Source organism: Collinsella aerofaciens, assembly GCF_040910185.1.
Taxonomy (GTDB): Bacteria; Actinomycetota; Coriobacteriia; order Coriobacteriales; family Coriobacteriaceae; genus Collinsella; species Collinsella aerofaciens_BF.
On sequence record NZ_JBDGBA010000006.1, the window covers coordinates 57,672 to 115,342 of the forward strand.

46 protein-coding genes, 1 tRNA gene and 1 other RNA gene (2 of these 48 cut by a window edge) are annotated in these 57,671 nt (G+C 60.1%); 12 read left to right on the forward strand and 36 right to left on the reverse strand.

Going from position 1 to position 57,671, the window contains the following annotated elements:
- From AB5Z54_RS03830 to AB5Z54_RS03845, 4 genes are all read right to left on the reverse strand, one after another.
- Positions 1-313, reverse strand: partial view of a sensor histidine kinase gene (locus AB5Z54_RS03830; protein ID WP_368160316.1) — the 5' end (the start) only. It extends 1,313 nt beyond the left edge of the window; the window shows 313 of its 1,626 coding nt (coding positions 1-313); the start codon lies at positions 311-313; its stop codon lies beyond the left edge, outside the window.
- A gap of 112 nt (positions 314-425) precedes the next feature.
- On the reverse strand, positions 426-620 hold the full coding sequence (locus AB5Z54_RS03835; RefSeq protein WP_368160317.1) for a hypothetical protein: 195 nt from the start codon (positions 618-620) through the stop codon (positions 426-428).
- 61 nt (positions 621-681) lie between these two features.
- Positions 682-2,709, reverse strand: coding sequence for a KUP/HAK/KT family potassium transporter (locus tag AB5Z54_RS03840; protein WP_368160319.1), 2,028 nt, complete (start codon positions 2,707-2,709; stop codon positions 682-684).
- A gap of 158 nt (positions 2,710-2,867) precedes the next feature.
- Complete coding sequence (locus AB5Z54_RS03845) at positions 2,868-3,743, reverse strand: nitroreductase family protein (protein ID WP_368160321.1); 876 nt, start codon at positions 3,741-3,743, stop codon at positions 2,868-2,870.
- Between the two features lie 213 nt (positions 3,744-3,956).
- Between AB5Z54_RS03845 and AB5Z54_RS03850 the strand changes: the two genes are divergently transcribed.
- On the forward strand, positions 3,957-6,257 hold the full coding sequence (locus tag AB5Z54_RS03850) for an LTA synthase family protein (RefSeq protein WP_368160324.1): 2,301 nt from the start codon (positions 3,957-3,959) through the stop codon (positions 6,255-6,257).
- Positions 6,258-6,885: 628 nt separating this feature from the next.
- On the opposite strand, the gene bilS is transcribed toward AB5Z54_RS03850, so the two are convergent.
- The 3 genes from bilS to AB5Z54_RS03865 all read right to left on the reverse strand — a co-directional run bounded on the left by bilS (position 6,886) and on the right by AB5Z54_RS03865 (position 11,274).
- Positions 6,886-7,437: a flavodoxin family protein BilS gene (bilS, locus tag AB5Z54_RS03855; RefSeq protein ID WP_215674484.1), complete on the reverse strand. Its 552-nt coding sequence runs from the start codon at positions 7,435-7,437 to the stop codon at positions 6,886-6,888.
- A gap of 111 nt (positions 7,438-7,548) precedes the next feature.
- Positions 7,549-9,408, reverse strand: coding sequence for an ABC transporter ATP-binding protein (locus AB5Z54_RS03860; RefSeq protein WP_368160326.1), 1,860 nt, complete (start codon positions 9,406-9,408; stop codon positions 7,549-7,551).
- Complete coding sequence (locus tag AB5Z54_RS03865; protein WP_349074773.1) at positions 9,409-11,274, reverse strand: ABC transporter ATP-binding protein; 1,866 nt, start codon at positions 11,272-11,274, stop codon at positions 9,409-9,411.
- A gap of 211 nt (positions 11,275-11,485) precedes the next feature.
- Here AB5Z54_RS03865 and AB5Z54_RS03870 point away from each other — a divergent pair, with 211 nt between their 5' ends.
- The gene (locus AB5Z54_RS03870; protein ID WP_368160329.1) at positions 11,486-12,508 is read left to right on the forward strand and encodes an LPXTG cell wall anchor domain-containing protein; all 1,023 of its coding nucleotides are present in this window, start codon (positions 11,486-11,488) and stop codon (positions 12,506-12,508) included.
- A gap of 352 nt (positions 12,509-12,860) precedes the next feature.
- Here the strand turns inward: AB5Z54_RS03870 and ffs are convergent.
- An RNA gene (ffs, locus tag AB5Z54_RS03875) (signal recognition particle sRNA small type) lies at positions 12,861-12,956 on the reverse strand.
- Positions 12,957-13,410: 454 nt separating this feature from the next.
- On the reverse strand, positions 13,411-15,192 hold the full coding sequence (tadA, locus tag AB5Z54_RS03880; protein ID WP_368160332.1) for a tRNA adenosine(34) deaminase TadA: 1,782 nt from the start codon (positions 15,190-15,192) through the stop codon (positions 13,411-13,413).
- Between the two features lie 51 nt (positions 15,193-15,243).
- On the opposite strand from tadA, the gene AB5Z54_RS03885 reads away from it, so the two are divergent.
- Positions 15,244-15,333: transfer RNA gene (locus tag AB5Z54_RS03885), tRNA-Ser, on the forward strand.
- 2 nt (positions 15,334-15,335) lie between these two features.
- On the opposite strand, the gene AB5Z54_RS03890 is transcribed toward AB5Z54_RS03885, so the two are convergent.
- A complete protein-coding gene (locus AB5Z54_RS03890; protein ID WP_227790880.1) occupies positions 15,336-15,920 on the reverse strand; it encodes a TetR/AcrR family transcriptional regulator in 585 nt (194 codons plus the stop codon).
- 211 nt (positions 15,921-16,131) lie between these two features.
- On the opposite strand from AB5Z54_RS03890, the gene AB5Z54_RS03895 reads away from it, so the two are divergent.
- On the forward strand, positions 16,132-16,683 hold the full coding sequence (locus AB5Z54_RS03895; protein WP_082421874.1) for a LemA family protein: 552 nt from the start codon (positions 16,132-16,134) through the stop codon (positions 16,681-16,683).
- Positions 16,684-16,982: 299 nt separating this feature from the next.
- Here AB5Z54_RS03895 and AB5Z54_RS03900 read toward each other — a convergent pair whose 3' ends face one another.
- A complete protein-coding gene (locus tag AB5Z54_RS03900) occupies positions 16,983-18,035 on the reverse strand; it encodes a branched-chain amino acid aminotransferase (RefSeq protein ID WP_035138743.1) in 1,053 nt (350 codons plus the stop codon).
- A 297-nt stretch (positions 18,036-18,332) separates the two neighbouring features.
- A complete protein-coding gene (locus AB5Z54_RS03905; protein ID WP_368135283.1) occupies positions 18,333-18,971 on the reverse strand; it encodes a DedA family protein in 639 nt (212 codons plus the stop codon).
- A 223-nt stretch (positions 18,972-19,194) separates the two neighbouring features.
- On the opposite strand from AB5Z54_RS03905, the gene cysE reads away from it, so the two are divergent.
- On the forward strand, positions 19,195-19,899 hold the full coding sequence (gene cysE, locus AB5Z54_RS03910) for a serine O-acetyltransferase (RefSeq protein WP_035138740.1): 705 nt from the start codon (positions 19,195-19,197) through the stop codon (positions 19,897-19,899).
- A 110-nt stretch (positions 19,900-20,009) separates the two neighbouring features.
- Here cysE and AB5Z54_RS03915 read toward each other — a convergent pair whose 3' ends face one another.
- The 4 genes from AB5Z54_RS03915 to AB5Z54_RS03930 all read right to left on the reverse strand — a co-directional run bounded on the left by AB5Z54_RS03915 (position 20,010) and on the right by AB5Z54_RS03930 (position 24,708).
- The gene (locus AB5Z54_RS03915; RefSeq protein ID WP_204986360.1) at positions 20,010-22,010 is read right to left on the reverse strand and encodes an ABC transporter ATP-binding protein; all 2,001 of its coding nucleotides are present in this window, start codon (positions 22,008-22,010) and stop codon (positions 20,010-20,012) included.
- A gap of 1 nt (position 22,011) precedes the next feature.
- Complete coding sequence (locus AB5Z54_RS03920) at positions 22,012-23,736, reverse strand: ABC transporter ATP-binding protein (protein WP_368154401.1); 1,725 nt, start codon at positions 23,734-23,736, stop codon at positions 22,012-22,014.
- Complete coding sequence (locus tag AB5Z54_RS03925; protein WP_022094370.1) at positions 23,736-24,236, reverse strand: MarR family winged helix-turn-helix transcriptional regulator; 501 nt, start codon at positions 24,234-24,236, stop codon at positions 23,736-23,738. The genes AB5Z54_RS03920 and AB5Z54_RS03925 overlap by 1 nt, the downstream gene beginning before the upstream one ends.
- A 181-nt stretch (positions 24,237-24,417) precedes the next feature.
- On the reverse strand, positions 24,418-24,708 hold the full coding sequence (locus AB5Z54_RS03930; RefSeq protein WP_006235631.1) for a hypothetical protein: 291 nt from the start codon (positions 24,706-24,708) through the stop codon (positions 24,418-24,420).
- Positions 24,709-25,002: 294 nt separating this feature from the next.
- Between AB5Z54_RS03930 and AB5Z54_RS03935 the strand changes: the two genes are divergently transcribed.
- Positions 25,003-25,524 (forward strand): nitroreductase family protein, encoded by a 522-nt coding sequence (locus AB5Z54_RS03935; protein ID WP_138375058.1) that lies wholly within the window; start codon positions 25,003-25,005, stop codon positions 25,522-25,524.
- A gap of 228 nt (positions 25,525-25,752) precedes the next feature.
- On the opposite strand, the gene AB5Z54_RS03940 is transcribed toward AB5Z54_RS03935, so the two are convergent.
- From AB5Z54_RS03940 to AB5Z54_RS03950, 3 genes are all read right to left on the reverse strand, one after another.
- On the reverse strand, positions 25,753-26,328 hold the full coding sequence (locus tag AB5Z54_RS03940) for a hypothetical protein (RefSeq protein ID WP_022094368.1): 576 nt from the start codon (positions 26,326-26,328) through the stop codon (positions 25,753-25,755).
- An 84-nt stretch (positions 26,329-26,412) separates the two neighbouring features.
- On the reverse strand, positions 26,413-27,630 hold the full coding sequence (locus tag AB5Z54_RS03945) for a helix-turn-helix domain-containing protein (RefSeq protein ID WP_368135281.1): 1,218 nt from the start codon (positions 27,628-27,630) through the stop codon (positions 26,413-26,415).
- Positions 27,631-27,895: 265 nt separating this feature from the next.
- The gene (locus AB5Z54_RS03950) at positions 27,896-28,930 is read right to left on the reverse strand and encodes a YeiH family protein (protein WP_152067563.1); all 1,035 of its coding nucleotides are present in this window, start codon (positions 28,928-28,930) and stop codon (positions 27,896-27,898) included.
- A gap of 193 nt (positions 28,931-29,123) precedes the next feature.
- Here AB5Z54_RS03950 and AB5Z54_RS03955 point away from each other — a divergent pair, with 193 nt between their 5' ends.
- Positions 29,124-29,825 carry a GntR family transcriptional regulator gene (locus AB5Z54_RS03955; RefSeq protein ID WP_050766156.1) on the forward strand — a complete coding sequence of 234 codons (702 nt, stop codon included), beginning with the start codon at positions 29,124-29,126 and terminating at the stop codon, positions 29,823-29,825.
- A gap of 111 nt (positions 29,826-29,936) precedes the next feature.
- On the opposite strand, the gene glmS is transcribed toward AB5Z54_RS03955, so the two are convergent.
- The gene (gene glmS, locus AB5Z54_RS03960) at positions 29,937-31,784 is read right to left on the reverse strand and encodes a glutamine--fructose-6-phosphate transaminase (isomerizing) (RefSeq protein WP_195361469.1); all 1,848 of its coding nucleotides are present in this window, start codon (positions 31,782-31,784) and stop codon (positions 29,937-29,939) included.
- A gap of 312 nt (positions 31,785-32,096) precedes the next feature.
- Between glmS and AB5Z54_RS03965 the strand changes: the two genes are divergently transcribed.
- On the forward strand, positions 32,097-33,209 hold the full coding sequence (locus AB5Z54_RS03965; protein ID WP_229058847.1) for a LacI family DNA-binding transcriptional regulator: 1,113 nt from the start codon (positions 32,097-32,099) through the stop codon (positions 33,207-33,209).
- A gap of 71 nt (positions 33,210-33,280) precedes the next feature.
- Here the strand turns inward: AB5Z54_RS03965 and AB5Z54_RS03970 are convergent, their stop codons facing one another.
- Positions 33,281-33,931 (reverse strand): HAD family hydrolase, encoded by a 651-nt coding sequence (locus tag AB5Z54_RS03970; protein WP_195444763.1) that lies wholly within the window; start codon positions 33,929-33,931, stop codon positions 33,281-33,283.
- Positions 33,932-34,104: 173 nt separating this feature from the next.
- On the opposite strand from AB5Z54_RS03970, the gene larE reads away from it, so the two are divergent.
- Complete coding sequence (larE, locus tag AB5Z54_RS03975) at positions 34,105-34,983, forward strand: ATP-dependent sacrificial sulfur transferase LarE (RefSeq protein WP_368135279.1); 879 nt, start codon at positions 34,105-34,107, stop codon at positions 34,981-34,983.
- Between the two features lie 782 nt (positions 34,984-35,765).
- Here larE and AB5Z54_RS03980 read toward each other — a convergent pair.
- From AB5Z54_RS03980 to AB5Z54_RS04005, 6 genes are all read right to left on the reverse strand, one after another.
- Positions 35,766-36,218 carry a PTS sugar transporter subunit IIA gene (locus AB5Z54_RS03980; protein WP_368135278.1) on the reverse strand — a complete coding sequence of 151 codons (453 nt, stop codon included), beginning with the start codon at positions 36,216-36,218 and terminating at the stop codon, positions 35,766-35,768.
- A gap of 11 nt (positions 36,219-36,229) precedes the next feature.
- Positions 36,230-37,168 (reverse strand): transketolase family protein, encoded by a 939-nt coding sequence (locus AB5Z54_RS03985; RefSeq protein ID WP_196033265.1) that lies wholly within the window; start codon positions 37,166-37,168, stop codon positions 36,230-36,232.
- The gene (locus AB5Z54_RS03990) at positions 37,168-37,998 is read right to left on the reverse strand and encodes a transketolase (protein ID WP_368135277.1); all 831 of its coding nucleotides are present in this window, start codon (positions 37,996-37,998) and stop codon (positions 37,168-37,170) included. The genes AB5Z54_RS03985 and AB5Z54_RS03990 overlap by 1 nt, the downstream gene beginning before the upstream one ends.
- Before the next feature lie 63 nt (positions 37,999-38,061).
- Positions 38,062-38,745 (reverse strand): fructose-6-phosphate aldolase, encoded by a 684-nt coding sequence (gene fsa, locus AB5Z54_RS03995; RefSeq protein WP_006235616.1) that lies wholly within the window; start codon positions 38,743-38,745, stop codon positions 38,062-38,064.
- A 125-nt stretch (positions 38,746-38,870) separates the two neighbouring features.
- Entirely contained in the window at positions 38,871-40,145 is a 1,275-nt protein-coding gene (locus AB5Z54_RS04000) for a class II D-tagatose-bisphosphate aldolase non-catalytic subunit (RefSeq protein ID WP_006235615.1), read from the reverse strand.
- Positions 40,146-40,289: 144 nt separating this feature from the next.
- The gene (locus AB5Z54_RS04005; protein ID WP_196033257.1) at positions 40,290-41,762 is read right to left on the reverse strand and encodes a PTS fructose transporter subunit IIC; all 1,473 of its coding nucleotides are present in this window, start codon (positions 41,760-41,762) and stop codon (positions 40,290-40,292) included.
- Between the two features lie 415 nt (positions 41,763-42,177).
- Here AB5Z54_RS04005 and AB5Z54_RS04010 point away from each other — a divergent pair, with 415 nt between their 5' ends.
- Together AB5Z54_RS04010 and AB5Z54_RS04015 are read left to right on the forward strand one after the other, a co-directional pair.
- Positions 42,178-43,188 carry a LacI family DNA-binding transcriptional regulator gene (locus tag AB5Z54_RS04010; RefSeq protein WP_040359542.1) on the forward strand — a complete coding sequence of 337 codons (1,011 nt, stop codon included), beginning with the start codon at positions 42,178-42,180 and terminating at the stop codon, positions 43,186-43,188.
- Positions 43,189-43,307: 119 nt separating this feature from the next.
- On the forward strand, positions 43,308-44,291 hold the full coding sequence (locus tag AB5Z54_RS04015) for a DNA/RNA non-specific endonuclease (protein WP_368135275.1): 984 nt from the start codon (positions 43,308-43,310) through the stop codon (positions 44,289-44,291).
- A 127-nt stretch (positions 44,292-44,418) separates the two neighbouring features.
- Here AB5Z54_RS04015 and AB5Z54_RS04020 read toward each other — a convergent pair whose 3' ends face one another.
- The 4 genes from AB5Z54_RS04020 to AB5Z54_RS04035 all read right to left on the reverse strand — a co-directional run bounded on the left by AB5Z54_RS04020 (position 44,419) and on the right by AB5Z54_RS04035 (position 49,213).
- Entirely contained in the window at positions 44,419-46,494 is a 2,076-nt protein-coding gene (locus AB5Z54_RS04020; protein ID WP_368135274.1) for an elongation factor G, read from the reverse strand.
- A gap of 297 nt (positions 46,495-46,791) precedes the next feature.
- Positions 46,792-47,556, reverse strand: a complete 765-nt coding sequence (locus AB5Z54_RS04025; RefSeq protein ID WP_368135273.1) for an amino acid ABC transporter ATP-binding protein — start codon at positions 47,554-47,556, stop codon at positions 46,792-46,794.
- Positions 47,549-48,202 carry an amino acid ABC transporter permease gene (locus AB5Z54_RS04030; protein ID WP_438265566.1) on the reverse strand — a complete coding sequence of 218 codons (654 nt, stop codon included), beginning with the start codon at positions 48,200-48,202 and terminating at the stop codon, positions 47,549-47,551. The genes AB5Z54_RS04025 and AB5Z54_RS04030 overlap by 8 nt, the downstream gene beginning before the upstream one ends.
- A 150-nt stretch (positions 48,203-48,352) precedes the next feature.
- Positions 48,353-49,213 carry a transporter substrate-binding domain-containing protein gene (locus AB5Z54_RS04035; protein WP_368135272.1) on the reverse strand — a complete coding sequence of 287 codons (861 nt, stop codon included), beginning with the start codon at positions 49,211-49,213 and terminating at the stop codon, positions 48,353-48,355.
- Positions 49,214-49,552: 339 nt separating this feature from the next.
- Between AB5Z54_RS04035 and rlmD the strand changes: the two genes are divergently transcribed.
- A complete protein-coding gene (rlmD, locus tag AB5Z54_RS04040) occupies positions 49,553-51,001 on the forward strand; it encodes a 23S rRNA (uracil(1939)-C(5))-methyltransferase RlmD (protein ID WP_368135271.1) in 1,449 nt (482 codons plus the stop codon).
- Positions 51,002-51,066: 65 nt separating this feature from the next.
- Here the strand turns inward: rlmD and AB5Z54_RS04045 are convergent, their stop codons facing one another.
- The 5 genes from AB5Z54_RS04045 to tilS all read right to left on the reverse strand — a co-directional run.
- Complete coding sequence (locus AB5Z54_RS04045; protein WP_368135270.1) at positions 51,067-51,888, reverse strand: phosphatase; 822 nt, start codon at positions 51,886-51,888, stop codon at positions 51,067-51,069.
- Between the two features lie 165 nt (positions 51,889-52,053).
- Entirely contained in the window at positions 52,054-53,238 is a 1,185-nt protein-coding gene (locus tag AB5Z54_RS04050; protein WP_368135269.1) for a pyridoxal phosphate-dependent aminotransferase, read from the reverse strand.
- Positions 53,239-53,427: 189 nt separating this feature from the next.
- On the reverse strand, positions 53,428-55,560 hold the full coding sequence (gene ftsH, locus AB5Z54_RS04055; protein WP_368160336.1) for an ATP-dependent zinc metalloprotease FtsH: 2,133 nt from the start codon (positions 55,558-55,560) through the stop codon (positions 53,428-53,430).
- Position 55,561: 1 nt separating this feature from the next.
- Entirely contained in the window at positions 55,562-56,110 is a 549-nt protein-coding gene (gene hpt / locus AB5Z54_RS04060; protein ID WP_117774133.1) for a hypoxanthine phosphoribosyltransferase, read from the reverse strand.
- A gap of 147 nt (positions 56,111-56,257) precedes the next feature.
- Positions 56,258-57,671, reverse strand: the 3' portion of a protein-coding gene (tilS, locus tag AB5Z54_RS04065) for a tRNA lysidine(34) synthetase TilS (protein WP_368160339.1). The gene runs 128 nt beyond the window's last position; only the last 1,414 of its 1,542 coding nucleotides appear in the window; its start codon lies off the right edge, out of view — the gene reads right to left on this strand; its stop codon occupies positions 56,258-56,260.

Below are 57,671 nucleotides of genomic sequence, written 5' to 3' on the forward strand. Positions count from 1 at the left end.
AGACGCGGTCGATAAACGACAGCGAGTAGCGCGGATCGACAAACAAGAAGTTGTAGAGCGCCGCGGCGGCAGCCGAGCTCAACAGGCAATACAGGCGGCTCCAGGTGAAAAAGGCACACAGCTGCACGGCAAGCACATAGACGATCATGATGCTCGGCGCGAGACCCGGATGGTCGAGCAGCGCGCCCACAATCGTCGCCGCGACCAGCAGCCCCACCGATACGCAGGCGTCATACAGAGGGCCGCGGCGCGTCAGCGTTGTGCGCCGCCACCAAAAGCTATCGGCGATATCGCCGTCCGCACGTACGTCCATCAGCGCCCCGCCCCTCTCTCAAAAACGAAAACCACCACAAAGGGACAGGCACCCTTGTGGTGGTTTCCCTTGTGGTGGCTCTAAGTGTAAAGCCTTCTACGACCGGCAGCCGCTAGACAAACAGCACGTGCGCGAGCAGTGCACACACGCACACCGCTCCAAATACCAGTGCCACGATCGAAATCACGCGATCGGCCATGTCCATGTTGGCACGATTCGTAAAGAACCGATCTTCGGCGGCGTCGACGCGCGCCTCACGCACCATCTCGGCAACCGCTTCGCGGCCATCAAGCATCTTTGCAGCCATGTTTGCCCCCTCGGTCTCAATTTTGTCCATCGAAAACCAACTCCATGCAGCCTGTCGGCGCCTACGGGCGCTCGTTGGGGGCCAGGCGTTGCATTTTGTTCACAGCCTTGAACTTGGTGAACAGAGGCACATACTCAAAGCTCACGTTGGAGTTCTCCAGGCCATACCAGCGCGCCGGCGTACCGGCGGCGCGGCGGATGATGTACTTGAGCGTGATGGCCGTGCGCTCGCTCGGCTCCACGTCACTCTCGGGCGCCAGGAGCTTGCGAATCATGACGAACTTGAACGTGCCGATGTTGCCCGGATCCTTGTAGACCGAGTAGTCATGCATCTGCGGCGGCAACTCGCCAGTGGCGGCCAGATCCTGAACGACCTGGCGCAGGTAGGCGTTCACGCGCTGGTTGACCTTGTAGCCCAGGTACAGATGCACGCGGAACACGTAGTCGGTGCCAAACGTCTCGACCGAATAGGCAAAGGTATGCGGTTCGTCCATGGTCTCGACGTTCACGAACCACCAGGCGCGGGCGCGCTTGGGATGCTTGTCCAGAATCGAGTAGACGATATCGCGGTCGATGTAGTCGGTATTGGTGTCCTTGGTCAGGTACACGATATTGTCGCTCATGAGCTCGTAGCGATCGTCGTCGCGCAGGCGCTTGAGCTGCGGCAGATAGCTGCGCAGCGGCAGCAGCGTAAACTGACGCCGCTCGACCGCCGTGCCGTTGTACCAGCACACCATAATGCCCATGATGAGTGCAGCCATGAGGATGGTGAAGTAGCCGCCGTGGAAGAACTTGGTAAGCGAGCTCACGAAGAAGAAGCCTTCGAGCAAAAGGAAGAAGGCCGCGAAGATCCACGGAGCAACCTTGAGCTTGCGCTCCTCGTGCAGGTAGAAGAAGAGCAGCAGCGTGGTGCACATCATAGTCAGCGTAATGGCAAGGCCGTAGGCGGCTTCCATATGCGCCGAGTTCTGGAACAGCAGCACCACGATGACGCAGCCGACAAGCATGACGTTGTTGACCATGGGGATGTAGAGCTGGCCCTTGGTCTCGGCAGGGTAGAAGACCTGCATGTGCGGCATAAGGTCCAGGCGGCTGGCCTCGGACACCAGCGAGAATGCGCCGGTGATGAGCGCCTGCGAGGCGATGATGGCCGCGACGGTGGAAAGGCCGACGGCAAACGGGCGCAGGCCCGGGGCGAGCATCTGGTAGAACGGGTTGAGATCGGCAATGCCCATGAGCTCGGGGTTGGCAGCGTTGTTCATAAGCCAAGCACCCTGGCCCATATAGGAAAGCAGCAGGCAGCACTTAACGAACGGCCAGGTGGCGTAGATGTTGCCGCGGCCGACGTGGCCCATGTCGGAGTAGAGCGCCTCGGCACCGGTGGTGGCGAGGAAGCAGCTGCCCAGAATCATGATGCCCGCGTGGTTGTTGGGGCTTAGCAAAAAGGCGATGCCGCGCACCGGGTTGAGGCACAGCAGCACGGCGGGGTGCTGGAAGACAAAGAACAGACCCGTGCCGCCCAGGAACAGAAACCACAGCGTCATGATGGGGCCAAAGGCGTGACCGATCTTGGCCGTACCGATGCGCTGTACCAAGAAGAGCGCGATGATGATGGCGAGCGTAATGGCGACGACGCGGCCCTGGTCATCGCCCAGCACGGCATGGACCGCCGGGATGGTGCGCAGGCCCTCGATGGCCGTGGTAACGGTAACGGCCGGCGTCAGGATGCCGTCGGCGAGCAGCGCGGCGCCACCCAGCATGGCGGGGATGATAAGCCACTTGCCGCAGCGCTTGACCAGGCTGTACAGGGCAAAGATGCCGCCCTCACCATGGTTATCGGCGCGCAGCGAGATGAGCACATACTTGATGGTGGTCAGCAGCGTGACCGTCCACACGACAAGGGAGAGCGCGCCAAGCACGAACTCCTCCGTCACACTTCCGATGCCGCCGTTGCCGGCAACGAGCGCCTTGGTTACATACATAGGGCTGGTGCCGATATCGCCGTACACCACGCCCAGCGTGACGAGCATCGCCGAGATGCTCACAGGAATCGCAGCGTGCGAGGCTGCCTCCTTGGCCTTTTGTTCCATAAGCCGGTTTCCTCCCAACTTTAATGTTCGAAGGGATTATAGGCAATCGGCCCATGTTTGAATGCACTGTTTTCCCAGCTAGATAAAGATTTATACAGTCTTTAGGCTACCGCGGCGATATGGAATGTGACAAAGGGACTGTCCCCTTGTCACATTCGTCATTTTCCAAGCCAGTTTTTGAACCACCATTCCATGGATCGGCTCATCTCGGCCATAAAGGGACTCGTGTGTTTGCGGGTATAGATGTCCACGACGCGCTCCCCCACCTCGCGGGCATGCGGACGGAACATCGCGTCCATCTCGGCCACCTGCGCGTCCATAGTCGCAGCATCGGCGCGGCAGTAGCGCTCCTCGTGCACCAGGTTCACCACGGGATGCGCAATGGCCGGACGCTCCTTACGGGGCGTGCCGATGATGAGCATCGACAGCGGCATGGTATAGGGCGGCAGATCGAGCAGCTCGGCAACTTCCTCGGCATTCTCGACGATATCACCGATATAGCAGCTCCCCAGCCCCAGGGCCTCGGCGGCAACCACGGAGTTTTGCGCGGCGATCACGGCGTCCTGGGCCGCGATGGCAAAGTCGCCCAAACCCGGCGCACGGCGGGGCGCCTTGCCCGTGCGCTCGACAAACTCGGGCTCAAAGCAGCCCGCGTGCTCAAACAGATCGATCCACTTGGCATAATCGACCACAAATATTAGTGCCCAGGGCGCCTTGGCGATCATGGGCTGATGGTCGCACAGATCGGCCAGACGGTCCAGCGTAGACTGCTCGCGAATGCTCACGATGGAATACATCATCATGGCGCCTGCCGACGGCGCGCGACTCGCCGCATGCAGAATCGCCGCCCGTTGCTCGTCGGTCACTGCCACGGGACGGCCGTCGTCATCGCGCGCGAAGGCACGCGTAGACGAGCGATGCTCCAAGATGTCCAGCACCGCATTGCCCGTGGTCTCAACCGGATAACCGTTCGCATCCACGCTTGCAGCTCCGCCGCAGTACTCGGCGCCCGTCATACAAACCTGCTCACCCATAGCTCTATCCTCGCCAATTCTTTAAGAAGCCTTTACGTTTCCGTGTAATTCCCGTCCATTATCGCGCAGGTCGCCACTACATTGCGCCGTACCGCCACACATGCGCGTTAATATGGCTGGTTGTTGTGCGCAGCCCGCAAATGCAGCGCATATTTAGGTAACAATCGGGTAAACCACCGCTTTCGTAGGTTTTAGTTTGTGAGGAGTCTCAGCATGTTCGCTGCCGCCATCTCGCTCGTCGGTCTTGCGGCGACCGTCTACCTTGTCTTGCGCGAGGCCAAGGCCATTCGCGCTCAGTCGGGCACCGTCACCAAGGGCGCCTTCGCCTGGAGCATCACCTTTGGCCTGTTCCAGCTCTTTTTGACCGTCTGGGGCGCTATTGGCCTCGTCGCACAAAACGAGCCGCTCGCCTTTGTGATGCTCATCCTGACCAACGTCATCCTCACCGGCTGCGCCTGGGCCAGCATCGCCCGCGACCGCATCGCCCCGCGCGTCTTTGCGTTCGCCAAGCCCGACGCCCCCGCCCCCACCGGCAAGCTCGCCCGCCTGCGCGGCGCCTTTGTGGGCAAACCGCTCGTCGCCGCCGTCCTGTGCCTGCTGCTCGCCGGCGTTTTTGCGCTGCTGGGCATGGAGGTTTCGTCCAACCACGACTTTACCTGGGTCTACCCCCTATGCATCCTGCTCGAGTGGGCCATCATCACCGTGCTCATGACCGGCCTGTTCTTCCTGTTCCAGCGCCACGGCGCAGCTCCCGCGGTCCTGGCCTTTGCCCTCTTTGTCCTGGGCATTGCCGAGTTCTTCGTCATCACGTTTAAATCCATGCCCATCCAGCCGGGCGACCTTTCGGCCATCTCCACTGCCGCCGCGGTCGCCGGCACCGGCTACACCTTCTCCATCTCGCTGTTCTGCGTGCTGTCCATGGGCTTTACCGCCATCGCCATGCTGCTGTGCGAGTACGTCGGACTGGTGGCACCGCACCGTCAGAAGGGCGCCGCCAACGCCAAGCGCATGCTGCTCACCAACCTGCTCGTGGCGGTGCTGTGCCTGGGCGGCGTGACCGCGCACGTCACGCTTATCGACTACTACAACACCCTCGGCATCACCGTCTACACCTGGCGTCCGCTCGAGAGCTACTGGCGCGAGGGATACCTGCCCGCTTTCATTAGCGCAGCGCAGTCCATCAAGCCGCCCAAACCCGCCGACTACTCCGTCGACGATGCCAAGGCCACGCTCAAAAAGTACACCAAGGCCTACGACAAGTCCGACGCGGCCAAGAGCGACGAGCGCGCCGCCGCAAAGGAGCAGTTCGATAGCGAGAAGCCCACGGTCATCGCCATCATGAACGAGACCTTCTCAGACCTTTCGATCTACCAGAACATGCGCGCCGGCTACGAAGGCCCGCAGTACTTTAAGAACCTGTCCAACTGCCTCAGCCGCGGCAAGCTCTACGTGAGCGCTTACGGCGGCGGCACCGCCAATACCGAGTTTGAGTTTATGACCGGCAACTCCATGGCCAACCTGGGCTCGGGCGTGTATCCGTACACCATCTACAACATGGAGACGACCGGGAACCTGGCAGAGCAGTTCAAGTCGCTCGGATATTCCACCACGGCCATGCACCCCAACCACGCCACCAACTGGAACCGCGAAAACGTCTATATGGACTTTGGCTTTGACCAGTTCCTGTCCATCAACGATTTCCAGGGCGCCGATACCCTGCGCGGGATGGTGACCGACCAGGCTACCTACGACAAGATTCTTGAGCTGCTCGACCAGAACGCCGATCCTCAGTTTATCTTCGACGTGACCATGCAGAACCACTCGGGCTACGACACGGGCCTGCTGCCGGTCGATAAGCAGATGCATCTGAATATCGACACGACCGACCTGGACGCCAAGACCGTCGAGGACGGCACGCTGTCCGATGTCGACGAGTATGTCTCGTGCATCGAGCAGTCCGATCAGGCGCTGCGCTACTTCCTCAACGCCTTGAGCAAGCTCGACCGCAAGGTAGTCGTGGTGTTCTGGGGCGATCACCAGCCGTTCTTCCCGTCCAAGTTCAATGACAAGTGGTTTACCGGCGAGGACGACGCCACCCACCAGGAGCGCTTGTGGCAGACCGACTACATCATCTGGGCCAACTACGACGTTGCCGGTTGCAACCAGACGAGCGAGGTCGACGACCTGTCCACCAACTACCTGTCCACCCAGCTGATGCAGCTGATCGGCGCACCGCTGACCGACTACCAGAAGGCGCACATGACGCTGCGCGAGTCACTGCCCGCCATCAACTCGGTCGGCTACGAGGACGCCAGCCTGCGCTGGGCGCTCTCCTCCAACGTCACCGGTGACGACGCCGCCGCAGCAGCCGCCACCAAGGCGCGCGAGGATTACGCCAAGATGCAGTACTACGAGATGTTCCGCGATGGCAAGAACGTGTACACCGAGCACTTCCAGACCGAGGCCAACGAGACCGACCCCAACCTGGCGCCGGGCACGACCAAGATCAAATAGCGACTAGCTGCGAGTTCATAACTGAAACGTCTGTCCGGGCGGAGGCATATAAGGTTCCCTGCTCGGACAGTCCTGCGCAAGACGGAGGCCACATTAAGTGGCCTCCTTTGCGTGCGGAACTCGCGATGAACCTTACATACCTCCGCCCGGACAGACGCCTTGTTGTTGGAGCACGGCTTGTCATGGGGGTATCCGCTGAACATATATAAGTCGAAGGCCACGTTATGTGGCCTTTTTGCATCCGGAAACCGTGTCCCAGAATTCACGTCCGGAGCGGGATGCGGCTTCCGCTTACGGCCCCGTTGGGAAACTCCATCCCACTCCGATCGCAAATTCCGGGTCGCAGTTTCCGCCAGAGCCCTCAACCGGAAACTGCATCCCACTCCAAAGGCAAATTCTGGGACGGGCTTTCCGAAACCCCATCCATCAGGAAAGCCCTTCCCACTCTGAATACATCCAGCGAACGTATGCGAGCGTGTTGTCCAGAACGGCCTCGTCATCGAGGTGATGGAAAATGTCACCCCAAACGCTTGCCACGGTTGCGTCCACAAGTGTCAAGAAAAAAGCCTCGAGAATCTCGAGGCTTTCACGTTTGTACGATTGAACGCGCGGCACCGCGAGCGACGGTCTACTCGCCCAAAACGGCCTTCTTGGCGGCTGCGGCCATGTTGTCCAGGTCTTCCTTGGTGGGATGGTCCTTCGCGGCAACCCAGTTGTCGAGCAGCATCTTATAGCGAGCGTTGTCGGGATCTTGCTCGAGCATGGCCTCGTAGCGCTGCTTGACCGCGGGGCCCATCTTGCCCTGGCACATCGCCCAGCCCGCAAGCTCGGCATCCCCAGCCAAATTGGAAGTCACGCGATCAATAATCTGCTGGTAATAGCTCTGGTCGGCGCCAAAACCGCAGGTGCCAAACAGGAAGACGCGCTTGCCGTGCAAGGCGGAGAGCAACGCCGCGACCGAAGGCGTGCACGCGCCCTTGTCGCACCAAAAACCGACGAGCACCGTGTCGGCCGTGCAGGCGCCCTGCGCCTCGAGCGCAACCTGATCTGCATCCGCATCGTCGCTCAACGCCGCGGCATGGACAAACTCAACACCCGCAGCCTGCAGAGCGCGCTTGATCGCGCCCGAAACCATCCTAGTATTACCGCTCTTGCTGTTAACCACCAAAGAGCACGTCATAGTCACGTTGCCTCGTTTCCCCCAAAACTAAAGCCACTAATGCAATTTATTAGATGAATATCTTAGTACTAACGACGCAGATGTAAACCATCTGCCGCCAATCGGTGGCCCCTACTGGGCAAACTGGCTGCGGTAGAGTTCGGCGTAGAAGCCGCCTGTCGCTAGCAGCTTGTCGTGTGTACCGCGCTCGATAATCTGGCCGTCGCGCATCACCAGGATGCAGTCGGCGTTGCGAATCGTGCTCAGGCGATGCGCCACCACAAAGCTCGTACGGCCGGCCATGAGCTCGTCGAATGCCGCCTGCACCTGCAGCTCGGTGCGGGTATCGATGCTCGACGTCGCCTCGTCCAGCAGCAGAATCGCCGGGTCGGTGAGCATGACGCGCGCGATGCACAGCAGCTGCTTTTGACCCTGGCTAAACGTGCCGCCGTCCTCGCCGATCACCGTATCGTAGCCGCCTGGCAGCTGCACGATAAACTTGTGCGCGTGCGCGCGCTTGGCCGCCTCGACAACCTGTTCGCGCGTGGCATCGGGACAACCATAGGCGATATTTTCCGCCACCGTGCCCTCGAACAGCCACGTATCCTGCAGCACCATGCCAAAGGCGCGGCGCAGGCTTGCGCGCGTGTAGTCACGCGAGGAACGGCCATCGACCGCAATGCGACCGGCATCGATATCGTAAAAACGCAGTAGCAAATTGATGAGCGTCGTCTTGCCGCAGCCCGTGGGGCCGACCAGGGCAAAGCGCATGCCGGGCTTAGCCTCGATGCAGATATCCTGCAGCAGTTTGCGGTCGGGCACGTAGCTAAAGTCCACATGCTCAAAGGTCACCTCGCCCTGCGGGACGGCAAGTTCCACGGCATCCTCCGCGTCGGGCTCCTGCTCGCGCGCATCGAGCAGCGCAAACATGCGGCGCGCCGAGGCGTACGCGGTCTGGATCTGCGTAATGACGTTGGTGACCTCGTTGAACGGCTTGGTGTATTGGTTGGCATAAGACAGAAAGATTTGAACGCCGCCCACCGTAAGCGCCGCAGGCACGCCCGTGATCACGCCCACGCAGCCGATCACGGCGACCACGGCATAGATGATGTTGTTGATAAAGCGCGTGCCGGGGTTGGAGAGCGAACCCATAAACTGCGCGCGCTCGCCCGCGGTGTAGAGCTCGGCATTGAGGGCATCGAAGCGTTGCTGAGCGTTCGAGCCATAGGCAAAGGCGTCGACAAGCTTCTGCTCGCCCACGTACTCCTCGATATGGCCGCCAAGCTGACCCTGAATACGCTGCTGCGCCGTAAAGCTCTTGTTGGAGAGTTTGGCGATGGCGCTGGCCGCAAAGATGGAGAGCGGCGTGACGAGCACCACTACGAGCGTCATGGTCAGGTTGATGGAGAGCATAAACGCGAGCGTGCCAACGATGGTGATAACACCGGTAAAGAGCTGGGTAAAGCCCTGCAGCAGACCGTCGCCCACCTGATCGACGTCGTTGACCACGCGGCTCATAAGGTCGCCGTGGGCATGGCTGTCGATAAAGCTGAGCGGCATACGGCTGAGCTTATCGCTCGCCTCCACGCGCATGTCACGCACCGTCTCGTAGGACAGGCGGTTGACGCAGTAGCCCTGCAGCCACTGGAAGGACGCCGCTCCCACCACGACGAGTGCGAGTTTGGTAACGAGCGGCAGCAGCGCATCGAAGTCCACCTGCCCGGCGGCGACGATAAGGTCGATGCCCTCACCAATGAGAATGGGCGTGTAGAGCTGCAGAATCACCGAGACAGCGGCACTCAAAAACGATGCCACAAACGAGACGCGGTGCGGGCGAACATAGCCCAGCAGGCGGCGGGTCACCGCACCCACGGGATAGCGCTCGGGATCGCCGAGCTGGCGCGGACCGTCACCCAGGTCGTTGAGGTTATCGTTGCCGGACACGTTGGCCGTCATCGTGGCGACCGAACCGGAGGAAGTGTACGGATTCATTTAGCAGCCCTCCTTTGCGCAGACGGATGTGGGGACGGTCGGGGCGCCTGGGGCGGGCGCGGGCGCCGTACTCCCCTGCTGACCCTCGAGCTCCTCGCGGCGAAGCTGCGACTGGCAAATCTCGCGGTAGAGCTGGCAGGTCGTGTAGAGCTCATCGTGCGCGCCCAGGCCCGCGACCGAACCGTGGTCAAGTACGCAGATCATATCGGCGTCGCGCACGGTCGAAACGCGCTGGCTTACGATCACCGTAGTCAGCGGCAGCCCGCCCTCAGCAGCGCCACACACGCTGCGCTCGCGGATGGCATGGCGAAGCGCCGCATCAGTCTTAAAGTCAAGTGCCGAGGCGGAGTCGTCCATGATCAGGACCTGAGGCGAGCCCACCAGGGCGCGCGCGATGGTCAGGCGCTGGCGTTGGCCACCGCTAAAGTTCTTACCGCCCGCCTCGACCGGGGTATCGAGCCCCTGCGGCTTGTTGCGCACGAACTCGCTCGCCTGCGCCATGTCGAGCGCCGCCCAGAGATCCTCGTCGGTCGCAGCCTCGTCGCGCCAGGTCAGGTTGCTGCGGATGGTGCCGCTCACCAGCGACGCACGCTGTGGAACGGTCGCGACCACACGGCGCAGCTGGTCGAGCGGCCAGGTGCGCACGTCGGCGCCCATCACGCTCACGCTGCCGGTGCTCGCATCGTACAGGCGCGGGATAAGCGAGACGAGCGTGGACTTGCCGCTACCCGTACCGCCGATAATGCCAAGCGTCTTGCCCAGCGGGAGCTCCAGGGTCACATCGTTGACGGCATTTGCCGCGCCCGCGCCAAAGGAGAAGCTCGCATGGCTCAAGCTCAGCGCGGGGACCGGAACAGCGCCACCCGCCAGTTCGCTCGGCTTGGGCAGCGCAACCGACTGATCGCCCTCGTCGGTGATGCTCGGCTCGCAGTTGAGCACCTCGTTGATACGCGAAGCACTCGCGCTCGCCTTGGTAAAGACCACGACCAGGTTGGCGACGTATACGATGGAGGTCAGGGTCTGCGTCATGTAGTTCACAAACGCCATGACCTGGCCCTGCGTAAGCTCGCCCACGTTGACCTGGATGCCGCCCACCCACAGGATGGCGCACACGCCCAGGTTCATCACCAAAAACGTGACGGGATTAAGGATTGACGAGAGCTTGCCCACCGCGATGGCGGTATTGGCCTGGTCATCGGCGGCTTGGGCAAAGCGCTCGCGCTCGTGATCTTCGCGTACAAAGGCGCGAACCACGCGGGCGCCCGAAAGCCCCTCGCGGCAAATGAGCGCGATGCGGTCGAGCTTTGCCTGCAGCTGCTTGTAGTACGGAATGCAGCGCGCCATGACAAACCAAAACACCAGGCCAATGGCGGGCGTGCAAATCAAAAAGATCATGCCGAGCTTAAGGTCGATGGCGAGGGCCGCGCACATAGAGCCCACCGCCAAGAAGGGCCAGCGGATGAGCATGCGCACGCCCAGCGCCACGGCAAGCTGCACCTGGTTGACGTCGTTGGTGATGCGGGTGATAAGCGACGGCGTGCCAAAGCGGTCGAGTTCGGCATAGCTCAACTTGTTGATGTGCTGGTAGAGCGCACCGCGGATATCGGTGCCCATGCCCTGCGAGGTGAGCGCCGCCATCTTTTGGCAGACGAGCGTAAACGAGATGCCGATCACAGCCATGGCGCCAAGCAGCATACCGTAGTGGACGACGGCGTTGACATCGTGTGCGCCAATACCCTTATCGATCATCTGGGCAATCACCAGCGGCGTCAGCAGGTCAAAGATCACTTCGATCAGCTTACACGCAGGGCCGATCACCATATACCGGCGAAACTTACCACCAAAACGCCTGAGCAGCTCAATCATGTATAGGCGCTCCCTATCATCATTCACACTCAATCCGAATCATGATAGTACGGTGAGCCCAAAAGAAGCGTAAACAACTCGTCATTTCTAATGGGATTCGGTTTCCAAAGAAGCGGAGAGGCGCGCACCCAGCCAGTGTCGGGTCGACCACTTGGTATACTTGCATTAGTGCTACCAAGTTAGTCGCCGACCCTTGAAATGAGGTGCCGAGATGAACGACATTCTCGCAAGAAGAGCAAGACGAGCAACTGTGGGCATCGCCCTTTCCGCGGCACTTGTCGCGGGAATCGCCCCCGCAACGGCGATCGCGGCAGAAACCAGTTCCCCCACCGGTGCGGCCGTTTCGCAGACGAGCGCCACCAACGGCAATTCGGGCGCCCCGCAGACAGAAGACGCGGCCGCCGCAAAAGAAAAAGCGTATGCAGCCATGCAGGAAGCGCTCAAAAACCTCGAGGCCGCAAAAGACGCCGCAAGTCCCGAGAAAATTGCGGAAATCGATACTAAAATTGCCATTTTTCAAAAGAACTACGACACTAATTTGGCGCGAGCTGCCATATATAAGGAATCCCTTCCTACCATGCAAGCGGACATCGATGCAGCCCAATCCGAATGCGATAAGGCCCACAACCGAACAAGAGACCTTGAGGCAGAATTAAATAAAATCCCCCACACGGATTACGAAACTAGATGGCAGTTGGAACTGGCGATCATGGATGCACAAGAGCAAGAATCTCGTTGTGAAGATAAGCTTGAGCACTGCCGAATGCGCCTCGAAAGTCAGAAAAGCCTGATTTATTTCTTAGAAAGCGAAGTAGAGTTTAATAAAACCCACCTCGACGGAGAAACAGCCAAGCGAGATGCGCTCCTCGATAATTTGAAAAAGGCGCAAGCGGCCTATGACGACGCCTGCAAGGCATACGAAGAGGCAAAAGCCGCAGCAGATACGGCCACCTCGCCCGAGATAACGAAACCCACCGAGACAACGCCTCCCTCCGGCTCGGCGCAACCGGCCGAGACGGCACAGCCCGCCAGCTCGCCCGTGACCGGCAAAGACGCCGCACCGAGCTCCGCCAAGCAAGCGAACACAAGCAACAGCAAGCAAGCGAATACGACCGCCGGCAAGCTCGCAAACACAGGCGACACAACGCCAAGCGCAATCGCACTAGCAGGAATCGCCGCCGCAGGCCTCGGAATAGCCACCACAGCCGCACGCCGCCTCAAGAACTCAAAATAGCCGCCAGAGCATTCTGCCTTCGCCAATCACGAACCCAGAAACAAAAGAGGCCCGTTTCCCCAACCAAACCGGGGAAACGGGCCTCTTTACTTGTAAAAACAGATGGCAATGCCGCCATCCCTTGAACCGCATAGACACCGATGCCCAGGCAACACCAGCGAACAGCATAACGACAGGGATAGATTTAATTCAGATTAATGCGCCCTCTACGGGTGATTTTTGGACGAAGTGGCCCGGCCGGCGGCGAGATATTTGGTAGTCGAGCGATCCCGCAGGCGCAGCCGAGGACCAGCGAGACACCAAATATCTCGCCGCCGGCCGGGCCAAATCGCGGCACCAAAAAGCGCCCGTGCGCTCGATGGATTCGGATGCCCGACAGAGGCTCCTTATGGCTGCTTCCTTCCGGACCTGACCAGATTCGGAACATGTCGTCATCCGAACCCATCGAACGCGCTAGGCGCTCGGTATATCTTACCTGCTCCCGCCCGCCAGAGCAAGGTAGCTAATTTGGGACGGAGCTTTTTTGACTACTTTTGCAGCCCGATTGCCAGAGCAGCCAATGAGTAGTCAAAATAGTCCCATCCCAAAATGACCGGCTTGGTGCCGCACCACAGAAAGGACCTATCTACTACGTTTAGGCCGCAGGGGTCAACCATAGCCGGCTTTTTCGAAAATCGGCAAGCTCTCTACCTGCGGTTTTGTTTTTGTAAATTCCGGGATGGTCGAGGGTGGCCGGTTTAACGTAGTAGATGGCCACGTTTCGTGGCAAACGGTCCGATCCAAGACCCAAGGCAGCCAACCTCGAATGGCCATTCTCGAAGCTGTGGTGGAATACGGACTGAATTGGCACCTTAAAGGCAAAAACACTCCGTATTTCACCGCAACTTAAAGAGAGATGGGTTTTAGAGGCGAGCGAGGTCGTAGGCTTGGGCGGCTGACTCACCGGCGAAGATGAGGTTGGTTGTGGCTTCCTGAGGATTGAGCGCCTGGTCGAGAGGCATGGGCTTGCGGCAGATCGGCAGTACCAAGTCGATACCTTGCTCATATACCGCGTTCAGGTTGTCAGCACGGCCGCCCACGACGGCGACCACCGGCTTGCCATATCGCCTGGCGCGGCGAGCCACACCCACCGGCGCCTTACCGGCGGCGGACTGCTCGTCCATATTGCCCTCGCCTGTTATGACCAGGTCGACATCGCGCACGCGCTCGTCAAACCCCACGAGATCGAGCACCGTCTCTACACCCGAGCGCAGCTCCGCACCGAGCGCCAGCAACGCGGCGCCCAAGCCACCGGCAGCGCCCGCGCCGGGCACGCCGAGCACCGAGCCAAATGTCCGTGCGCCCTCGGGTGTGCGCAACAACCCCTGGGCTCGCGCCTCGAAAATTGCCGCATCGAGCAGGCGACCGTAGCCGACCATCCAGCCGTCGTATCTGCGCAGCGCCTCGACATCATCCGCCGGCAGGCCCTTCTGCCCGCCAAACACCGCCAGTGCGCCTCGACGCCCCACGAGCGGATTCTCGACATCGGAAAGCACAACGATACGAGCATCATCCAAAGCCTGCAGCGCTGGCGCCAAATCAACGCTCGCCACCTGCTCAAGGCCGGCAAGACCGGGGGCGACATCGCATCCCTGATCATCGACCACACGCGCGCCCAGCGCCTGCAGCATGCCGGCGCCACCGTCGTTGGTGGCACTGCCGCCCAAGCCAATATAGATAGTCTTTACCCCGACACGAGCTGCACGGAGCATCAGCTCGCCCACGCCATAGGTTGTAGCAGCCAGCGCCGCCGATTCCGTGCAAGGTGAGTACCCGATGCCTGCTGCTTCGGCCATCTCAATAACAACCGACTCGTGCTCGCCGTCCACTAACATCCGGGCAGGCACACCATCGTCAAAGGGTCCCGCAACCTCGCAGGTCACAATCTCACCGCCGCACGCGGCAACGGCATCGAGCGTCCCCTCACCGCCATCTGCCAGCGGCAAAGCGTTCAGCTCGGCATCGGGCCACACATGGCGCATGCCCTCGGCAACCGCCGCCTCCGCCTGCGCACTCGACACGCTGCCCTTAAAGGAATCGATCGCCAGCAGCACACGGCGGGGCCGGCGGCACGCAGGACCACAGTCAACCGCCGTGGCAGCATCCTCACCGGCACCTGCAAGCGCTGCGGCGTGAGCGGCGTGTGCTTCAAGATCGGCCCGACAACCGCAATCAGCGCCGCCCGCTCCGCGCAGACCGCCAAAATAGCTACTCAGCAGCTCGCGGCATTCATCCGCCAGGACCCCAGCCGTCACGTTAAACCGATGATTCAGGCGCGAGTCGGCATTCAAATCGTATAGGGATCCCAACGCGCCCGCCTTGGCGTCGCTCGCGCCATACACGCAGCGCCCCACGCGCGCGTTGACCATAAGGCCCGCGCACATGCAGCAGGGTTCCAACGTCACATAAACCGTACAGTCGAAAAGGCGCCAGCGGCCGAGCGCCTGGGCAGCGGCGCACACGGCCGCAAACTCGGCATGAGCCGAAGGGTCCTGGTCGAGTTCGCGCCGATTGTGCGCCCTCGCGACGATCTCACCGTCGCGCACCACTACGGCTCCGATGGGCACCTCGCCCACCGCCGCGGCGACTCGCGCCTCCGCCAGCGCCTCGCGCATGAACTTCTCGTCGATTTCGGTGATCGTCATCGTTCGCCTTCCCTGTTGCAAATTCAAAACGATGCTATCATTACGACTCACGGAGAGATGGCAGAGCGGTTGAATGCGGCGGTCTTGAAAACCGTTGAGCGCGAGAGCGTTCCGGGGGTTCGAATCCCCCTCTCTCCGCCACTTTAGTGATTCACCGGTGTCATGGTCCGCTCGAACAGTGCATCGACCACGTCGGCTATCTCAGGTCGACGCTCAAGATCGTGACCCGACTCCCACCATATCGTGAAAAGTCGAATAATACCGCCGGCGACAAACTCAGACGTCGTCTCGAGTGACACGGGGGCCAGGGCATCCTCGGCAAGCACGTTCATCACACGCTCGCGGATGGAGTGGGCAATGCGGTCGCAAATAACGTTGGTCAACATGCCCGACATGCTGCTTGCCAAAATGTTATCCATGAGCCGCTCGTGCGCCAGAATCAAATCCATGGCATCGTCCAAAATCGCGTGCCGAAGCGCGCGCACGTCCTCGGCAGACACCGCGCCGGCCTCATCGGGCTGTTTTTGCGGCAAGCCCGACATGAGCTCATCGATATAAAAGGCGAAGTAATCGTTTTTATCGCGAAAGTGCTTATAGAACGTCGTGCGACGAATCATGGCCCGGTCGCAAAGCATGGCAACCGTCAAATCCTCAAACCGATACTCTTCCAAAAGCTCGGTAAAGGCATCGAACAGGGCACGATAGGTTTTCTTGATGCGAAGGTCCATCCGTATCGCCATCCTCAGGGCAAAGACAACACTTGTCAATCTGTCGCATATCTTACACCTGTACCTCGCGCGCTTTGCCCCGGTGCCGACCCCGCCGAAAACATAACGCTTGCCGGAAAGTTCGGCACGGCAAAACGTTGCGGGTATACTAGTAGCGTTATACCAACGGCAGCTGGCGCATGCCGCCGCGGCCATTCGAAACGGAGACATCATGATTACCGTCATCATCGGCATCGTTGTTGTCATTGTGATTGTCTGCGCCATCGCCGGCATCTACAACAACATGGTCACCAAGCGTAACCGCATCGATAACGCCTGGCAGAACATCGATACGCAGCTGCAGCGCCGCAACGACCTGATCCCCAACCTGGTCGAGACCGTCAAGGGCTACGCCAAGCACGAGCAGGAGACGCTCTCCGCCGTGATCAGCGCGCGTAACACCGCCGTCAAGGCCACCACGCCCGAGGCCAAGATGGAAGCCGACAACGTGCTGACCGGTGCGCTGCGTCAGCTCTTCGCCGTAGCCGAAGCCTACCCCGATCTTAAGGCAAACACCAACTTTACGCAGCTGCAGGCATCGCTCGAGGATACCGAGAACAAGATTAGCTACGCACGCCAGAGCTACAACGATTGCGTGCTCAGCTACAACAACGCCATTCAGACGTTCCCGGCTGTCATCTTTGCCGGCATCTTTCAGTTTAAGGAGCGCCAGGGCTTCGAGGCCGCCGAAGCAGCCCGCCAGGCCCCGACCGTCAAGTTCTAACAATCACGGCCGAGTCTTAAGCCAGTTCATCAACCCTTTAGGGTCCAAGGCACAAACCTTGGGCCCTTTTCTTATCCACGCACAACGCGCGGCCAATAGACCGCGCACCATCTTTATTCAGATTAATCATTGCCCGTTGTGACATCGCCGAACCCGCAGGGCAGAGAACAAGTTCCCTCCCGGCGCACTCCGCAGGACGCAAGAAGCCCTCGCCGCACGAAGTGCGCAGCGAGGGCTTCTTGCATGTCCGAGGACGCGCCGGGAGGGAACTTGTTCTCTGCCCGGATAGGTAAGACAAATTACGCGACGGTGTAAACCCAGTTGTGCTTGTCCTCGACAGCACCAGACTGGATACCAGTCAGGGTCTCGCGAAGCTTCTTCATCACAGGGCCGATCTCGGTGTATCCAGCCGGGAAGGTCACGGTCTCGTCGGCGCCGTAAACCTTGTTGTCGATTTCGCCAACCGGAGAGATGACGGCAGCGGTGCCGCACAGGCCGCACTCCACAAAGGTGCCGGCCTTGACCTCGGCCCACTCGACGGGGCGCTGGTCAACGGTCATGCCCAGGTCCTGAGCAACCTGAACGAGCGAACGACGGGTGATAGAGGGCAGGATGGAGTCGGTGTGCGACTGCGGAACGACGAGCGTGCCATCCTCTTTCACGAACAGGACGTTGGCGCCACCGGTCTCCTCGACATAGGTGCGGGACTCGGAGTCGAGATACAGGTTCTCGGCATAGCCCTCGCGATGGGCCTCCATCGTGGGCTTAAGGGACATGGCGTAGTTCAGGCCGGCCTTGATGTTGCCGGTGCCGTGCGGTGCAGCACGGTCATACTCGGAAACGCGCAGCTTGACGGGCTTGAGGCCGCCCTTAAAGTACGGACCGACCGGGGTCACGAGAATGCGGAACGTGTACTCAGGAGCGGGAGCCACGCCGATCACGTCACCGGAGCCGATCATAAACGGACGCACGTACAGGGTCGCGCCGGAACCGAAGGGCGGAACCCAGGCGGCGTTGGCAGAAACGACCTGCTTGACGGCCTCAACGAACTTGTCCTTGGGAAACGGGGGCATCTCGAGGCGCTGGGCAGAGTTATACATACGCTCAGCGTTCATGTCGGGACGGAAGCAGACGATGCTGCCGTCCTCGGCGGTGTAGGCCTTCAGGCCCTCAAAGACCTCCTGGCAGTAATGGAAGATACCGCCGCACTCGGAGACATGCAGGGTGTGGTCGGTGGTCAGGCCGCCCTCGTCCCACTCGCCATCCTTCCAATGAGCCTCGTAGCTGTAATCGGTCTTCATGTAGCCAAAGCCGAGGCTACCCCAATCGATATCCTTCTTCTCGACAGTCATATGTCGCTCCTTACATACACAGTTGCATACTCGCGAACCCGCACGCAAGGACCGAGGCCGACCGCGTCGCAACGTCGCACGCCCGGAGCGTAGAGCCGGACGGGACACGCGAGCAGCATCAAAGCCGATGGCACGTCGATTCGCATGCACGAGATTGTACTCCCCGCACGCGTCTGATAAAACGCTTTTCTTTAACTAAGTAAAGTATTTTCATTTGACCGAAGCAAAAAGGCCCGCCACCGTAAGCGGTGACGGGCCTCAACTGTACGGTCTGCGCGCTGGCTCGAGCTAGGCGTTCTATTTACCCAGCTTGGCCTTAACCAGACCGACCACGGTCGGGATGATCGACACGGCAACGATGCCGATAATCAGCAGCTCAAAGTGCTCTTGCACAAAGGGAATGCCGCCAAAGAAGTAGCCCAGCAGCGTAAAGACCGTCGACCAGGTAATGCCGCCCAGCACGTTAAAGACGACAAAGTTGCGCCAGTGCATGCCGCCCATGCCAGCGATAAAGGGCACAAAGGTGCGGATAAACGGGAAGAAGCGACCCAGGAAGATGGCCAGGTGACCCCACTTGTCCAAGAAGTCCTCGGACTTTTTGATGCGCTCGGGCGTCATGGCCTTGACCTTGCCCGAAGCGATGATCTTGCGGCCAAAGAAGTGACCGATCATAAAGTTGCACTGATCGCCCAAAATGGCAGCGGCCCATGCGGTGGCCAGAAGCGCCACGATGTTAAAGCCGCCGTTGTGGGCAAAGAAACCCGAGGCGAACAGCAGCGAATCACCGGGAAGGAACGGGAAGAACACCACGCCCGTCTCGATAAAGATGATCAGGAACACGCAGCCGTAGGCCATAAGCGGGCCGGCGGCGATCCAGCTGGCGATCGCGGTGCGCGGGTCCTTAAGCAGCTCGGCAATAAAAATGATGAAACCCATGAAGTAAAACCTCTCAGTTGTGGGCGCGGATACGTCCAAGTTGACCAGTATACGGTTGCGGTGCCCCCTCGTGCGCAACCCCACAAAAGCATGACTCCATTACCAGCAAGTTTGCATAACTGACACTTGTAGCGCAAAGCCGCCAAGATTGTCCTTTTTAATCCCTAGCGAATCGCTATACTTTATTGAATCGCATTGCCATGGCGCTAAGGGAGGGCGGCCGGTGAGCTTTATCAATACCATTCGCGAGGACATCAAGACCGTCCAGGCGCAGGACCCCGCCGCGCAAAACGGTCTGGTCATCTTTCTTTCCTATCCTGGCCTGCACGCCAAGTGGAACCACGTGCCCGAGCACTGGCTGTGGGAGCACGGTCATCGCTCGCTCGCCCGCGTGCTCTCGCAAATCACCCGCCACATCACCGGCGTCGAGATTCACCCTGCCGCGCAGATTGGCAAGCACTTCTTTATCGACCACGCCATGGGCGTCGTCATCGGCGAGACCACCATTGTGGGCGACAACTGTGTGCTCTACCAGGGCGTCACGCTCGGCGGCACCGGCAACGAGACCGGCAAGCGTCACCCCACCCTGGGCAACAATGTCACGGTGGGCACGGGCGCCAAGGTGCTCGGCAACATCCGCATCGGCAACAACGTCAAGATCGGCGGCAACTCGGTCGTCGTTAAGGACGTCCCCGACAACTGCACCGTCGTGGGCGTGCCGGGACGCATCATCAAGCGCAACGGCTGCCGTGTGTTCGAGGAGAGTTTCGACGCCAAGCAGCATCGCGAGTACATGCCCGATGACGCCGCCGAGCAGTCCGCCCTCAACCGCCAGGGCATCACCGAGAATGCCCGCCGCGTCAAGGAACTCGAGCGAGAGGTGGCCGAGCTCAAGGCCCTCGTCGCCAAGCTCGTGGACGAACGCTAGGAACGCAAGCGGCACAAAACGACATCGGCATCAACGCAAAGGCGCGCCAGGGAATTCATCCCCGGCGCGCCTTATTTGTGATGTGGCAAAGAGACTGTCCCTTTGTCACATTATGCGAACTGGCTCAGATAGAGGTCGGCGTAGGCACCCTCGGCAGCCAGCAGCTCCTTATGCGTGCCCTGCTCGATAATGTTGCCGTGATCCATGACCAAGATCAGGTCGGCGTCCACGATCGTCGACAGGCGGTGCGCGATCACAAAGCTCGTGCGCCCGCGCATGAGCGCGTCCATGGCACGACCGATGGCAAGCTCGGTACGCGTATCCACGCTTGAGGTCGCCTCGTCCAGGATGAGAATCGCCGGGTTATTGAGCAGCACGCGTGCGATGGTCAGCAGCTGACGCTGGCCCTGGCTGATGCTTTCGGCATCGTTGGCCACGCGCGTGTCATAGCCCTGCGGCATGGTGCGCACAAAGAAGTCGACCTGCGCGGCGCGCGCAGCCGCCACGATCTCCTCACGCGTCGCCTCGGGACAGCCGTAGGCGATGTTTTCGGCAATCGTGCCATCGAACAGCCAGGCGTCCTGCAGCACCATGCCAAACTGCTGCCGTAGCTCGCCGCGGTCCATGCGGCTCGTATCCACGCCGTCGAGCGTAATACGCCCGCCGTCAATCTCGTAGAAGCGCATGAGCAGGTTGATGAGCGTCGTCTTGCCCGCGCCCGTGGTTCCCACCACGGCAATCTTCTGGCCCGGCTCGGCGGTAAACGACACGTCGTGCATAAGCGGCTTGTCGGGCGAATAACCAAAGCGCACGTGCTCAAAGGAGACGCGACCCTCAACGCGACCCGGCAGCTTGGCGGCCTCGTCCGGCAGCGGATCGGCCTCCATCTCGGGCTCATCGAGCAGGTCGAACACGCGCTCCGCACTCGCCAACGCGCTCTGCAGCGAGTTGAAGGTAAACGACAGCTGCGTCATGGGTTCGGACGCCTCGTAGATAAACTGGAAGAACGCCTGGAACACGCCGACGGTCATGTGACCGGCAACCAGCATGCTGCAGCCCACCAGCGCGATCACGATCTGCGCCAAACGGCCGATAAAGCGCACCGCAGGGCCGACGGCATTGATCATAAAGTCGGCCTTGGCACTCACGCGTGCCAGCTCGCCCGAGGCCTGGTGCACCTCGGCAGAACTTTGGCGTTCGCGGTTAAACGCGCGGATCACCAGACGGCCCGAATAGCCTTCCTCGACCGCACTCGTAATCTTGGACACCCACTCCTGGCGCTCGCCCGTCACATCGTGTGTGCGGCGCGAGACGACCTTCGTCACCAGCAGCGACAGTGCCGTAAAGAACAGAAAGACGAGCGTAAGCTGCACGCTGAACACGAACATCACGCTCACAGCACCAACAACCGTGCCGATCGACACGAGCAGCTGCAGCAATCCGCGCTGCATGCTCTCGGACATCTTGTCCAGGTCGTTGGTCGCGCGGCTGACGACCTCGCCGGGACGATGCGCGTCAAAATAGGCGAGCGGCAGACGGTTGAGCTTTTGCGCGATGCGGTTGCGCAGGCGCAGATTGAGACGCTCAGCGACGCTCGACATCAAAAAGCTCTGGAGCGCATAGAACGAGGCAGCGGCAGTCCAGATCATAAAGTAGACGAAAATGGTCTTGCCGCAGTTCTCCCAGGTGATGCTGAAAGTGGTGTCGTTGGCAAACGCCACCTGAATGTGGCCCCACAGCTCATCGATCACGCGGGCGCTATATGCCGGCGCGGCGGTGTTAAAGATGACATAGAACACAATGCTCGCGAACACGATATAGAAGCGCCAATGGTCGCCGGCAGCCTCACTCCACAGGCGGCGCACCGTCGCCCAGGTATCCCGAGGCGTCTCGTCCTCGTCTTCGTCGTCCACGTCGCGCATACGCTCTGCCTCGGCGCGGGCGCGCTCGTCCTCGGCACGTTCGTTTTCCTCGTAGAGCGCTTGGCGGCGAGCCTCGCGCTCCGCCGCCTTGGCGGCTTCGTCCAGGTCGGGCGCGACGCCCGTCTCCTCGACTGTCTCTACAACCGCAGCGCCATCGACGATGCCCTGCTTCTTGAGCTCCTCGGTCATGCTACTCACCTCCCTTCATCTGCGATTCCGCGATTGCGCGGTACACCTCGCAGGTTTCCATGAGCTCGTCGTGCGTGCCTAGGCCCACGATCTCGCCGTCTTTGAGCACCACGATCTGATCGGCATGCAAAATAGTCGAGATGCGCTGGGCGATGATGAGCACCGCGGCATCGCACGTCTCGTCCTGCAGCGCATGGCGCAGTGCCGCATCGGTCTTAAAGTCCAGGGCCGAAAAACTGTCGTCGAAGATATATAGATCGGCATGCTTCATGAGTGCGCGGGCAATCGCCAGGCGCTGGCGCTGACCACCCGAGAAGTTCGTGCCGCCCTGGGCCACCGGCGTATCGAGCCCCTGGGGCTGGTCGAGCACAAAGGTGCTCTGGGCAACCTCCAGCGCATGGAGCATGTCAGCCTCAGTCGCGTCTTCGTTGCCAAAGCGCAGGTTGCTCGCCACCGTACCCGAGAACAGCCACGCCTTCTGCGGCACGTAAGCGATATGCCCGCGAATCTCACCTTGCGAAAGGTCGCGCAGGTCAACGCCGTTCAGGCGAATGGCGCCCTTCGTGGCATCGTGGAAACGCAACAAGAGCTTGGCCACCGTTGACTTGCCCGAGCCCGTTGAGCCTACAATCGCCGTGGTCTGGCCACGGCGACAGGCAAAGCTCAGGTCGCACAGGGTGTCCTCGTCGGCATCGTCAAAACGGAACGACATATGGTCGAACACGGCAACCGCGTCGGCACCATCTGCGGACTCAGGCGCCCCGTCGCCCAGCGTTGCCTTGCCGTCCACGATGCTCGGCTCGATTTCGAGCACCTGTTGCGCGCGGTTGAGGCACGCCGCAGCGCGCGGAAGCGTCAGAATCACCATCTGCGCCATCATCACAAAGAACAGGATCAAGATCGCGTATTCCAACACGGCCGAGATGCTGCCGATTTGCATGGCGTGGACGCCCGCGCGGTTGCCGCCCACCCACAGCACCGCCACCTCGGCGATATTCATCAAAAAGAAGCTGGAACTGTCGAGACCCACAAACAGGTGGTTGACCTTGATGGCGTTGGCCGCGTAATCGCTAAACACCTCGTCCAGGCGCTGCTCCTCGTGGCGCTCCTTGTTAAATGCGCGGATGACGCGCACGCCCACGATGTTCTCGCGCAGCACCACGTTCATGCGGTCGATAAAGCTCTGCAGGCGCATAAAGATCGGCGCGGCGTTAGCCACCGTAAAGACCGCCGCCACCAGCACGATCGCAACGACCACACCAAGCAGCGTGCCCATGGCGGGATCGATGAACCAAGCAAAAATGATGCCTGCCACGGCCAAGAACGGCACCGGCAGCACCAACTGAATCGTCTGAAGGACAGCTTGCTGAATCACGTTGATGTCGTTGAGTGAGCGCGTGATCATCGAACCCGTGCCAAAGCGCTCAAAGTCGCTGGCGGACAGCTCGAGCGACTTGTCGTACACGGCATTGCGGATATCGCAGGCCACGTTGGCGGCCAGGCGCGCCGAAAGATAGCAGCCCAACACCGTGCCGCCGCTGGCCATGCCGGTCGCGATAAGCATGTACAGGCCGTTGCGTAAAATATAGTCGATGTCGCCCGTGGTAATACCGGTGTTGACCATGTTCGCCAGCATCGTGGGAACCAACAGCGTACCGACGTTATCTATCAGCACCGCAAACAGCGTCACCGCAATCAGACCGCGGTACGGCCTCATAAACCTCATTAAGAGTCGCATGCGTCCCCCTCGCCCTTATCGTCAGTCTCGTTCTCGGCGGCCACTTGCCGTTTAAATGCCTCGCACTCTTCGTTAAGAACATGGGAGAACTTACCGACCAAGCGCATGATCTCGCACTGTTCCCACGGCTCGAGCGCCTCGAATGCCTGTTGCTCGGCTTTTTGCGCCGGCAACGCGTAGCGCTTGGCAAACCGCACGCCTTCTTCGGTCAGTCGTACAACCTTGTTTTTACGACTGCCCTCGGCAAACTCCAACGTCGCAAGCCCTCGCGCCCTAAGCGTTTTAATCGCCGAATTGATGGTCTGTTTGCTGTAGAACCATTCACTCGTCAGCCGACTCACGGCAACGCTTCCGCCCGCTGCACTCGTGTCGACGAGCATCCAGTAGGCGCAGTCCGAAAGGCCGCAGGCGCGCGAGAACTCCGAATAGATATGGTCGAGTCCATTGAGCAACCGATCGAAGTCGACCAGCGTAACCGCACTATTCATCTATCCCACCATTCAATTGTCCGATTTTTGACCAATTATGTGTCTCTAGATTAGTCCGAGTTTTGACTATCGTCAACAGGCTCTCCGCAAATGCGTGCATTTTTATGGCCTATCGGCAGAAAAAGACCGCCGGCGCGGGGGCGGCGCCAGCGGTCACGTGAAAATCGGGTTTTATTGCCTGTTAAGCGGCGACGGCCTCATAGACCGTAGCGCCCGAGAAGCTGTCATGCAGGCTCTTGCCGGCAATCCACGGCAGCTCGACGACCTCGCAGACCGTGTTGACCAACTCAGAACAGTCAGTAAAGTGGCCCTTGTCGTTGAGGGCCTCGCAATCCTGAACACGCCAATAGCCATCGGTGTGCGTGATGTAGTACTCGTGATCGTTGATCGACACGAAAGCGCGCGTCTTGGAACGCAGCAGCTTCAGAAATCCTTCGAAATCGGTCTCGACGACATCTCCAGCCTGGAACATGATGTTACCTCCTGGCCCGGCGCCACCACGGCGCATTGATAAACGTTGGTACTCCTTTAGTAAAACCTTTATCAGAGGTTATGCGTTCGTCATTTAGGCAAGTGGTAAAAAACCGCAGGGTAGACGGGATAAAACGTTTAACCATCCCATTTGTTTGTCACATTCTGAAGGTACTTTTATGCAAACCTACTTTCCCAATTGGAATCTATCCTTTTGGCCGGGCAATTGACCGTCTATCGTTTGAGCCCGACGGGTATGAACGGGGCATCTGCAACGCCACCGCAAGGAGACACCATGGAGACTATCGAAGCACTCATTCACCGCCGCAGCTGCCGCAACTACAGCGATCGTCCCGTCGAGGCCGAAAAGCTTGCACGTATTATCGAAGCCGGCCAATATGCACCGAGCGGCATGGGCCGCCAGCCGGTGACGTTTGTCGCCGTCACCGACCCCGCGACCGTCGAGCGTCTCTCGCAGCTCAACGCGCAAGTCATGGGCAGCAACAGCGACCCCTTCTATGGCGCCAAGACCGTTGTGGTGGTGCTGGTTGACCGCAGCGTGCCCACACATCTGGAAGACGGCTCGCTCGCCATGGGCAACCTGCTCAACGCTGCCTATGCGCTGGGCGTTGATTCGTGCTGGATTCATCGCGCCCACGAGGTTTTCGATTCGCCCGAGGGCCTGGAGCTACTGGCCAGTTGGGGTCTACCCGCCGACGGCAGCCTGCGCGGTGTCGGTCACTGCATTCTGGGCTATGCCGAGGACACGCTGCCCGAGCCCAAACCCCGCCGCGACAACGTGGTCTACGTAAGGTAATTAGTTCCGCCATTCTACCGAACGGCGGGCTCGTTGACGCTGCGCGGGCCGCATTCACGCCAATCTGACGTTCAATTTCGAGGGCGCGACCAGAAGGTCAGCGCCCTCTCATTTCACGTCACCTTGGCGCAAATGCGGCTCGCTCGCTTTTGGCGACTGACATCGAATGAGCCACTGTCTTGGGCAGCTAAAAAAGCCCCGTCCCAAATTAGCTGCCCCACTCGCAACTTATCCCGCCGATGGAGTTATTGCCGTTTCGCTCGTCTGATTCGCATCGACGTCGTCGCCTTGCTTGTCTTCGTCCTTTTGCACATCGGCGATGGTGGAGGCCGCCGCAACGATACCGCGCTGGGGCGCGACGCTCGTCTGGGCCTGAGCGCCCTCGACAACTTCTGTACCTACATGCGCGAGCTCGGGCGATTTAAACATTGCGTCCAAGTTGGCGCCACCGCCGGCATATCCGAGCGCAGCGAGCGCGATGACGATCACTGCAACGGCGGCCACGATCGGCACGTAGCGATGCCAGCCGGCGGGATTGAGCCCGCTGCGGCGAGCCGCCCCGCGGCTGATGTAGCCGAGCGTTCCGTCGTGCTTGAGCTTTGAGCCCACCACGCGTTTGCGGCCCCACAGCGAGGACTCTGCCTGCATTGCCAAGCGGGCGCTTGCCGAAGGATAGCCGTATTTAGTGCGCTTGAACGAGCCATCAAACCCCGAGGCGTGTTTGCCCCACGTCACCGATGTTGTGCGTCGGTTGACCGGCGCGGCACTCCGCCTTCTGCGGCTCGGTTTTGAAGTCTCAGCCATATGCCCTCGCACGCCGTAACCAAATCGAAACAATAACGCTTTGGACTGTAGCACACGCGTCGCGTGCGGTCACGGGCGCCTCGCTCAACGGTCATCGTCCTTCAGCAAGCGCCACAGGGTCGTGCGGCTTATTCCCAGCACCTCGGCAGCGCGGGTCCGGTTGCCCTGAAGGTGGCCTACGACCAGCCGCGCGATATCGCGTTCGGTATCGGCCAGTGGACGCAGGATATACAGATCGCTGTCGAGCGTCGGAGCGCCAAAGGTTGCGGTTTTGATGACGTCCTCCTGGGCGAGCACCTCCTCCGCCACTTCGCGCTCCGCCACACCCGACCCTACTAATATATAGAGTCGTTCCGAGACCTCGCGCAGCTGCAGATAGTTGCGTGGCCAGCGATAGCCGTTGAGCGTCGAGGCAGCCTCCTCGGACATACTCGGAGCGGCAGTTCCAAAGGCATCTGACAGATATGACAAATACCGCGCAACCTTTTTCGATGCGCCACCCTGCTCGGCAATCGCAGGCGCCACACTTACTGCGCACGCCAAGCGCTCGGTTACAAAAGCGGCCTGATCGCTTTCGCCACCGCCCGGCATATCGTTTGCCGTCAGAACCACATGGCAACGCGCGGCCAGCGCCGTGTCGGTCATCGTAGAGACAAGCTCGCGCAGACGCTGCGGCGAAAGTGCATGCCAGCCGCCAATACAAAGGGTCAGCCTCGCCTGGAACAGCGGCGATTCCGAGCTTTTGAGCAGATGGCGCCAGCCGCGATCTGTGAGCTCGTCAAGTGCCACGGACACAAAGGGTTCGTCAGCATAAGGCCCATCCAGATAGAGGCGTTTTGCAATCTCTGCCTGGCCGGCACCCAGCTCGCCCTCCAGCATGAGGGGCACGCCGCGGGCATAGCTTTCGCAGACGGGACCAGCGACCGCAGCGGCACCCTCGACAATGCCGTACGCGCTTGCCTCGTAGCGCGCCTCGACCTCATCTGCGTTAAGCCACTCAATACCCGCATGTGCCGCCACACCGTGCACCTCGCGGACCACGACTACCCAAAGCGCGCCGTATTCCTTGGCGACCGGACGCACCGTAAGGCTCAAGCGCCCTCCCGCATGTCCCATCACCAGGCGCGTGCCGTTGCCCACGCGCCCCAGGCGCTCGGCGACAAATGCCGCGACATCTTGCTCGAGCGCGACATCATCCATGGTCGAAATCGCCACGCGTCCACGCCCATCGATTGCCAACGCCGAGGCCCCGGCAGCAGCCAAGGCCTCGATCAAGATTTGTAGCCTGGCGTCACTGTTCATATTGCGCCCCGTCCTCGGCGCCACGCCGCCACCGACGGCTGCGCGAGCGAGTGTTTCAAAATTGAACGATATTGCTCACCAAACACTATAGGGCAGAAGCCACCGTCCTGCGAGTATATGAGTTGCCCCGCATCGCCATCCTGGCGGGGCGATAAGAGCTCTTCGGGACCTATCAACCTGCGGACAAGCCATACCCGCAAGAGCTCCTATCGCTCCACCGCGGACATGCGCTCGCCAGCACGCAGCACGCAAATCAGCTACTTCTCTACCAGATTCCCAGCACGTGCTGCATTCCCAAACTCATGCACGCGATGCCAATCCAGCAGCAAAAGCCCAGCGCGATGGGCTTGCCGCCCTTTTTGACCAGCTCGACGATATCGGTATTAAAACCAATAGCCGCCATGGCCATCACGATAAAGAACTTCGACAGCTCCTTGATGGGCGCCGTAAAGGACGCGGGAAGCTGAAGCACCGTGGTGATCACACTCGCCAGCACAAAGAACAGCACAAACATGGGAAACGCGCGTTTAAGCGAGAACGTGCTTTTAGCGTCGCCGCCGGCCTTGCGTGCTAGATGCATCTGCCAGCATGCGAGGACCAACGTGATGGGAATGATAGCCAGCGTCCTGGTGAGCTTGACCACCGTGGCGCTCTCGAGCACATTTGCGCCGGGATGCATGCTGTCCCAGGCGCTCGCCGCAGCCGTTACCGACGAGGTGTCGTTGATGGCGGTACCGGCAAACAGGCCAAAGCCCTCATTGGTCAGCCCGAGCATGCCGCCGAGCGTCGGAAACACGAGCGCCGCGATAACGTTGAACAGGAAGATGACCGAGATGGCCTGGGCAATCTCGCGATCGTCGGCATCGATGACGGGCGCGGTCGCGGCGATGGCAGAACCGCCGCAAATCGACGAACCCACACCCACAAGCGTCGCGATCTTGCCCGGCACGTTCATAACGCGGCAGAGCACAAAGGCGATGACAAGCGAGGTCGAGATTGTCGCCACGATAATCGGCAGCGACTGGGCGCCCTTGGACAGAATCTGGGAGAGGTTCATGCCAAAGCCAAGCAGGATAACCGCGTACTGCAAGACTTTTTTGGACGTATAGGTAACGCCGGCGGCGAGCTGTTCGCGACGATTCTTGGGAAAGACGAGCGCAAGGACCATGCCAAAGAGGATGGCAAATACCGGACCGCCGACCACCTCAATTTGTTTGCCGAGCAACGTCGCGGGAATGGCGACGATCAGGCAGAACAAGACGCCTTTCCAGCGCTCGCGTACGATATTTGCCAGTTGCATATGGGACTCCTTCTTTCTATTTCACGTTTGCGACGGCTTATGATACGGCAACATTGAGCGCAGCCTTGCGCAAACACAGACTAAGATGCCGCAATAGTTCTTAGGCAACGGCCGAATTACCCACCGCGGAGAGCTGATTCGCGGCATAATTAACAACTGACATATGAGTTTGATAGAACAGTTGCGAGGCGCTATGGAAGAATCGATGCACGTCGGCGAGCAGGAAACGAGCCTACAGGACCAGTCCTACCACACCATTCGACGCAAAATCGTCTACCTGGACTACAAGCCGGGCGAAAAGCTGGGCGTCAAACAGCTTTGCGACGACCTGGACATGGGCCGCACGCCCGTGCGCGAGGCTTTGGTTCGCTTGGCGCAGGAAGGCCTGGTGCGCACCGTGCCCCAGAGCGGCACCTACGTCTCACCCATCAACCTCACCCTTGCCGAGAGTGCCTGTTACATCCGCGAGCATCTGGAAAAGCAGGTGATCGTGGAGTGCTGTGCGCGAGCCACGTCGGCCGGCATCGAGCAGCTCGACCGCGCCATCGTGCTGCAGGAAAAGGCCATGGCCGAAGAGGATCGCATCGGCTTCTTTTTGAGCGACAACCTCATGCATCACATGATCTTTAGCATCGCGTGCCGCAGCACCGTGTGGTCGTGGCTCGAAGAGACCAATGCCGACCTGGAGCGCTTCCGCTGGCTGCGCGCTGCCACGCAGGTTCTCGACAATCAGGACATTGTGAACGAACACAAGCAGATTCGCCGCGCTATCGCCGGTCGCGACCCCATCGAAGCGAGCTTTTTGGTCAGCAAGCACCTGCACATGATGTTCCGCAACCAAACCGAGGTTCTGGACCAGTTCCCCGAGTACTTCGAGACCAGCAAGCTCCGCTAACCTGCCAAAAAGGGACAGGTTTATTTTGGCAGGTTTTATCTGGGCAAATGCAACAAGGCCCGGCTCCGCTGCAACGGAGCCGGGCCTTAGTCGCTAGAACGGCGGAACCAACTACTCTACCGTGACGCTCTTGGCGAGGTTTCGGGGCTGGTCGACGTCGCAGCCGCGCAGGATGGCGACCTCGCGGGCGAGCAGCTGCAGAGGAACGCTCGCCGTGATGGGGCTGAACACGTCGCGGACTGCCGGCACGCGGATAATGCAGTCGGCGATCTTGTTGATCTCCTCGTCGCCCTCGGTGGCAACGACGATGACCTTGGCGCCGCGCGCCTTGCACTCCATGAGGTTCGACACGGTCTTGTCGTAGGTGGCACTCTTGGTGGCCACGGCGATGACAGGGAAGCCCGGGTCGATCAGCGCGATGGGGCCGTGCTTCATCTCGCCGGCGGCGTAGGCCTCGGCGTGCAGGTAGCTGACCTCTTTGAGCTTGAGCGCGCCCTCGTAGGAAATAGCGGCACCCATGCCACGGCCCACGAACAGCGCCGACTGCGCGTCCTTGCACAGCAGGGCGGCCTCATGCACGGCCTCGGTTTGGGTATCCAAAATCCACTGGATCTGCTCGGCCGTATCGGAAAGCTCGCGGAACAGCATGCGCGCCTGCTTGGTGGTCAAGCGGTACTTGACCTGCGCCAGCAGCAGAGCCAAAAGCGTAAGGCTCACGACCTGGCCGATGAAGCTCTTGGTCGAGGCGACCGCGATCTCCTTGTTGGCCTTGGTGTAGATGACGCCGTCGCTCTCACGCGCCACGGGGCTGCCCACCACGTTGGTGATGCCGAAGACCTTGGCGCCCTTGATGCGCGCGTCGCGGATGGCAGCGAGAGTGTCAGCCGTCTCGCCCGACTGGGACACGGCCACGACGAGCGTCGTCGGCGTGATGATGGGGTTGCGATAACGGAACTCGCTGGCCGCCTCCACCTCGGTGGGGATGCGAGCCCAGCCCTCAATGAGATTCTTGGCAATGAGGCCAGCGTGATAGCTGGTGCCGCAAGCAATCACGTAGACGCGGTCGATGTCGTTGAGCTCCTCGAGCGAAAGGCCCAGCTCGTCGATGTCGAGCTCGCCGGCCGGCGTCATGCGGCCCACCAGCGTGTCGCGCACGACGCGCGGCTGCTCGTGGATCTCCTTGAGCATAAAGTCGGGATAACCGCCCTTTTCTGCCATGTCCAGGTCCCAGTCGATGTGGGTGACCTTGGGCTCGATAACGTTGCCGGCCTCGTCGGTGTACTCGACGCCTGCGGGCGTAAGCTTGGCAAACTGACCGTCCTCGAGCACCACGACATCGCGGGTGGCGTCGATGAGCGCGATGACGTCGGAGGCGACATAGGCGCCGGTCTCGCCCGCGCCGACCACGATCGGGGAATCCTTGCGGGCCACGGCGATCACGCCGGGCTCGTCAGCGCACACGACGGCCAGACCATAGGCACCGACCACGTGGGCGCAAGCCTCGCGCACGGAGGCCATCAGGTCGTGCGTCTCGGCATAAGCCTCTTCGATCAGATGCGCGAAGACCTCGGTATCGGTCTCGCTCTTAAAGTGGTGGCCGCGGCCCTCCAGCTCTTCGCGCAGCTCGGCGAAGTTCTCGATGATGCCGTTGTGGACGATGGCGATACGACCGTCGCAGCTGGTGTGGGGGTGAGCGTTAACGACGGAGGGCTTGCCGTGGGTGGCCCAACGGGTGTGGCCGATACCGCAGGTAGCGTCGCTGTCGATGTTGGAAAGCTCGCTCTCCAAGCCCGCGACCTTGCCCACGCGGCGGATGACGTCGAGGTGCGCCGCGGCGCCCTCGCCCACCTCGAGCGCGACGCCCGAGGAGTCATAGCCGCGATACTCCATACGCTTGAGGCCTGTGACCAGGATGTTCTTTGCAATATCAGAGCCGGTGTAGCCGACAATTCCGCACATAGGATAAATCCCTTCGTCCGCTTGACTGCAAAACGTCCACGCACAGGGGGCGCTGAGACGCATAACGTTCGAGTATTGTACTCACGCAAACGCAATCTGATATACCAGAAGTGGTATCTCAACTTAGATACCACCCGATGCACACACGTCCAGCCGGTCCAAACCACCACAATGGGGACAGGCACCTTCGTGGTGGTCGCGCTGGCAACGGCGTTTCCCCAGATAAAACCTGCCAAAATAAACCTGTCCCTTTTTGGTAGGTTTGGGATGCTACAATCTGGCTTGTACTTGAAACGCATCAAAGGGGCCGCTATGGCAAAGGTTAAAATCAGCGACGTCGCGCGCGAAGCCGGGGTTTCGTTGGGCACGGTTTCCAACGCACTCAACCATCCCGAAAAGCTGCGCCCCGAGACCCTCAAGCTCATAAATGAAACCATCAATCGACTGGGCTACCTGCCCAACCAAAGCGCTCGTCAGCTCGCGGGCGGCGCCACCAAGTCCTTTGGCCTGGTGCTCCCCCGTCTCGATCACGGCTTTTCGCTCCAAATTGCCAGCGGTGCCCATAACGAGGCCCGAAAGCACGGTTACGACCTGCTCATCGCCAACGCCGATAACGACGATATTCTCCAGGACCATTACCTGCGCTACTTTATGGGCACCCAGATGTCCGGCGTCATGGTTCAGCCCATGGCATCCCCCGACTGGCACCCCGCTATGACCAAGATGCCCGTGCCGATTGTCCACCTGGACATCCATTGCTCCGAGCCCGGCTACTACGTAGCGGCCGACAACGAGGCACAGGGGCGCATTATCGCCGAGCTCGCCATCGCCCGCGGCGCACACCATATCACCGTTGTGGGCAGAGCGGCATTCATGCAGCTCACCCTGCGCGTCCTTGGCATTCACAAGGCCCTCGCCCTGCATCCCGATATCAAAATTGAGGTCATTGACGCCGGAGAGTGGAATACCGCAGCCGACGGCTACAGCATTGGCGCTCAGATTGCCGGGCGCCCTGCCAACGAACGCCCCGATTTTGTCGTCGGTCTGACCGACGTGTTGGCCTCGGGCGTTATCTCGGCATTGGTCGACAAAGGCATCTCCGTCCCCGAGCAGGTTCGCGTGGCCGGATGCGACGGCAACCCACTCGCTTGGAGCGGATCGGTCCCGCTCACTACGGTAGCGCCCCCGGGCTACGAGATTGGCCGCAAGGGTGTCCAACTGCTCATGGAGCAAATCGAGAACAAGGTCCCGACAAAGACCAAGCATATCCACGTCGGCTCTGCAGCACGCACCGTCACCGCAGCCACCGCCGCCGAGGATATCAACCGCCAAGAATTGGTACGTCCGTTCCTACTGGAGCGCGCCAGCACCCAGGCAAACACCCAGACCGACGCCACGGCCATCAACCTAGGCGCGTATCTATAGCACGTCGGCCAGTATGCCAAAACGCCGCTTACGCAAAGACGGCCAATTACTCGCTTCAACGCCGCAATTGTCTAGCGTGCGGCCTTGACCGCCGCCGCCAGATCGAACAACGTGTCGAGCACGACCTCGCAGCCATCCACCACGTCCTGCGGCAGCGGCACGATATCGGGCACAGCAAAGACATGGCAGCCGGCCGTGATACCCGAGACGCAGCCGTTGCGCGAATCCTCGACCACGGCGCACTCCTCGGGGGCAAAGCCCGCGCGCTCGCAGGCGAGCAGATACATCTCGGGGTCGGGCTTGCCGTGCACGACGTCCTCGCCACACGTTACCGTTTCAAACTTGTCAAAAAGACCGACCATCTTAAGGTTGCGCTCGGCCGTAACGAGGCGCGACGACGTCGCTAGGCCCACGTGATAGCCCGCAGCTAGCAGCTCGTCTAGGCACTCGGCGGCGCCGGCCTTAAGTTCCAGTTCGGTCTTGACCATCTCGTCGCGAATCTCCTTGTGGCGGACATAGACCGCCTCGGTGGTTTCGTGGCTGCCGTAATGCTCATCAAGGATGTCCATGACATCGGGCAGCGTGCGACCGATAAACTGATGGATCAGCGCATCATCAATCGCGAGCCCAAGCTCAGCGGCGCCTGCCTTCCAGGCCTTAATCCCCAAACGCTCGGTATCGACCAGCGTTCCATCCATGTCAAAAATAACAGCCTTGATCATATCGGTCCCCCATCGACTCTCGCTGTCGCGTTGCTGCAACTCTACCGCATTTGGCAACTTGTATATAACGTATATGCCATATTGCACTTTCGTTACACAGATAGAAGTCTTATGGCAAGTAACGCATTAGGATTATAGTTTTCGATCGAGTACTCAACGATAAGGATCGTTTCATGATTTTAGACACCACGGCACCCGCAGAGGAGCTTCAAGACAAGCTATCGGCGCTCGAACAGCTGCTTTTGGCATACGGGCGCGTGGCTATCGGGTTTTCCGGCGGCGTTGACAGCAGCTTTTTGGCCGCCGTATGCGCCCGCGTCATGCCTACCAATACTCTTCTCGTCCATCTCACCACGCCGCTTATCGGCACGCCCGAGCAGGCTTCGTTTGAGCAGTCCGTTGATGGGCAGGCCAATGAAGGGGCACATTTTAAGCTCCCCGTGCTCAATCTTTCGGTGGATCAGCTGCAGCTCCCCCAAGTAGCCTGCAACGATGCTAATCGCTGCTACCACTGCAAGCACGCCGGCTTTACCGCCATCGTCAACCACGCCAAGTCGCTCGGCTTTCCCACCGTCATCGATGGCAGCAATGCAAGCGATCGCGGTGACTACCGCCCCGGCATGCGTGCGGCAGAAGAGCTCGGCGTACGCTCACCCCTTATGGAGGTCGGCTTTACCAAGGACGAAGAGCGCGAGCTGCTGCGCGCATGGGGCTATCCCGTTTGGAACCTACCGGCGGGAGCATGTCTTGCCACCCGCGTCCCCACGGGCGAGGAGCTTACGCGCGAGAAAGTCAATTTAATCCGCGCCTGCGAGGATTACCTGCACGATCTTGATCTGGCACAGGTACGCGCGCGCTTGATCGGCGGCTGCATGCATATCGAGGCCGCACCCGCAGATGTCGCCAAGATTGCTGCCCTCGGTGGCAACGCCGTCGATGCCGAGGGCAAAACCCCGCTGCCCGCCGTTATCAAGTCCGCGCTGCGCGAACTGGGCTGCGACCATATCTCCCCCGAGGTCACCCCCTACATTCACGGCAACATGAATCTTTAAGTTACGCCGTTTTACAAACGGCGTAACCGCTCGGCGCTGCGCAGGCCCCGGGCACGGCAATCTGACGCTCAACTTCACGGGCGCGACCAAAAGGTCAGCGCCCGCTTGTTCCACGTCACCTTACCGCACCCGGAGCCCGCTCGCTCGCATATGCTCAACCTGCACTGCGTTAACTGACCTGCCAAAAAGGAACAGGTTTATTTTGGCAGGTTTTATCTGGGGAAATATCGCGAGGCAGTCGCTCCCCTAGCACCCATCAAACTTCGAGAGACGATAGAGGGGCAATTCGGCTGCATCTACTTCTTCCGATAGCGGCGGTTGCGGCTCGTCGATGAACCCATTACTTCGATGAGCCCTTTATCCGTCATTTTTGGCAGATGGTAGCTGACGGACGAATTTTGGCATTCCGTCTCTCTAAAACAAGGCGCTCATCTCTCTAACTTTAGAGAGATGAGCGCCTTGTTTTAGAGAGACATTAAGAGAGATGTATCGAATTCGCTGCTAGACTGCCCAATGCTATCTCTCTAACCAACCTTCTCTTTAGAGAGACATTTAGCGAGATGAGCGCGACCTCTCTAATCATGGGCTCCACTCTTTAAGGTGCACACTTCCTAACCGTGCCCTAAGTTGCGGTGAAATAGTCCCCGATTAACCTGCCAAAAAGGGACAGTTTTGTTTTGGCAGGTTTTATCTGGGGAAACGCAAATAGGGCCGTGACACCCATACGGCGTCGCGGCCCTTTTCCTTGGAGAAGGATCAATTGATTGAACGGGATGACCGTTCTAGTCTTCGAGTCCGCTATTGATGAGCTCCGCAATCTCAACGGGATCGGTGCTCGCGCGCACCTTGTCACGGAAGCCGGCGTCCATCAGCATCACGGCAGCCTTGGAGAGCAGACGCAGGTGCGTAGTTCCGGCCTCGCCGGCGGGCACGTACAGCGCGAGCGCAACATCGACGGGCACCCCATCGAAGCTCGGCCATTCAACGGGCTCGGTCAGTTTAAGCACGGCAACGCCCGGCGTGTGGATCGCGTCGCTTTTGGCATGCGGAACGGCAAAACCGGCGACAAGGCCGGTCTCGGCCTCGTTCTCGCGAGCAATGAAGGCGGCCTCTACGGCAGATGCGTCATCGGCAAAGCCGAGCTCGATGGCCTGCTCGGACAAATAATGTAGGGCGTCCTCGCGCGAGGCGGCGGTATACCCGATTGTCACTTGGTTGACAGATACAAATCCCATGGAAACCTTCCTTACAACACGGACCTGACCGCAGCTTCGATGCCGTCGGCGTCCAAACCGTACTTGTGCAGCAAATCGACCGCAGGGCCGGACTCGCCATACACATCGCGCACGCCGACGCGTCGCATCGGCACCGGATGCTGCTCTGCGAGCACCGAGGCCACGGCCTCGCCAAGACCACCGATAATCGAATGCTCCTCGGCGGTGACCACGCGACCAGTCTTCTTGGCGCTGGCAACCACCAGGCGCTCATCAAGCGGCTTAATCGTGTGCATGTTGATGACCTCGGCATCGATACCATCGGCAGCGAGCGCCTCGGCAGCCTCAAGCGCCTCGGCGACCATAAGGCCACAAGCGATGATGGTCACATCGGACCCCTCGCGCACGACCACGCCGCGACCAATCTTGAACTCATAGTCCTCGTGATCGTTGATGACCGGTGTTGCCAGGCGGCCGAAGCGCATGTAAACCGGGCCCTCAAACTCATAGGCGGCGCGCACGCATGCGCGAGCCTCGATGTCATCGGCGGGAACGATTACCGTCATACCCGGGATCGTGCGCATGAGCGCGATGTCCTCGCAGCACTGATGCGTGGCGCCGTCTTCACCGACCGAGATACCCGCATGCGTGGCACCGATTTTGACGTTGAGGTGCGGATAGCCAATGGAATTACGCACTTGTTCGTACGCGCGACCGGCGGCAAACATCGCAAAGGTGCTCGCAAAGGCGACGTGGCCCGTGGTCGCGATGCCGGCGGCGAGCCCCATCAGGTTGCTCTCGGCAATGCCGGCGTCGTAGAAGCGCTCAGGGTGCGCAGCCTTAAACTTACCGGTCTGCGTGGCGGCGGCCAGGTCGGCATCGAGAACCACAAAGTCATCGCGCTCATTGCCGAGCTCGACAAGTGCCTCGCCATAGCTAACGCGCGTGGCGACTTTCTTGACGTCTGCCATTAGAGCTCCTCCCCTGCCGCTGCGAGCTCGGCCATGGCCTGCTCAAACTGTTCATCGTTGGGTGCCTTGCCGTGCCAGCCCACCTGGTTTTCCATAAAGGAGACGCCCTTGCCCTTCACCGTCTCGGCGATAATGGCCACGGGCGAGTCGCTCACTTTGCGGGCCTCGGCAAAGGCGGCGGCAATCTGCGCCATGTCGTTACCGTCGGCGAGCTCGATCACATGCCACTTAAAGGCGCGGAACTTGTCAGCGAGCGGCATGGCCGAGTTGACTTCATCGATCGTGCCGTCAATCTGCAAGCCGTTGTGGTCGACGACGGCAACAAGATTGTCGAGCGCATGGTTGCCGGCAAACATGGCCGCCTCCCACACCTGGCCCTCCTCGCACTCGCCGTCGCCCAGCAACGTGTAGACGCGGTAGCTGTCACCCCAGCGCTTTGCGGCGAGTGCCATTCCAACCGCGGCGGAGATGCCCTGACCGAGCGATCCGGTGGACATATCGATGCCAGGGGCGTCGTTCATGTTGGGATGGCCCTGCAGTCGGCTGCCAATATGACGGAGCGTCTCGAGCTCTTCGACGGGAAAATAGCCGCGATTTGCCAACACCGAATACAGGCCCGGCGCCGCGTGACCCTTGGAGAGCACAAAGCGATCGCGATCGGCCTTGTGAGGGTCGGCAGGATCGATATTCATTTCCTCAAAGTACAGATACGTCATGATGTCGGCGGCACCGAGCGATCCGCCCGGGTGTCCCGACTTGGCCGCGTGAACCGCAGTCACGACACCCTTCCTGACCTCATTGGCGACCTTCGCCAGCTCCTGGTTGGTCATACGAATTCCTCTCTTGAGAACAACCCCGGCACCGGATGACGCGATGCCGGGGCAATCCACTCGTTAAGCCTGAGCGACGACCTTCTGCCAGTCAGCCTCAAAAGAGGCGAGGCCCTGGTCGGTCAGCGGATGATGCAGGCACTTCTTGAGAGCGGCCATGGGCACGGTCGCAATATCGGCACCGAGTAGCGCGGCCTGGGTCACGTGGTTGGGCGTACGAACCGAGGCGGTGATGATCTCGACGGTGTCGTCGACGTTCTTGCCCGTCCAGTCGTAGTTCTTAATGCAGGTCACGACGTTGTCGAGCTGCGAGATACCGTCCTCGGCGATGTCATCGAAACGACCGACAAACGGGCTGATGTAGCGAGCACCGGCATTGGCGGCCATAAGGGCCTGCGTCGGCGAGAAGACGAGCGTCATGTTGACGCGCACGCCAGCATCGGCCAGCGCACGGCAGGCGGCAAGGCCGGCCTCGCACACGGGAAGCTTGACCACGATGTTGGGGGCGAGGGCGGCAAGGCGCTTGCCCTCCTCGATCATACCCTCGGCAGTGGTAGCGGTAGACTCGGCGGAAACGGGCAGGCCCTCGCAGAGCTCGGCAATCTTGAGCATATGCGGCTCAAAGTCGGCAAGCTTGCCGCCGGTCTTGGCGTACAGGGACGGGTTGGTGGTAACACCGGCCAGGCAGCCCCAGCTCTTGGCCTCGGCGATCTCGTCCAGATTGGCGGTATCGATAAAGAACTTCATGGTGCAAACTCCTTCGAAGGAATCCAAAACTCAAAAAATAGGACAAAGGGGATGTCCCTTTGTCCTATGTGCCGGGCCTGCGGCTGGGACATGCCCCAGGCCCGGCGTCGTGTAGGAAAAGCTACTTAGTCCTCGAGAGCCTTCTCGATGCGGCTCGTGACGCCCTTGAGGTTAAGACCGACGACGTACTGCTTGATCGGGCGCTTGATGTGCTCGATCACAAAGCGCTTGCCGTCGATGTCTTGGGCAGCGAGGTTGCGATAGAGCTTCTCGACCTGCTCCTTGACCTCGGGATCGTTGAACGCATAGTGGCCGGAGACATCTAGGATCTTCAGGCTGAGCTCATCGTCGGCAAGGATGTCATCGACCTGCAGGTTGACGTCGTCGCCAGTCATCCACTTGCGCCAGCGCTCGGTCTTGATAGCCTTGACCAGCAGCGTGTGATACAGGTCGGAGGGGTCATCGCACAGACCGTTGTCGACCAGGATCTGCTCGGTGGCGCAGAGCTTGAGGTAGGCGCGGGTCTCCTCGGTGCCATACTGCGGAGCGACGTTGGAGGCGGTCACGTGTGCCGGGATGTGCTCGAGCAGCGTCGCGTCGTCCAGATAGTCGGCGTTGTGCTCCTTCAGGCCCACGCCATAGCGCTTGGCCATATCGGCAAGCTCGCGGGCGTTCTTGAAGTTGTAGTGACCGACCTGCTCCGTCCAGCGGGTAAGGGTGCCGGTCTGGCCGACGATAAAGGTGGGCATGGGGCAGCCGCGCTTCTCGAGCTCGGGCTGCAGCTGAGAAATGAACTCCTCGTACTTATCGGTAGAGGTCAAGCCGCCATTGGTCTCCTCGGTACCGACCTCATAGGCGACCTCGGGCAGGTTATGCTCGCGACGGTACTGCTCAAGGTAGTCGATAAGATCGATCGTGCGGCGAAGCACCACGTCGAGCGGAATAACCTTGCCGATCTGATAGGGATCCTTGGTGGGGTCGACCATCAGCAGGTCAAAGCCTGCCTCCATGTCGGCGACGAAGGACTTGCGGGCGAGCTCCATGGCCTCGTCCTCGGGCAGGTGGGCGTTACGCTCCTCGTCGCGCTGCCACGGACCGCCGTGATCTCGGCACAGGTAGTACGGACCGGTGTAACCCACCTCGTCGGCGACCTTCTTGATGTCGGCGGCAAAGCGCGTCTGGTCCCAACCGTTGACGTAGCCGGCGCCCATCTCGTCCATATCGACCTGGTTGCGGCTGGCGATAAACATGGGCGGGAAATCCTCGTCCTTGGCAAGCTCGAACACGGCCTGAATCAGGTTGGGGCTCATGGGGCCAATGCCGACCATGGTTGCGTGATCGCCGCTATCCTGCAGTTTGAGCATGCCCTGAACGGCCTGGCGGATGGTGAGGTTGGACATTTTGTTCTCCTTCTCCAGAGGATTTTTGACAAAAGTTCCCTGGGACCCAGATGCGGGCCCTATCAGTACGGATGGATTTTGTTGTGTAGGGGCGGTTGTGCGGAGTCAAATCCATCCCTCCGCACAACCGGAGTCCTTAAAGGTTTACTTGGCCTGCTTGTCGAGCGTGGGCTTCATGGCAATCAGGATTGCAGCGGCGACCACGGCGCCAATCACGATGTCCAGGCAGAACAGCGCGACGTTGTTGGTGGCAAGGGCGACGATAAAGCCACCGTGCGGGACGTAGCAGTCGATACCCTGGAAGGCGGCGAGCGCCGCGCCCACGGCAGAGCCGATGCAGATGCCGGGAAGGGTGTGACCGAGGTCCTTGACCGCAAAGGGGATAGCGCCCTCGGTAATACCGATGCAGCCCATGAACAGCGCGGAGATGCCCATCTGGCGGTCGGCGTCATCGAACTTGTTCTTGGCGATGAGCGCAGCGAGACCACAGGCGATCGGGGGAACGGCGACGGCGACGCGGAACATACCGTTAGGACCGTAGATACCGGAGGCCATGATGGCCATGGTGAAGGTCGAGGCGGTCTTGTTGATGGGGCCACCCATATCGAAGGCGGTCATAACGCCAATGACCAGACCCAGGACAACTGCGGAACCGCCCTGCAGGCTGCCGAGCACGCCGGTGAGCCAGTCCATCACAAAGCCAAGCGGCGTGGCCAGGATGTAGATATAGGCCATGCCCAGGACAAGCGAGGTCAGAATCGGGATGATCAGGATGGGCATGATGGTCTGGATGGTGTTGTTGACCTTCCAGGTCTTCATCCAGCGGACAAAGTAGCCGCAGATGACCGCCATGATCATGGCGCCCAAGAAGCCGGTCGAAACGCTGTTGCCGTTAGGGGTAACGACTGCGTTGTTGACCAGGTAGCCCAGGACAAAACCGGGGGCGAGCGCGGGCTTGCCAGCCATCGAGTAGGCGATGTATGCCGCAAGCACCGGAATCATCATGGAGATGCCGGCCATGCCGATGGTGTTAAGACTCACCATCAGCGGGTTCGTAACCTCCATGCCGTTGGCGCCGGCGGTACCGGATGCCAGCGAGAAGGCGAGGAACACGCCGCCGATAACGACGATGGGGATAAAATAGGAAACGCCGGTATTGAATGCATTGAGCAGCGTCTTACCCGGATCGGCAAAGATAGACTGCTTGGACGCCGGTGTCGGGGCCTGCGGGGCAGCGGAGACGGCCTTCTTCTCTGCCTTGGCCTCGGCCTTGGGCGCGTCAACGGCGCCACCCGTCGCCTTGATGATCTCAATGGCCTGGTCGATGATCTTTACCGGATCGGCGATTACATCCGAGGTGCCGACCTTCAGGAACTTGCCCTCGGCCATCTTCTGCTCAAAACGGTCCTCGTTCTCGACACCCACGTCGACGGACTCCAGGACCAGGTCGGCGGAGTCCACGTCTTCCTGCGTGAGCTCATTCTCGATACCCAGGCCACCCTGAGCCTCGACCTTGCACTCGATGCCACGGGCGGCGCATTCATCCTGAATCGCCTTCTGGGCCATATACGTGTGGGCGATACCCACAGTACAGGCGGCAACGCCTACGATCTTCATTGCTTCCCTCTTTTCATAGAGTTGCGTGCGCAAGACACCGTTTGCGGAGGCCTCCGGAGCATCCCCTGCCGTTTGGACTTGCTGTCTTTTCGACAAGAACAATATAGGTGCTCGTTTTTCTTAATGCCAGCTTATTTCGGTAAACGCGCAGGTCAGAGCGTTGGTTATGCGATTTAGTTATGCGTTTAACCAAAAATGAATCCTGCGATTTTGCCCTCGATTTCAAAAGTCAAGAAGTATTTGATTTTCTCGGTAGACGGCAGATGCGCATGCCGGTCACAAATTTCGACCCCACCCGTATGCCGCATTTGTTGCATACTCATATGAAAGGAAAAAGCCGCTCACCGAAGCGTATCCTTCACCAAGACTCAAAGTCATCATGTTGGAAAATGCTCATCTGTCGGAAGGAGTCGCTGTGGCAAAACAGCGCGTTACGATCGCAGACGTCGCTCGAGAGGCGGGAACCTCGACGGCAAGCGTCTCGTATTACCTCAACGACAAACGAGAAAAGCTTAGCGAGAAGACGCAGAACAAAATCGCGCGCGTCATTAAGGAACTCGGATACGTTCCCAACGCCCAAGCGCAGACGCTCACCGGCAAGCAAACCCACGTCATTGCCATCATCATTTTGGATAACACCAACAAATGGGCGGGGCTCGTTCTCAATGGCATGGAGCAGGTCATGCTCCCCGCGGGCTACCAGACGGTCGTTTGCACGAGCAACTTTAACCCCGAGACCGAGCTCATGTACGTCGACAAGATGCTCTCGCTGGGCGTCGATGGCTTTATCATCCAGCCCACGGCAAACTTCAAAGCCGTGCATGACCGCATTAGACGCGCCGGCAAGCCGGTCGTCTTTTTCGATGCGGCCATCTATAGCCCAGGTACCAGCTGGATCAAAACCAACCTTTACGACGGCGTGTACAACGCCACACAGGCACTCCTCGACGCCGGCTACGAAGATTTCTTTTCCATTGCCGCCAACATGACCGAAATGCGCACCCGCATGGAGCGTTTTCAGGGGTATGCCGAGGCGCTGGCAGCGAACGGGCAGCTCTACAAAGCGATTCCCATCGATCACAACAAGCCGTCAATCAACGAGCTTACCGAGTACTTTAAATTCAAGTTCAATCCCGCCAAGCGAACCCTTATCTTCGTGCAAAATCAGTGGGCACTTCCCCGTGTCTACAAGGCCCTCCAGCCAATGGCCCATCTGCTTCCGCAGCAAATCGGCCTTTTGGGACTCAACTGCGAAGACTGGACTAATCTCACCACGCCGACCGTCTCCACCATCATCGAGCCCGTCGACCAAGAAGGTCGCGAAGCAGCCGAGATGCTGCTCGCCCTACTTGACGGCAGCAGCGAACCCGGCGAGCAGCGCATTCTCGAGTGCAAGCTTAACTGGCTCGACTCCACCTCGATCTAGAACGCGGGACAAATGAATCAGTAGCGTCTATCCCAAATCTTGAGTATTTGTTCGACAGAACGGCCCCTGCCGGCTCCTGCTAGACTGGTAGATTCCCAACCGTCCATCCAGGAGCCTCAATGTCGCACAAGCCCGCCTACAAGCAAGTACTTTCCATCGGCACCGCCCTGGCGTTGGGGTTTGCGCTGTTTACGGGATCGCTCGACGGAGCTCCCAAGCTGCTGTCGCCGCAAAGCGATGAACAGGCGGCGGCTCTGGCCGAAAAACAAAACGAGAGCCCCAGCCGCACCGACGACGAGGCAGACCTGGTTGCCCGGCTCGAATCGGGAACAGTGAGCTCTTCAGACCCTCAAAACGGCCAAGACTCTGGCGATGGCTCCGATTCCGCCGCAACCGACACCGATGACGACGTTTCCGCGGACAGTGCCGCCACCCCCATCGACGAGGTCGAAAACCCCGACCTCAACCGCGCCCGCGGTGTTTATCTCAGCAGCATTCCCGACTACGCCGGCAACCCCTACGTTGCCCTTCGCGCCGACAGCACGCACCCGCTAGGCACACCATCATTCACGCTCGATGAATACGAGCGCGCTGCAGAAGAGGGTTGCTTTAAGAAGTTCTCCAAACTCGACAGCCTGGGCCGCACCCGCAAAGCGCTCGCCTGTGTGGGCCCCGAATCGCTCGGTCAAGGCGAGCGCGGCGATATCTCGCGTATCCATCCCGCTGGATGGCGCCAGCAGCGCTACGACTTTATTCCGGGCCAGAGCCTCTACAACCGCTGTCACCTTATCGCCTGGTCGCTCTGCGGCGAAAACGCCAACCGCAAAAATCTCCTCACCGGCACGCGCTATCTCAACGAGACGGGCATGCTGCCGTTTGAAGAGCAGATTCTCAACTATATTCGCGATACGGGCAACCATGTGCTCTACCGCGTCACGCCTATGTATAACGAAGAGGAACTTGTCTGCCGTGGCATGCGCCTTGAGGCGCAATCGGTCGAGGACCACGGCAAGACCCTCTGCTTCCACGTATATTGCTACAACCTGCAGCCGCACGTGCAGATCGACTACACCACCGGCCGCAATCAGGCCTCGGGAGACTAGGACCGACCAAGCTGCCCCAAAGCCTAAATGATCCGTTTTCCTCCGTCCCCAAGGAATCAAAAAGAGCCGCCCCGGTTACCCAGGGCGGCCCTTTCGTCAGCACCTACATTGCAGACAAAATCACGTGCTACTTGGCGCGGCCCTCCTCATAGCGCTCGACCAGCTTGGCCTGAACGTCATAAGGCACCTGCTCATAGCCTGCGGGCTTCATGGTAAAGTCACCCGTGCCGCGCGTGATAGAGCGCAGGCGCGTCGAATAATCCGTCAGCTCGGCGAGAGGTGCCTGGGCGATGACCACGGTGTCGCCGCGCTCATCGGTCTCCATGCCCGTCACGCGACCGCGCGATGCCGAGATGTCGCCCATCACAGCGCCGGCGTAGCTCTCGGGGATGGTCACCGTAATTTCCTCAATGGGCTCCAGCACCACCGGGTCGGCATCGGCACATGCCTTGCGCAGGCCGATGCGAGCTGCCGCGCGGAACGCCATCTCGTTGGAGTCGACGCTGTGATACGAGCCGTCGTACACAGCCACGCGAATGCCCGTGAGCGGGTAGCCGGCAATGATGCCGTCCTTCATGGTCTCCTGGACACCCTTGTCCACGGCGGGAATCAGCGAGCGCGGAATGCGGCCGCCTACGACCTCATCCACAAACTCGTAGCCGTCGCTCGTGCCGTCGGGCCCAATAAGCGGCTCCACGCGCAGCCAGCAGTCGCCGTACTGACCGGCACCACCGGTCTGCTTCTTGTGGCGGCCCTGGGCGCTCGCCGTGCGGCGGATGGTCTCGCGATACGGAATGCGGATCGGCACGCTCTTGGCCACGACCTTGGTACGGTCCTCCAAACGGTTGAGCAGCACCGAAACCTGCGCCTCACCCACGGCGGAGATAATGGTCTGGCCGGTCTCCTCGTCACGATCGATGCTCATGGTCGGATCGGCCTTGCAGGCCTTCTCGATAAACGTGTAGAGCTTCTCTTCGTCCCCGCGATTCTCGGCCTCGATGGCAATGCGGTACTGCGAGTTGGGGAACTTAAACGCCGCAGCCTCGACCTTGCCGGTAATCGAGAGCGTATCGCCCGTCTCGGCCGCCAGCTTGGGTGCCACGATAATGTCGCCGGCATAGGCGTGACCGACCTCGGTCATGTCGCGGCCGCACATCACATACAGGTGAGCCAGACGGTCGCCCTTGCGCGTGCGCGCGTTGACCAGCTCAAGGCCTGGCTCAAGCGTACCCGTCAGCACCTTAATAAAGCTGATGCGACCCTGCTGCGGATCGGCCAGGGTCTTAAACACAAACGCCACCGGACGATCATCGTCGCTTGAAATCTTGAGCGAATCGCCGTCGATAAGCGGCATCTCGCCGTAGTCGGTCGGCGCCGGGAAGTACGTCGCGATGTCGTCCATCAGCGAGTTGACGCCCTGCTCCTTAATGCAATCGCCCGCAAAGACCGGCACAAAGATGCGCTCGGCGATCGCCTTCGACAGCAGGCCCTCAAGCTCCTCCTGCGTCAGCGTCTCCTCGCCCTCCAGGTACTTCATCATCAGTTCGTCGTCAGCCTCGGCCACCAGCTCGCACAGATGGTCATGGGCCTCCTCGGCCTGGGCACGATACTCCTCGGGAATCTCCGACTCAACGGCTTCGGTGCCGTTGCAATGGCGCGCCTTCATGCGCACCAGGTCGATGATGCCGTCAAAGTCCTCGCCCTCGCCCCAGGGAAGGGTCACGGCGCCCAGGCGCGTGCCAAAGCGCTCCTGCAGCAGGTCCATCGTGGTCGCAAAGCTGGCCTCGGAGCGCGACAGGCGGTTTACGAACACCGCACGCGCCAGGCGCAGGTCCTCGGCGGCATACCAGAGCTTAACCGTCGTAGGCTGCGGGCCGGCCTCGGCGTCGACCACAAACAGAGCCGTCTCGCAGACGCTCATCGCGGCAAAGGCGTCGCCGATAAAATCGGGGTAGCACGGGGCATCGAGCACATTGATGCGCGCGCCCTTCCAGTCGATCGGCGCGATGGTCGTCGAGATGGAAAATGCACGCTTGACCTCTTCGGGGTCATAGTCGAGCGTGGGCTTGGTGCCGTCGTGGCCGCCCAGGCGGGCGGTCTTGCCGGAAAGGTGGAGCATGGCTTCGGCGAGTGAAGTCTTGCCCACCCCGCCTTGGCCTACGAGCACCACGTTCCTTACGTTACCGGTCTGGGGAGCACCCATGATGACCTCCTTGCAGGGCCGCGCGCAATGCGCGACGCCAACGGGGAGAGTTCGCGGTCGGTGCCATCCCGGGAGCAGCATGGTCGGCAGCCGAGCCGACTCACCCTCCAAATGTCCTATGCCACCACCCTACCCTCACGGGCGACCGTCCATGCACACCTTTCGGCGCTCGTATGAATACAGGCGGCGAGAGGACAGAGCAAGTATGCCAGGCGATTATTAAACCCCATCGATACAAATAAAAGCCGCCGCAGTCCATAAGACCCGCGGCGGCTTCTTCTCAATACATAGCTGAGCTTAGCCCTCGATACGGCTCAAGAACTCACGCGTGCGCTGCTCGCGCGGATGGTCGATAACCTGCTCGGCAGGCCCCTCCTCGACAATGCGGCCGCCGTCCATAAAGACCACACGGTCGGCAACATCGCGCGCAAACTGCATCGCGTGGGTCACGATCACCATCGTCATGTTCTGCGCAGCGAGGTCCTTAATGACACGCAGCACCTCAGCCGTCAGCTCGGGATCGAGCGCCGAGGTCGGCTCGTCAAAGAACAAGATCTCCGGGTCGAGCGCCAAGGCGCGGGCAATACTCACGCGCTGCTGCTGACCGCCCGAAAGCTCACACGGAACCTTGTTCTCGTTGCCCACAAGCCCCATCTGAGCAATCAATTCATGCGCACGAGCTTCCGCCTGCTCGCGCGGGCGCTTAAGCACGCGGATCGGCGCGTCGATGATGTTTTTCATCACGGTATAGTGCGGGAACAGATTGTAGTTCTGGAACACCAGACCAAACCGCGAGCGCGCCTGTTTAGGTACATCGCCCTTTGCGTACACCGCGCCCGAACCCGCATCCGTCGCGACGGCAAGATCGCCAAATGAGAGCGAGCCTCCGTCGAGTGTCTCGAGCAGCGTGGCACAGCGCAGCAGCGTGGACTTGCCGCCACCTGAAGGCCCGATAATCGCCACGACCTCGCCACGCTCGACCTCGAGCGAAATATCCTTGAGCACCTCATTGCCGCCAAACGCCTTGCGCGCGTTCGATATATTCATTACCGAATTAATCATGGTAGTAATCCAATTTTTTCTCGGCAGCGCCCAGCATCATCTCGACCACAAAGTTAAAGACCCAGTAGATCAGCGCCGCAATGGCAAACGGCACCATGCTCACTTGCGAGGCAACCAGCGCCTTGGCCGTCGAGAACATCTCCCCCACGCCGATGGCAAACGCCAGCGACGTGTCTTTGACCAGCGTGATAATCTCGTTGCCCATCGCCGGCAAAATGCGCTTGGCGACCTGCGGCATCACGATATACAGAAACGTCTGCGTGCGCGAATAGCCCAGCACCTCGGCGGCCTCATATTGACCGCGCGGAATGGACTGCAGGCCCGAGCGATAGATCTCGGCAAAGTAGCCGGCGTAGTTGATGATGAACGCCACAACGCACGCCGTCCACTTGGAATCGGGCGTGAGCGAGATGCCGAACACGTAGTACGGGGCAAAGTAGATGGCAAACATCTGCAGCATGAGCGGCGTGCCGCGCATCACCGAAATATAGATACGCGCGATCCAGCGAAGCGGCGCGATTTTGCTCATGCGCATAAACGCCACGGGGATTCCCAGCGGAATCGACCCGAGCAGCGTCAACACAAACAGCTGCAAGCTGACCAAGAATCCCTGGCCAAGCATCTGCATCATGACCTGAATAGACAACCCAAGCTCTCTTTCACGACAACAGAACAGTAAACCCAATGCTAAAGCGGGTTTTCCAGGTGCCCAAGTTTGCCGTGAAAGAGGAGCGCCGCGTACTAAATGTACGCAAGCGACGGTTTGAACGGCAAAATCGGGTGCCTGGGAAAGCCGCTATTTCAAAACCCAGTTGTCGAAGGAAAGACCGTAGCTTGAATACTTGTCGCAGAGGTCCTTGACCGTGCCGTCCTCATAGAGTGCCTTGAGCGACTCGGTCACGGCATCGGCAGACTTGGTGTCGCCCTTCTTAAAGCCGACAGCGTAGTGCTCGCTGGACAGCGGCTCATCAAGCTGCGTATAGGCATCGGGCTTGGCGGCAAGCTGATACTGTGCAATCGAAAGGTCGCAGGCCACGGCATCGACCGCGCCGCTCTCGAGCTGCATAAAGGCCGTGTTGTACTCGCCGATGGTGTCGAACGTGGCGAATGTTGCCGCCAAATCCTTCTGGTCACCCTCGAGCACATCCTGCGCAGCGGAATCGGTCTGGGTAATCACCGTCTTGCCGGCAACGTCATCCCAGCTCTTAATGCCCGCATCCTTCTTGACCACCAGCACCTGCTCGTTGAGCATGTACGGCTCGGAGAACGTGTAGTCGTCCTCGCGGCCCTCCATGGTAAAGCCGTTCCAGATGCAGTTGATGGCGCCCGAATTGAGCAGCGTGTCCTTGGCATCCCAATCGATGGCCTCGTAATCGACATCCCAGCCCTGCTTATCGGCAACAGCCTTGGCAAGGTCAAGGTCAAAGCCCGTGTACTCGCCATCGTCACCCACAAAGCCGTACGGAGGGTAGGACTTGTCAAAGCCCACCACGAGCTTCTTGGACTCCGCAGCGCCCTTCACATCCTTGGCCGCGGCAGAGCCAGCAGCGGAGCCCTTGCCGGCGCCACCGCCGCAGCCGACAAGACCAAGGCCGAGCACCGTGGCAAACGAGCCGGCTAGACCAACAAACTGACGACGAGACATATCGGTATTCATGGTATTCCCCCTTGGTGGCACTTTAGTTAAGTAAAGTGAATCATGTAACGACCAGAATCATACACTCTACCTTGATAAAGTACAAGGGAGGGTTTGCCCGCCGCGTGAGGGGTGTGGGGGTTAAGTTTCCTGCTCTACAGTCCTGCTCACGACGGAGGCCACATTAAGTGGCCTCCTGTTCGTGCGGAACTCGCGATAAACTTAACCCCCACACCCCTCACGCGGCGGGCAACCGTCGTTGGGCTTATCACTGACACGATTAAACCGCTTGTATATCGTCTGCTGGCCTGGCACGCTACAATACTTGCAGCTTTAATTCATGAATTAGTGGAGTTATTGATGGCAGAATCTCGTGCGGAGCGTAAGGCTCGTCGTGCTTTGATCGAGGCGGCTGAGGGGCCGGAGGAGAAAAAATCTTCCAAGAAATCCAAGTCGTCTCAGGACGCGAAAGGTAAGTCGGCCAAGGGCAAGGCTAAGGCCAAGCGCCCCAGCTTTCGTCGGAGCGAGGATAAGGCACCTCAAGCTCGTTCCAAGCATTCGCATAAAGAGTCGTCCCGGTCCGCTCATAAGGCTGTGGACCCCAAGTCTCCCTGTTCCATTATGAGAGCTTGCGGCGGGTGCACGGCGCTCAATCGTCCTTATAAGAAGCAGCTGGCGGCCAAGCAGGCTGCTATGGAGGAGCTTTTTGCTGCTCTTTGCGAGCGCGAGGGTATTAGCGTCGACCCCATTCGCGGTATGGGAGTCACCCTGGGCGACCCAGGCAAATATCCTGCGCCACGCGGTTTTCGCCATAAGGCCGCCACTCCCTTTGCCCCCGGCAAAGAGGGCTCTGTTCGATGCGGCTTTTTTGAACGTGGCACGCACAGAATCGTTGCTGTTCCCGAATGCCCTGTCGAGGCACCGGGCGCCCGACAGATCCTCAACGGCATCGCGCGCGAGGCCGAGCGCCTGCACATTCCCGCCTTTAACGAAGACAAACATCTCGGGCTGCTTCGCTATGCCGTCGTTCGCTGCGGCTGGCGCACCGACCAGATCATGGTCACCCTCGTGACCGCCCAGCGCGACCTGCCGCATGCGCAGGAATTCTTTGAGGCCGTCGCTGCACTCGATCCGCGTATCGTCACCGTCGCCCAAAACATCAACGGACGTCCCGGCAACGCCATCCTCGGCGAGGAAACCCGTATTGTATATGGCGCCGAGTGCATGCGCGACCAGCTGCTCGGCTGCGAATTCGATATCTCCCCCACCGCGTTCTACCAGACCAACCCGCAACAGACCGAGCTGCTCTACCAGCTCGCTATCGACGGCATGGATCTGCACCAGGGCGATGTGCTCATGGATGCTTACTGCGGCAGCGGCACCATCGGTCTTTGCGCAGCTAAAGATGCCCAGAACAAGGGGATCGGCATCATACTGCTCGGCGTGGAGCGCAACCCGGCGGGCATTGCCGACGCACGCCGCAATGCCGAGCTCAACGGTCTTACCCGCAGCGCCTGGTTTATGGCCGACGATGCCACCGATTACATCCTGGATGCCGCCGACAACAACGAGCGGGTCGATGTCCTTTCCATCGATCCGCCGCGCGCCGGCTCTACCCCTGAGTTCCTCGAAGCTGCCTGCGCACTTAAGCCGCGCCGCATCACCTATATCAGCTGCAACCCCGTAACCCAAGAGCGCGACCTGCACCAGCTCCTCGACAGAGGCTATCGCCTGCTCAAGATCACGCCCGTCGACATGTTCCCCCACACCGACCACACCGAAACCGTAGCAGTCCTCGAACGCCGCTAATCCACCGGCACAAGAAAGGGGGCGACCCGTCTGGGCCGCCCCCTTCACTTGGTTTATAAATTCCGCTACATCCCCTTGCGCAGGTCGCACACGCCGGCCGCCGCCATCTCGCGCAGCAGCGTCTCGCGGTCGCGCGTCACGATCAGGTCCAGCGGGAAGTGAATCTCGTCGAGCATCTTGCGCGCCTGGTCGAGTTTGCCAATGGCCATGCCAATGTGGGCATCGGTCGACACGCCAATGCCCACGCCCAGCTCGGCGCAGCGCTCGGCGATCTTGCGGCATACGGCCCAATGCTCAGTGTCGACACCATGTTCAAGACTATGGTTGTTGATCTCGATAATCTTGTGCTTGGCCTTAGCAGCCAACAGCACCTCGTCGATATCGAACGGCACGCCCGAGCGCCCCGTGTGACCCAGCATGAACACCTTGGGGTGCTCCAGGGCGTTGATATACATCTCGGTCGTCTGGGCCATCGTTGCGCCCTCAGCAATCTGCGGATTATGCACGCTTGCAACCAAATAATCCAAATTGCGCGTAACCAAATCGAACAGCGAATGCTGGCGGCTGTACGAATCGCCGGCGATATCGAGCGTGACAGGAGTGTCCTCGCCAAACAGGCTTCCGTCCAGTGAAACGATATCGGCCTCGGCACCACGCAGCACCAGCACGCCGCTCCAAATGCGCGGCCAGATATTCTGGTTGATAAAGAACTGATAACTGCGCAGGTCATTAGGGCAAGCCGTAACCATAGAGCTCAGATGGTCGGCAGATCCGAGCACCTGCAGGCCACGCTCTGCCGCCCAGTACACATTCTCCTCAATGGTCGAATATGCATGCGCGGAGAACAGCGTATGAGTATGAATGTCACAAGAAAGAAGGTAGGGCATCGGGTCTCCTTATCCGGTGTGGCCGTCGCGTATATTCATTGTACGCATAGCATTCGATGGTCGTAAAACCGCTCCATCCCAACGACACAACGTCCATGACAACGGGGCCTGGCTTAACACCAAACCCCGTTTCACGTAAAACATTGTAAGCAGAGCGCTTTACTTTTAACGATAGTCGTCCGCCAACTGTTTCCAAGCGGGTAGCGAATTGATAATCGTTTCGTAACTCACGCAATAGCCCAGGCGGAACCAACCAGGCATGCCAAAGCTGTCCGAGGGCACCGCAAGCAGCTCATACTTCTTTGCGCGCTCGCAAAACGCATTCGCATCGGGCTCGAGCGCCTTCACCCACAGGTAGAAAGCACCATCCGGCTCAACATAGGTATAGCCGTAGTCCGCCAAGGCGTCGGTGAGCGCCGTGCGGTTGCGAGCATAAGCCTCGATATCGCTCGGCTCATCGATGCAATCGATAATCACGCGCTGGAAGAGCGCCGGTGCACATACAAAACCCAGCGTACGGGCAGCACCCGCAACAGCCGGCATCAGACGCGCAGCCTGCGGATTGGTGTTGGGAACCAAGATCCAGCCCACGCGCTCACCAGGCAGCGACAGCGACTTAGAATACGAGTAGCACACCACGGTGTTCTCGTAGATCGAGGGTACCCAAGGCACCTCGGCACCGTACACGATCTCGCGATACGGCTCATCCGAGATGAGGACAATCGGATTCTCGGGATCGCGCTTGGCGTTGACCTCGCGCAAAACATTGGCCAGTCGCGTCAGCGTGTCGCGCGTATACACGGCACCGGTCGGATTGTTGGGCGAGTCGATAATGACGGCCGCCGTCTTATCGCTGATCGCCTTGAGTACGTTGTCCACGCTCAGCTGGAACGTGTCTTCATCGGCGAGCGCCTCAACACACGTACAGCCGGCCTTCTCAATCCACACGCGATACTCCGGAAAGTACGGGGCGATAACAATAACCTCGTCGCCCGGATTTGTAACGGCGTTGAGCGTGCAGGTGAGCGAAGCCGCGGCGCCCACCGTCATAAAGACGTCCTTGCCCTCATAGCTCGTGCCAAAGCGGCGGTTGAGCGATTCGGCAACGGCTGCTCGACATTGCGGCAGGCCCGGTGCAGGGGTGTAACCGTGCAGCTGGTCACTCGGCAGCTCCAAGGCCTTCTTAATGGACTCCGCCACGGCAGCGGGCGCCGGAACACTCGGGTTGCCCAGCGAAAAATCGAATACGTTCTCCGCACCGATCTGCGCCTTGCGCTCAAGACCATAGCTAAAGATCTCGCGGATGATGGAGCTTTCCGCACCGCGAGCATACATAGTTTCGTTGATCATCTGTTCCCCTTTCGCATAGGCGCTATTGTACGCTTTAGCCGAGCAAAGTGCCGCAGCAATGTTGATTGGGGACAGACTTAAATGCGTGAAAACGCTCATTTAAGTCTGTCCCCAATCAACAGACGGCCCCATATCGGCCAAAAGGAAAAGCCTCCGCAGGTTTCCCCGCGGAGGCTTTTGTTACAAGGGCTATTTGTCGGTGTCGGCATCGGCGTTGACGGCACGGTCATCGCAGGCAGCATCGGATGCGGCTTCGGCATCCTCCTGCATGGCCGCCTGCGCAAAGGCCGCGGCATCAGCCGCCAGCTCCTCCTCACTCATGCGAGGCGCGCGCTTCTTGGTCGGCATGCCGGCCGCTTTGGCATTACGCTCCTCCTTGGCCGCCAGGATATCGCCCTCGCGCTCAAGGTAGGCATCCCACTCGTTGTCGAGCAGGGCGTTCACGGCGTCACCTTCGACGGTCTCGCGCTCAAGCAGCACCTTCGCCATCAGATCGAGCTGATCGCGACGGGCGTCCAGGATCTCGACCGCACGACGATGGGCCTCGCGCATGATGCGCTGAACCTCGATATCGATGCGGCGCGCCGTCTCCTCGGAGTAATCCTGATGATCGGCGTAATCGCGACCGAGGAACACCTGATGTTGCGCCTCGCCAAACACTTGCGTGCCCAGCTCCTCGCTCATGCCCAGGCGCGTGACCATCTCGCGCGCCATCTTGGTTGCGCGCTCCAGATCGTTGCTCGCGCCCGACGTAATGTCATCGCACATGAGCTCCTCGGCAACGCGACCGCCCAAGAACACGGCGAGCTCGTCGAGCATCTCGTTCTTGGTCTTGAGGAAGTGGTCCTCCTGCGGAAGCTGCAGTGTGTAGCCCAGCGCCTGGCCACGGCTGACGATCGAGATCTTGTGAACCGGATCGGAATGCTCCAAGATGTGGCCCACCAGGGCGTGACCGCTCTCGTGGTAGGCAATCGTGGTGCGCTCGGCCTCGGTCATCACGCGACCCTTGCGCTGCGGTCCGGCAATCACGCGCTCCATCGATTCCTCGACCTCGTCCATCGAGATCACGGAACGATGGCGGCGGGCAGCCAGCAGCGCAGACTCGTTGAGCAGGTTCGCCAAATCGGCGCCAGTAAAGCCAACGGTCATCTGGGCGAGCTTCTCAAACTTAACGTCCTCGTCCATCGGCTTGTTCTCGGCATGCACGCGCAAGATCTGCTCGCGCCCCTTCACATCCGGACAGTCGACCGTAACCTGACGGTCAAAACGGCCGGGACGCAGCAATGCCGGATCCAGGATGTCAGGACGGTTGGTCGCAGCGATCAGGATGACCGACTCGCTTTCCTCAAAACCGTCCATCTCGACCAGCAGCTGGTTGAGCGTCTGCTCGCGCTCGTCGTGGCCGCCGCCCAAGCCGGCTCCGCGCTGACGTCCCACGGCATCGATCTCATCGATGAAGATGATCGACGGGGCCTGGGACTTGGCCTCCTTAAAGAGGTCACGCACACGGCTGGCGCCGACACCTACGAACATCTCGACAAAGTCGGAACCCGAGATGCTAAAGAACGGCACGCCCGCCTCGCCGGCAACGGCCTTGGCCAGCAGCGTTTTACCGGTGCCCGGAGGGCCAACCAGCAACACGCCACGCGGGATCTTGGCGCCCAGCTTGCGATAGCGATCCGGATCGCTCAAAAAGTCACGGATCTCCTCGAGCTCCTCGACTGCCTCGTCCACGCCGGCAACGTCTTCAAACTTGACCTTGGGGCGTGTGGCCTCGTTGGTCTTGGCGTTGGTCTTGCCAAACTGCATGTTCCTGTTGTTGGCGCCCATCATCTGGCGCATAAAGTAGAACATGATAGCGATCAGGGCGATCGTCGGAAGCACGCTCATCGCCAAGTCGCCCCAAAAATCGGGATCGTTGGTGTTGACGATGTACTTAGTATCGGGGTGCTCCGCCATAAGCTCGGCAAGCGAATCGGAGCCGACATAGGTCGAGGAGAAGCTCTTGAGCTCGCTCGTATCGCCCTTGTCCTTCTTCGTCTTCCAGTAATGACCCGTCACGCTTCCGTCTTGAACCGTATAGGTCAGATCTTCGACGCGATCCTGCTTGATGGCACTCACCATCTCGCTCGTCGCGAGCTTAACGGTATTGCTGGAATTGGCAAAGCCGGAGCCCATGTTAAAGAAGGCGTAGCCCAGGAGCGCGCAAGCCAAAATAAAATACAGCCAGCCCGTACGCGTGGGCTTCTTGCCTCCGGGCACCCCCGGGATCTTAGGCTCCCGGGGAGTCTGGGAATTGTTATCGTTACGGTCGTCGGGCATCTTACGAATAAACCTCCGGTTTCAAAATGCCCAGATACGGAAGGTTACGATAGCGCTCGGCATAGTCGAGGCCGTAGCCCACCACAAAGGCATCGGGGCAATGGGTTCCAACATACTTGGGCGTGATGGCCGAGGTACGGTCCTCAACGTCCTTCCACAGGAAGGCGGCGACCTCCAGAGAAGCGGGCTTGCGGCTCTCGAGGTTCTTCATCAGATACTTGAGCGTCAGGCCCGAGTCCAGAATGTCCTCGACGATCAGCACGTCGCGACCGCGGATGTCGATATCCAGGTCCTTAATGATACGCACGATACCCGAGGACTTCACACCGTCGCCATAGCTCGAAACAGCCATGAAATCGATGTTGGTCGGCAGCTCGATCTTGCGCATCAGGTCGCCCATAAAGACCACGGCGCCGCGCAGGACCGCAATCAGCACCAGATCCTTACCCGCGTAGTCGCGAGTAATCTGCTCGCCTAGGCGAGAGACGATACCGTCGATATCCTCCTGCGTAAACAGAACCTTCTCGATATCCGGATGTTGAGAAGCCATGACAACCCTTTCTTGTGCTTATCGCCCACACACCGCCGTATGGACGCGAACTTCACATTCTAGCAGCGCACGGGGTATATTTTCCAGCCCATACGCCATCAGCGCGGGAATACCGTCAACGTCGCACAGAATAGCTGACGTGGAACGCTATTCCGCATCGACCACACGAAGCAGATACGCCACGCGCGTTGCGGCCGTGCATTTAAAACGCTCGTCTGTGCGAACGCCTGCGACCCATACCACGGCACCTCCCGGAGCCGTTCTCAGCACAGGAACGCCTGCGCGCTCAGAGACGGGAATACGAGCCTCGTTGAGCAGGTCGGACACCTTCTTACTTCGCCCACTCATGCCCAACGGACACATCACATCCCCCGGCACGGGACCGTCTACCCACAGACGCGCCAAACGCGCCTCGGCGGGAATCTCCCCGCGCGAGCCGGCGAGCATCCGTTCGCTATCGCGATCGGCAAAGCCCAGCGCCGCGGCATCCACCATAGCGGCCACCCCTCCGGCACCCGCGAGTTCACGGGCACGGCGCACAATATCGCACCCCGGCTCGACGGCCATCGTCTCTGCCACCAGGATGCGGCCCGCCCCCAGCGGCAATCGACCGGGAATGGTGACCCAATCGGCAACTAACCCCTCGCGCGCCGCCGGGGCCTTGATTGACAGCATGCCAAACTCCACGCGCGCATCGATTCCCGCCGGCAGCGTGACCGAACCCGAGCCTTCGGCGACACAGGCGAGCACGCGCTCCACATGCCGCATCTCCGGGCGAGCGTCGGGGTCGATACGCTTAATTGCCAGTCGCACCATGCGCCGAGCAATCACCACCTCGGCCGCGGCCAGTCGGCGAGCGTCAAGGACCAGTGCACCCGCCGCCTCCTTACGCAGGCAGCTTCGAAACGCCTGCGCGGAAAGCTGGGAAAGAAAGGCGTCCTCATCGCCTAAGATCTCGCAGGCGGCGCCAATCGTCTTACAGACGCTCGCGTTGCGCTGCGCCACCACCGGCATCACCCGATGGCGCACGTAGTTACGCAAGTACGACACGTCCTCGTTGCTCTCGTCCTCTCGCCACGGCTGACCATGCACCTGCAGATAGCCCACGAGCTCATCATGAGTCAGGTCGAGCAAGGGACGCACCACGATATTCCTCCGGCGAGGAATGCTCGATAGACCAGCGGGCCCCGAACCCTTAATCGCGTTCATCAAAAACGTTTCCGCGCGATCCGAAGACGTGTGCGCGGTGCAGATACGAGCCGCCGTTCGCGGTGCCCCCGTCTGGGCGCAGAGCTCGCGGACATACCTCCGCGCCGCGGCATAGCGCACCTCGCGGGCAGCCGCCTCGATATTGCCCGATTCATCATCAAAATAGGCATGCTCAACACACAGCGGCAAGCCATATTGTGCGCATAGGCCGCGCACAAAGGCCTCGTCGCCATCGGATGCCTCACCGCGCAGATGATGGTTCACATGCAGCACGTGCAGTCGCTCGCGCGCGATGGGAGCTACACCACGCCCATCCTGAATATCCAACTTTGATGTGCACGCCATAAGGAGC

Excerpts from the sequence above, each read along its gene's own strand:
- AB5Z54_RS04015 (WP_368135275.1), top strand. The coding sequence starts at position 43,308 with ATGTCGCACAAGCCCGCCTACAAGCAAGTACTTTCCATCGGCACCGCC.
- larE (WP_368135279.1), top strand. The coding sequence starts at position 34,105 with ATGATTTTAGACACCACGGCACCCGCAGAGGAGCTTCAAGACAAGCTA.
- AB5Z54_RS03935 (WP_138375058.1), top strand. The coding sequence starts at position 25,003 with ATGGAGACTATCGAAGCACTCATTCACCGCCGCAGCTGCCGCAACTAC.
- AB5Z54_RS03990 (WP_368135277.1), bottom strand. The coding sequence starts at position 37,998 with ATGACCAACCAGGAGCTGGCGAAGGTCGCCAATGAGGTCAGGAAGGGT.
- rlmD (WP_368135271.1), top strand. The coding sequence starts at position 49,553 with ATGGCAGAATCTCGTGCGGAGCGTAAGGCTCGTCGTGCTTTGATCGAG.
- AB5Z54_RS03930 (WP_006235631.1), bottom strand. The coding sequence starts at position 24,708 with ATGTTCCAGGCTGGAGATGTCGTCGAGACCGATTTCGAAGGATTTCTG.
- fsa (WP_006235616.1), bottom strand. The coding sequence starts at position 38,745 with ATGAAGTTCTTTATCGATACCGCCAATCTGGACGAGATCGCCGAGGCC.
- AB5Z54_RS03950 (WP_152067563.1), bottom strand. The coding sequence starts at position 28,930 with ATGCAACTGGCAAATATCGTACGCGAGCGCTGGAAAGGCGTCTTGTTC.
- glmS (WP_195361469.1), bottom strand. The coding sequence starts at position 31,784 with ATGTGCGGAATTGTCGGCTACACCGGCTCTGATATTGCAAAGAACATC.
- AB5Z54_RS03925 (WP_022094370.1), bottom strand. The coding sequence starts at position 24,236 with ATGAATAGTGCGGTTACGCTGGTCGACTTCGATCGGTTGCTCAATGGA.
- hpt (WP_117774133.1), bottom strand. The coding sequence starts at position 56,110 with ATGGCTTCTCAACATCCGGATATCGAGAAGGTTCTGTTTACGCAGGAG.
- AB5Z54_RS03940 (WP_022094368.1), bottom strand. The coding sequence starts at position 26,328 with ATGGCTGAGACTTCAAAACCGAGCCGCAGAAGGCGGAGTGCCGCGCCG.
- tadA (WP_368160332.1), bottom strand. The coding sequence starts at position 15,192 with ATGACGATCACCGAAATCGACGAGAAGTTCATGCGCGAGGCGCTGGCG.
- AB5Z54_RS04025 (WP_368135273.1), bottom strand. The coding sequence starts at position 47,556 with ATGATTAATTCGGTAATGAATATATCGAACGCGCGCAAGGCGTTTGGC.
- AB5Z54_RS03985 (WP_196033265.1), bottom strand. The coding sequence starts at position 37,168 with ATGGCAGACGTCAAGAAAGTCGCCACGCGCGTTAGCTATGGCGAGGCA.
- AB5Z54_RS04000 (WP_006235615.1), bottom strand. The coding sequence starts at position 40,145 with ATGTCCAACCTCACCATCCGCCAGGCCGTTCAGGGCATGCTCAAACTG.
- ftsH (WP_368160336.1), bottom strand. The coding sequence starts at position 55,560 with ATGCCCGACGACCGTAACGATAACAATTCCCAGACTCCCCGGGAGCCT.
- bilS (WP_215674484.1), bottom strand. The coding sequence starts at position 7,437 with ATGACGTGCTCTTTGGTGGTTAACAGCAAGAGCGGTAATACTAGGATG.
- AB5Z54_RS03845 (WP_368160321.1), bottom strand. The coding sequence starts at position 3,743 with ATGGGTGAGCAGGTTTGTATGACGGGCGCCGAGTACTGCGGCGGAGCT.
- AB5Z54_RS03890 (WP_227790880.1), bottom strand. The coding sequence starts at position 15,920 with ATGGACCTTCGCATCAAGAAAACCTATCGTGCCCTGTTCGATGCCTTT.
- AB5Z54_RS03895 (WP_082421874.1), top strand. The coding sequence starts at position 16,132 with ATGATTACCGTCATCATCGGCATCGTTGTTGTCATTGTGATTGTCTGC.
- AB5Z54_RS03860 (WP_368160326.1), bottom strand. The coding sequence starts at position 9,408 with ATGAATCCGTACACTTCCTCCGGTTCGGTCGCCACGATGACGGCCAAC.
- AB5Z54_RS04050 (WP_368135269.1), bottom strand. The coding sequence starts at position 53,238 with ATGATCAACGAAACTATGTATGCTCGCGGTGCGGAAAGCTCCATCATC.
- AB5Z54_RS03905 (WP_368135283.1), bottom strand. The coding sequence starts at position 18,971 with ATGGGTTTCATCATTTTTATTGCCGAGCTGCTTAAGGACCCGCGCACC.
- AB5Z54_RS03965 (WP_229058847.1), top strand. The coding sequence starts at position 32,097 with ATGGCAAAGGTTAAAATCAGCGACGTCGCGCGCGAAGCCGGGGTTTCG.
- AB5Z54_RS04005 (WP_196033257.1), bottom strand. The coding sequence starts at position 41,762 with ATGAAGATCGTAGGCGTTGCCGCCTGTACTGTGGGTATCGCCCACACG.
- AB5Z54_RS03945 (WP_368135281.1), bottom strand. The coding sequence starts at position 27,630 with ATGAACAGTGACGCCAGGCTACAAATCTTGATCGAGGCCTTGGCTGCT.
- AB5Z54_RS03915 (WP_204986360.1), bottom strand. The coding sequence starts at position 22,010 with ATGACCGAGGAGCTCAAGAAGCAGGGCATCGTCGATGGCGCTGCGGTT.
- AB5Z54_RS03840 (WP_368160319.1), bottom strand. The coding sequence starts at position 2,709 with ATGGAACAAAAGGCCAAGGAGGCAGCCTCGCACGCTGCGATTCCTGTG.
- AB5Z54_RS04020 (WP_368135274.1), bottom strand. The coding sequence starts at position 46,494 with ATGGGTGCTCCCCAGACCGGTAACGTAAGGAACGTGGTGCTCGTAGGC.
- AB5Z54_RS04045 (WP_368135270.1), bottom strand. The coding sequence starts at position 51,888 with ATGCCCTACCTTCTTTCTTGTGACATTCATACTCATACGCTGTTCTCC.
- AB5Z54_RS03850 (WP_368160324.1), top strand. The coding sequence starts at position 3,957 with ATGTTCGCTGCCGCCATCTCGCTCGTCGGTCTTGCGGCGACCGTCTAC.
- AB5Z54_RS03970 (WP_195444763.1), bottom strand. The coding sequence starts at position 33,931 with ATGATCAAGGCTGTTATTTTTGACATGGATGGAACGCTGGTCGATACC.
- AB5Z54_RS03865 (WP_349074773.1), bottom strand. The coding sequence starts at position 11,274 with ATGATTGAGCTGCTCAGGCGTTTTGGTGGTAAGTTTCGCCGGTATATG.
- AB5Z54_RS03835 (WP_368160317.1), bottom strand. The coding sequence starts at position 620 with ATGGCTGCAAAGATGCTTGATGGCCGCGAAGCGGTTGCCGAGATGGTG.
- AB5Z54_RS03955 (WP_050766156.1), top strand. The coding sequence starts at position 29,124 with ATGGAAGAATCGATGCACGTCGGCGAGCAGGAAACGAGCCTACAGGAC.
- AB5Z54_RS03870 (WP_368160329.1), top strand. The coding sequence starts at position 11,486 with ATGAACGACATTCTCGCAAGAAGAGCAAGACGAGCAACTGTGGGCATC.
- AB5Z54_RS03900 (WP_035138743.1), bottom strand. The coding sequence starts at position 18,035 with ATGACTGTCGAGAAGAAGGATATCGATTGGGGTAGCCTCGGCTTTGGC.
- AB5Z54_RS03980 (WP_368135278.1), bottom strand. The coding sequence starts at position 36,218 with ATGGGATTTGTATCTGTCAACCAAGTGACAATCGGGTATACCGCCGCC.
- AB5Z54_RS03920 (WP_368154401.1), bottom strand. The coding sequence starts at position 23,736 with ATGAGGTTTATGAGGCCGTACCGCGGTCTGATTGCGGTGACGCTGTTT.
- AB5Z54_RS04035 (WP_368135272.1), bottom strand. The coding sequence starts at position 49,213 with ATGAATACCGATATGTCTCGTCGTCAGTTTGTTGGTCTAGCCGGCTCG.